Annotated in this window: 46 protein-coding genes (2 of these 46 cut by a window edge); 14 read left to right on the top strand and 32 right to left on the bottom strand. The window is 66.9% G+C overall.

Annotation, left to right across the window (positions count from 1 at the left end; genetic code table 11):
* Both DT069_RS04690 and ettA read left to right on the top strand, forming a co-directional pair.
* Positions 1-1,365, top strand: the 3' portion of a protein-coding gene (locus DT069_RS04690; RefSeq protein ID WP_119459121.1) for a PAS domain-containing protein. Its footprint begins 297 nt before the window's first position; only the last 1,365 of its 1,662 coding nucleotides appear in the window; its start codon lies beyond the left edge, outside the window; its stop codon occupies positions 1,363-1,365.
* A gap of 108 nt (positions 1,366-1,473) precedes the next feature.
* Positions 1,474-3,156 carry an energy-dependent translational throttle protein EttA gene (gene ettA, locus DT069_RS04685; protein WP_119459120.1) on the top strand — a complete coding sequence of 561 codons (1,683 nt, stop codon included), beginning with the start codon at positions 1,474-1,476 and terminating at the stop codon, positions 3,154-3,156.
* A 43-nt stretch (positions 3,157-3,199) separates the two neighbouring features.
* Here ettA and DT069_RS04680 read toward each other — a convergent pair whose 3' ends face one another.
* From DT069_RS04680 to DT069_RS04650, 7 genes are all read right to left on the bottom strand, one after another.
* The gene (locus tag DT069_RS04680; protein ID WP_119459119.1) at positions 3,200-3,796 is read right to left on the bottom strand and encodes an MlaC/ttg2D family ABC transporter substrate-binding protein; all 597 of its coding nucleotides are present in this window, start codon (positions 3,794-3,796) and stop codon (positions 3,200-3,202) included.
* Between the two features lie 3 nt (positions 3,797-3,799).
* On the bottom strand, positions 3,800-4,576 hold the full coding sequence (locus DT069_RS04675; RefSeq protein ID WP_425450002.1) for an MlaA family lipoprotein: 777 nt from the start codon (positions 4,574-4,576) through the stop codon (positions 3,800-3,802).
* Between the two features lie 345 nt (positions 4,577-4,921).
* Positions 4,922-5,923: a peptide ABC transporter ATP-binding protein gene (locus DT069_RS04670; RefSeq protein WP_119459117.1), complete on the bottom strand. Its 1,002-nt coding sequence runs from the start codon at positions 5,921-5,923 to the stop codon at positions 4,922-4,924.
* Positions 5,920-6,951, bottom strand: coding sequence for an ABC transporter ATP-binding protein (locus tag DT069_RS04665; RefSeq protein WP_119459116.1), 1,032 nt, complete (start codon positions 6,949-6,951; stop codon positions 5,920-5,922). Before DT069_RS04665 ends, DT069_RS04670 begins: the two co-directional genes overlap by 4 nt.
* Positions 6,951-7,862 carry an ABC transporter permease subunit gene (locus tag DT069_RS04660; protein WP_119459115.1) on the bottom strand — a complete coding sequence of 304 codons (912 nt, stop codon included), beginning with the start codon at positions 7,860-7,862 and terminating at the stop codon, positions 6,951-6,953. The genes DT069_RS04665 and DT069_RS04660 overlap by 1 nt, the downstream gene beginning before the upstream one ends.
* Positions 7,863-8,026: 164 nt before the next feature.
* Positions 8,027-9,037 carry an ABC transporter permease subunit gene (locus DT069_RS04655; RefSeq protein WP_119459114.1) on the bottom strand — a complete coding sequence of 337 codons (1,011 nt, stop codon included), beginning with the start codon at positions 9,035-9,037 and terminating at the stop codon, positions 8,027-8,029.
* A gap of 77 nt (positions 9,038-9,114) precedes the next feature.
* Entirely contained in the window at positions 9,115-10,713 is a 1,599-nt protein-coding gene (locus DT069_RS04650; RefSeq protein WP_119459113.1) for an ABC transporter substrate-binding protein, read from the bottom strand.
* Between the two features lie 269 nt (positions 10,714-10,982).
* Here DT069_RS04650 and DT069_RS04645 point away from each other — a divergent pair, with 269 nt between their 5' ends.
* The 5 genes from DT069_RS04645 to DT069_RS04625 all read left to right on the top strand — a co-directional run bounded on the left by DT069_RS04645 (position 10,983) and on the right by DT069_RS04625 (position 14,822).
* A complete protein-coding gene (locus DT069_RS04645; RefSeq protein WP_425450001.1) occupies positions 10,983-11,495 on the top strand; it encodes an RNA polymerase sigma factor in 513 nt (170 codons plus the stop codon).
* Positions 11,496-11,505: 10 nt separating this feature from the next.
* Positions 11,506-12,306, top strand: coding sequence for a hypothetical protein (locus DT069_RS04640; RefSeq protein ID WP_119459111.1), 801 nt, complete (start codon positions 11,506-11,508; stop codon positions 12,304-12,306).
* Positions 12,307-12,428: 122 nt separating this feature from the next.
* On the top strand, positions 12,429-13,772 hold the full coding sequence (locus tag DT069_RS04635; protein ID WP_119459110.1) for a sulfite oxidase: 1,344 nt from the start codon (positions 12,429-12,431) through the stop codon (positions 13,770-13,772).
* 80 nt (positions 13,773-13,852) lie between these two features.
* Entirely contained in the window at positions 13,853-14,263 is a 411-nt protein-coding gene (locus DT069_RS04630; RefSeq protein WP_119459109.1) for a cytochrome C-552, read from the top strand.
* Between the two features lie 25 nt (positions 14,264-14,288).
* Entirely contained in the window at positions 14,289-14,822 is a 534-nt protein-coding gene (locus DT069_RS04625) for a thioesterase family protein (protein ID WP_425450000.1), read from the top strand.
* 5 nt (positions 14,823-14,827) lie between these two features.
* On the opposite strand, the gene DT069_RS04620 is transcribed toward DT069_RS04625, so the two are convergent.
* Complete coding sequence (locus DT069_RS04620; protein ID WP_119459108.1) at positions 14,828-15,859, bottom strand: S1C family serine protease; 1,032 nt, start codon at positions 15,857-15,859, stop codon at positions 14,828-14,830.
* Between the two features lie 185 nt (positions 15,860-16,044).
* Between DT069_RS04620 and DT069_RS04615 the strand changes: the two genes are divergently transcribed.
* The 4 genes from DT069_RS04615 to DT069_RS04600 all read left to right on the top strand — a co-directional run bounded on the left by DT069_RS04615 (position 16,045) and on the right by DT069_RS04600 (position 21,412).
* Entirely contained in the window at positions 16,045-16,722 is a 678-nt protein-coding gene (locus tag DT069_RS04615) for a dimethylsulfonioproprionate lyase family protein (RefSeq protein ID WP_119459107.1), read from the top strand.
* Positions 16,723-17,568 carry a beta-keto acid cleavage family enzyme gene (locus DT069_RS04610; protein ID WP_119459106.1) on the top strand — a complete coding sequence of 282 codons (846 nt, stop codon included), beginning with the start codon at positions 16,723-16,725 and terminating at the stop codon, positions 17,566-17,568. It begins immediately after the preceding gene.
* A 169-nt stretch (positions 17,569-17,737) separates the two neighbouring features.
* Entirely contained in the window at positions 17,738-18,718 is a 981-nt protein-coding gene (locus DT069_RS04605) for a TAXI family TRAP transporter solute-binding subunit (protein WP_119459105.1), read from the top strand.
* Between the two features lie 90 nt (positions 18,719-18,808).
* The gene (locus tag DT069_RS04600) at positions 18,809-21,412 is read left to right on the top strand and encodes a TRAP transporter permease (RefSeq protein ID WP_425449999.1); all 2,604 of its coding nucleotides are present in this window, start codon (positions 18,809-18,811) and stop codon (positions 21,410-21,412) included.
* 152 nt (positions 21,413-21,564) lie between these two features.
* On the opposite strand, the gene DT069_RS04595 is transcribed toward DT069_RS04600, so the two are convergent.
* Both DT069_RS04595 and DT069_RS04590 read right to left on the bottom strand, forming a co-directional pair.
* Positions 21,565-24,705 carry an efflux RND transporter permease subunit gene (locus tag DT069_RS04595; RefSeq protein ID WP_119459104.1) on the bottom strand — a complete coding sequence of 1,047 codons (3,141 nt, stop codon included), beginning with the start codon at positions 24,703-24,705 and terminating at the stop codon, positions 21,565-21,567.
* Positions 24,706-24,708: 3 nt separating this feature from the next.
* Positions 24,709-25,902, bottom strand: a complete 1,194-nt coding sequence (locus DT069_RS04590; protein ID WP_119459103.1) for an efflux RND transporter periplasmic adaptor subunit — start codon at positions 25,900-25,902, stop codon at positions 24,709-24,711.
* 189 nt (positions 25,903-26,091) lie between these two features.
* On the opposite strand from DT069_RS04590, the gene DT069_RS04585 reads away from it, so the two are divergent.
* Together DT069_RS04585 and DT069_RS04580 are read left to right on the top strand one after the other, a co-directional pair.
* A complete protein-coding gene (locus DT069_RS04585) occupies positions 26,092-28,383 on the top strand; it encodes an ATP-dependent helicase (protein WP_119459102.1) in 2,292 nt (763 codons plus the stop codon).
* Positions 28,384-28,396: 13 nt separating this feature from the next.
* The gene (locus tag DT069_RS04580; RefSeq protein ID WP_119459101.1) at positions 28,397-29,284 is read left to right on the top strand and encodes a 50S ribosomal protein L11 methyltransferase; all 888 of its coding nucleotides are present in this window, start codon (positions 28,397-28,399) and stop codon (positions 29,282-29,284) included.
* A 19-nt stretch (positions 29,285-29,303) separates the two neighbouring features.
* On the opposite strand, the gene DT069_RS04575 is transcribed toward DT069_RS04580, so the two are convergent.
* Entirely contained in the window at positions 29,304-29,846 is a 543-nt protein-coding gene (locus DT069_RS04575; RefSeq protein WP_119459100.1) for an MOSC domain-containing protein, read from the bottom strand.
* A gap of 105 nt (positions 29,847-29,951) precedes the next feature.
* A complete protein-coding gene (locus tag DT069_RS04570; RefSeq protein WP_119459099.1) occupies positions 29,952-30,608 on the bottom strand; it encodes a YjiS-like domain-containing protein in 657 nt (218 codons plus the stop codon).
* Positions 30,609-30,854: 246 nt separating this feature from the next.
* On the opposite strand from DT069_RS04570, the gene DT069_RS04565 reads away from it, so the two are divergent.
* Positions 30,855-32,957, top strand: coding sequence for an aminopeptidase P family protein (locus tag DT069_RS04565; RefSeq protein WP_119459098.1), 2,103 nt, complete (start codon positions 30,855-30,857; stop codon positions 32,955-32,957).
* A 60-nt stretch (positions 32,958-33,017) separates the two neighbouring features.
* Here DT069_RS04565 and ligA read toward each other — a convergent pair whose 3' ends face one another.
* The 20 genes from ligA to DT069_RS04465 form a co-directional block, all read right to left on the bottom strand.
* Positions 33,018-35,090 (bottom strand): NAD-dependent DNA ligase LigA, encoded by a 2,073-nt coding sequence (gene ligA / locus DT069_RS04560; RefSeq protein WP_162912996.1) that lies wholly within the window; start codon positions 35,088-35,090, stop codon positions 33,018-33,020.
* Positions 35,091-35,104: 14 nt separating this feature from the next.
* The gene (gene recN / locus DT069_RS04555) at positions 35,105-36,811 is read right to left on the bottom strand and encodes a DNA repair protein RecN (RefSeq protein WP_119459291.1); all 1,707 of its coding nucleotides are present in this window, start codon (positions 36,809-36,811) and stop codon (positions 35,105-35,107) included.
* 39 nt (positions 36,812-36,850) lie between these two features.
* Positions 36,851-37,669 (bottom strand): outer membrane protein assembly factor BamD, encoded by an 819-nt coding sequence (locus DT069_RS04550; RefSeq protein ID WP_119459097.1) that lies wholly within the window; start codon positions 37,667-37,669, stop codon positions 36,851-36,853.
* A 208-nt stretch (positions 37,670-37,877) separates the two neighbouring features.
* Complete coding sequence (lpxC, locus tag DT069_RS04545) at positions 37,878-38,825, bottom strand: UDP-3-O-acyl-N-acetylglucosamine deacetylase (RefSeq protein WP_119459096.1); 948 nt, start codon at positions 38,823-38,825, stop codon at positions 37,878-37,880.
* A gap of 199 nt (positions 38,826-39,024) precedes the next feature.
* Positions 39,025-40,803 carry a cell division protein FtsZ gene (gene ftsZ / locus DT069_RS04540; RefSeq protein WP_119459095.1) on the bottom strand — a complete coding sequence of 593 codons (1,779 nt, stop codon included), beginning with the start codon at positions 40,801-40,803 and terminating at the stop codon, positions 39,025-39,027.
* Positions 40,804-40,902: 99 nt separating this feature from the next.
* The gene (ftsA, locus tag DT069_RS04535) at positions 40,903-42,144 is read right to left on the bottom strand and encodes a cell division protein FtsA (protein WP_425449998.1); all 1,242 of its coding nucleotides are present in this window, start codon (positions 42,142-42,144) and stop codon (positions 40,903-40,905) included.
* Between the two features lie 73 nt (positions 42,145-42,217).
* Positions 42,218-43,129, bottom strand: a complete 912-nt coding sequence (locus tag DT069_RS04530; RefSeq protein ID WP_162912980.1) for a cell division protein FtsQ/DivIB — start codon at positions 43,127-43,129, stop codon at positions 42,218-42,220.
* Positions 43,117-44,046, bottom strand: coding sequence for a D-alanine--D-alanine ligase (locus DT069_RS04525; protein ID WP_162912995.1), 930 nt, complete (start codon positions 44,044-44,046; stop codon positions 43,117-43,119). Before DT069_RS04525 ends, DT069_RS04530 begins: the two co-directional genes overlap by 13 nt.
* Positions 44,040-45,005 carry a UDP-N-acetylmuramate dehydrogenase gene (gene murB, locus DT069_RS04520; RefSeq protein ID WP_119459091.1) on the bottom strand — a complete coding sequence of 322 codons (966 nt, stop codon included), beginning with the start codon at positions 45,003-45,005 and terminating at the stop codon, positions 44,040-44,042. Before murB ends, DT069_RS04525 begins: the two co-directional genes overlap by 7 nt.
* On the bottom strand, positions 45,002-46,420 hold the full coding sequence (murC, locus tag DT069_RS04515) for a UDP-N-acetylmuramate--L-alanine ligase (protein WP_119459090.1): 1,419 nt from the start codon (positions 46,418-46,420) through the stop codon (positions 45,002-45,004). The genes murB and murC overlap by 4 nt, the downstream gene beginning before the upstream one ends.
* Positions 46,417-47,592, bottom strand: coding sequence for an undecaprenyldiphospho-muramoylpentapeptide beta-N-acetylglucosaminyltransferase (murG, locus tag DT069_RS04510; RefSeq protein ID WP_119459089.1), 1,176 nt, complete (start codon positions 47,590-47,592; stop codon positions 46,417-46,419). The genes murC and murG overlap by 4 nt, the downstream gene beginning before the upstream one ends.
* Positions 47,589-48,713: an FtsW/RodA/SpoVE family cell cycle protein gene (locus DT069_RS04505; protein ID WP_119459088.1), complete on the bottom strand. Its 1,125-nt coding sequence runs from the start codon at positions 48,711-48,713 to the stop codon at positions 47,589-47,591. Before DT069_RS04505 ends, murG begins: the two co-directional genes overlap by 4 nt.
* Entirely contained in the window at positions 48,710-50,131 is a 1,422-nt protein-coding gene (murD, locus tag DT069_RS04500) for a UDP-N-acetylmuramoyl-L-alanine--D-glutamate ligase (protein WP_119459087.1), read from the bottom strand. Before murD ends, DT069_RS04505 begins: the two co-directional genes overlap by 4 nt.
* Positions 50,132-50,150: 19 nt before the next feature.
* Positions 50,151-51,239, bottom strand: coding sequence for a phospho-N-acetylmuramoyl-pentapeptide-transferase (gene mraY / locus DT069_RS04495; RefSeq protein WP_119459086.1), 1,089 nt, complete (start codon positions 51,237-51,239; stop codon positions 50,151-50,153).
* Positions 51,240-51,257: 18 nt separating this feature from the next.
* Entirely contained in the window at positions 51,258-52,718 is a 1,461-nt protein-coding gene (locus DT069_RS04490) for a UDP-N-acetylmuramoylalanyl-D-glutamyl-2,6-diaminopimelate--D-alanyl-D-alanine ligase (protein ID WP_425449997.1), read from the bottom strand.
* Entirely contained in the window at positions 52,715-54,220 is a 1,506-nt protein-coding gene (locus DT069_RS04485; RefSeq protein WP_119459289.1) for a UDP-N-acetylmuramoyl-L-alanyl-D-glutamate--2,6-diaminopimelate ligase, read from the bottom strand. The genes DT069_RS04490 and DT069_RS04485 overlap by 4 nt, the downstream gene beginning before the upstream one ends.
* Entirely contained in the window at positions 54,207-55,961 is a 1,755-nt protein-coding gene (locus tag DT069_RS04480; protein WP_119459085.1) for a peptidoglycan D,D-transpeptidase FtsI family protein, read from the bottom strand. The genes DT069_RS04485 and DT069_RS04480 overlap by 14 nt, the downstream gene beginning before the upstream one ends.
* Complete coding sequence (gene ftsL / locus DT069_RS04475) at positions 55,958-56,407, bottom strand: cell division protein FtsL (protein ID WP_119459084.1); 450 nt, start codon at positions 56,405-56,407, stop codon at positions 55,958-55,960. The genes DT069_RS04480 and ftsL overlap by 4 nt, the downstream gene beginning before the upstream one ends.
* Positions 56,404-57,396 (bottom strand): 16S rRNA (cytosine(1402)-N(4))-methyltransferase RsmH, encoded by a 993-nt coding sequence (gene rsmH / locus DT069_RS04470; RefSeq protein ID WP_119459083.1) that lies wholly within the window; start codon positions 57,394-57,396, stop codon positions 56,404-56,406. Before rsmH ends, ftsL begins: the two co-directional genes overlap by 4 nt.
* A protein-coding gene (locus DT069_RS04465; protein ID WP_119459082.1) for a division/cell wall cluster transcriptional repressor MraZ crosses the window boundary here: on the bottom strand, positions 57,393-57,671 show its 3' portion. Its footprint extends 183 nt past the window's final position; only the last 279 of its 462 coding nucleotides appear in the window; the start codon falls outside the window, past its right edge — the gene reads right to left on this strand; it ends in the stop codon at positions 57,393-57,395. The genes rsmH and DT069_RS04465 overlap by 4 nt, the downstream gene beginning before the upstream one ends.

The raw sequence follows: 57,671 nt of genomic DNA, 5'->3' as shown, positions 1-57,671 counted from the left end.
CATCCCGATGACCACGACCGCATCCTCGGGCTGCTCACGGACGTCGTCGAGGGGCGGGAGCCGAACTTCGTTGCGGAGTATCGCATACGTACGAAGGCCGGCGCCTGGGTCTGGGTCTCCGCCCGCGGCAAGGTGGTGGCCTGGATTCGTTCGGGGAAGGCGGCACGCGCGGTGGGGACGCTCACCGACATCACCGAGCGCAAGCAGACCGAGCAAGCGCTCCGCGAGCGCGAAGAGCAGCTGCGTCTCGCGCTCCGCAGCGCCGAGGCGGGCGCCTGGGTCCTGGACATCGCCGAGGACCGCCTCGTGTGGTCGGAGGAGATGTACCGGATCTATGGCGTCGATCCGCAGCGGGAGAAGCCATCGAGCGAGATCTGGCTTGCCCGGCTCCACCCCGAGGATCGGCCGCGAGTCGAAGCGGTGTCCGACGAGATTCTCGGTCGCGTCCAACGGGAATACCAGGTGGAGTTCCGGATCGTGCATCCGCAGACCGGGACGCGCTGGATCCTTGCCCGTGGCCAGGTGGAGCATGGCGACGACGGCCAGCCGGTCCGAATATCCGGCATCACTGTCGACAACACCGAGCGCAAGCTGGCGGAGATCGCGCTCGAGGAGGCCAAGCTTCAGGCCGAAACGGCCAATCGGAGCAAGTCCGAGTTTCTCGCCACCATGAGCCATGAGTTGCGGACACCGTTGAATGCAATCATCGGGTTCGCGGAGCTGATCAAGAGCGAGATGTTCGGCCCGGTCGGCGCCGCCTGCTATCGCGCCTATGCGGGCGACATACACACCAGCGGCGAGCATCTTCTGGAACTCATCAATGAGATCCTCGACCTGTCCAAGATCGAGGCGGGCCGCGTCATCCTCTCGCCGGAGCCGGTCGACCTCGGGCGGCTGGGGGAGAGCTGCCTCGCCCTGGTACGGCCTCGGGCCAACGAAGGCCGCTTGAGGCTTGCGGCGGAGATTCCGCACGATGTCCCGGCGGTCTGGGCGGACGAGCTTCGGCTCAAGCAGATTCTCCTCAACCTGCTGTCGAACGCGGTCAAGTTCACGCCGGCGGGGGGGGATGTGCGAATCGGTGCGCGCCGGGTGGGCAATCTTGTTGCGGTCACGGTGATGGACACGGGCATCGGCATGCGCCCGGACGAGATCGCCGTGGCGCTCGAACCGTTCCGGCAACTCGAAAGCGCGCTGTCCCGACGCTATGAGGGAACCGGGCTCGGCCTGCCGCTCGCAAAGCGGCTGACCGAGGTGCTCGGCGGTCAGCTCGCGATCGACAGTGTTGCGGGCGCGGGGACGATAGTGACCGTTACGCTGCCCAGTGCGGTCGGGCCCAATGCGGCCGCTCCGACCCGAATGCCGTAACGGACGGTTCGCAGGTCTTCGTTCTCTTTTCGTTGCGGCGGCGGCGCGCTTTAGGCTACAAGAGCGCGCCCTTTCCCCAGACCGACACCGCAAGCCTCGGAGGAGCCTATGGCCGCCTATCAGTACATCTACGTCATGAAAGGTCTCGGCAAGACCTATCCCGGCGGTCGCAAGGTGCTGGAGGACGTCTGGCTGTCCTTCCTGCCGGGTGCGAAGATCGGCGTCCTCGGCCTGAACGGCTCCGGCAAGTCAACGCTCTTGCGGATCATGGCGGGGATCGAGACGGATTTTTCGGGCGAGGCCTGGTCGGCGGAGGGGGCCTCGGTCGGCTATCTGCCGCAGGAGCCGGTGCTCGATCCCGCGAAGGACGTTCAGGGCAATGTGATGGAAGGTCTGGGCGAGGTGAAGACGCTGGTCGACCGCTTCGAGGCGGTGAGCGCCCGCTTCGCCGAAGACCTCTCGCCGGACGAGATGGATGCGCTGATCGCCGAGCAGGGCGAACTGCAGGAAAAGATCGACGCGGCCGACGCCTGGGACCTGCAGCGCACCGTCGATATCGCGATGGACGCGCTGCGCTGTCCGCCGGGGGACGCCGATGTCACGACCCTGTCGGGCGGCGAGCGCCGTCGCGTCGCGCTCTGCCGCCTGCTGCTGCAGAAGCCCGACCTGCTCCTGCTCGACGAGCCGACGAACCATCTCGACGCCGAGTCGGTCGCCTGGCTCGAGCGGTTCCTCGCCGAATATAAGGGCACCGTCGTTGCGGTTACCCACGACCGTTATTTTCTCGACAATGTGGCCGGCTGGATTCTCGAGCTCGACCGCGGGCGCGGGATTCCGTTCGAAGGCAACTACTCGTCCTGGCTCGAGCAGAAGCAGCAGCGCTTGGCGCAGGAGGCGAGGCAGGAGGCGGCGCGTCAGCGTACGCTCCAGAACGAGCTCGACTGGATCCGCCAGTCGCCGCGCGCCCGCCAGGCGAAGAGCAAGGCCCGCATTTCGGCCTATGAATCGCTGCTGGCGTCGGGCGGCGAGAAGGCGACAGAGGCCGGGCAGATCACTATTCCGCCGGGGCCGCGGCTGGGCGACCTTGTGATCGAGGCGGAACATCTGCGCAAGGGTTTCGGTGACCGCCTGCTGATCGATGATCTGAGCTTCCGTCTGCCGCCGGGCGGGATCGTCGGCGTGATCGGCCCGAACGGTGCCGGCAAGACGACGCTGTTCCGGATCATCACGGGGCAGGAGCAGCCGGACGGCGGCTCCTTCCGCACCGGCGAGACGGTGAAGCTCGGCTATGTCGACCAGTCGCGCGACGCGCTGGCGCCGGACCGGACCGTCTGGGAGGAGATCTCGGACGGGCGCGACGAGATCGAGCTCGGCAAGCGCAAGGTGCAGAGCCGCGCCTATGTGGCGGGGTTCAACTTCAAGGGGTCGGATCAGCAGAAGAAGGTCGGTCAGCTCTCGGGCGGCGAGCGCAACCGCGTTCACCTCGCGAAGATGCTGAAATCAGGGGCGAACCTGCTGCTGCTCGACGAGCCGACCAACGATCTCGACGTCGATACCTTGCGCGCGTTGGAGGAGGCGCTGCTCGAGTTCGCCGGCTGCGCCGTCGTGATCAGCCATGACCGCTGGTTCCTCGACCGTATCGCCACGCACATCCTGGCGTTCGAAGGCGATAGCGAGGCGGTCTGGTTCGAGGGCAATTTCCAGGACTACGAGGCCGACCGGCACCGTCGCCTGGGCGCCGAGGCGGACCAGCCGCACCGGATCAAGTACCGTCCGCTGACGCGGGGGTGATGAACGAGGCCGCGTTGAAAAGAGCGCCCCTATGTGGGCGCCCTTATGACGAGGTCTTCTGCCGCAGCATGTCGAGCAGGCCGGCGACGCCGCCGCGGCTCTGAATGACGGAGGCAAAATCGGCGCGCTGGGTGATCACCATGCTCACCCCTTCGACCATGATGTCGATGATCTTGAGGCCGTCGGCATCGCGCAGGCGCCAGTCGACGCGGACGTCCTCGGCGCCGGGGCGGATCACGAGACTTTGCACGGTGGCATAGTCACCCTCGTTCCGAACCCCAAGGACCCGGAACTGCTCCCCCGAATATTCGGCGAAGCGGGCGGCATAGGACTTCACGATGAAGTCCTCGAACAGCCGGAGGAAATCCTGCCGCTCGGCCTCCGAGGCGCTGCGCCAATACCGGCCGAGGACGAATTTCCCGATCCCCGGCAGGTCGAAATAGCGGTTGAGCATGGCGCTAAAGCGACGCTCGCGTTCATCTTGGGGCAGATCGGGACCGGTCAGCGCCTCGACCGCCTCCGCGCCGAGGTTCTCGATGAAGCTCTTCGCATCCGTCCCGCTTTGCCCAGCGCGGACCGCACCGATTCCGAGCGTGGCAAAGGCGAGCGGAATAACAAGCAGGTCACGGCGCGACAGCATTGCTCAGTTCGCCTCGAAGTCGAAGTCCTCTTCGAAGGTAACCCCTGGAAAGGCGTCGGAGTCCGATTGGCCGTTGCGAATCTCCGCATTGCGCCTTTGGCGATACAAGCTACGCATCGTCGCATAATAGTCGATCGAACTAGCGCGGATCTCGTCGAGCGTTTTCAGGTTCCGTGCGCGCGTGTCTATGCCCTCGGTGGCCCCGCGGCCATAGCTGAAAGCGTCGTCCTGGACCAGATAATCGAGCGGGTCGATGAGGAAATCCACGATGCGGCCGGTCAGATCGCGCGGGTTGGAGGGGCCGAGCAGCGGGATCACCAGATACGGCCCTTCACCCACACTGGCGACGGCGAGGGTCTGGCCGAAATCCTCGTCGTGAAAGGGCATTCCCAGTTCCGCGGCAACATCGAACAGGCCGAGCAGGCCGATCGTGCTGTTGATCGCGAAGCGGCCTATGGTGTCTCCGGCTCGATCCATCTCGCCCTGGAACAGGTCGTTGGCCAGAATCACCGGCGAGCGCAGGTTACGGAGGAAGTTTCGTATGCCGTCCTGAACCGGATTCGGCAGGGCGGTATAGTACCAGCCCGCGGCCGGTTTCAGCAGCAGCTCGTCAAGGGCGTAATTGACCTCGAAGAAATACCGATTCATCGGTTCGAGCGGGTCATTCGCCTCCTCATAGGCTGCCTGCAGCTCCGGATCCACGGGTTTCGTGGCGCAGCCGGCCGCGAGCATGGCGGCCAGACAGACGCAGGCGATGTCAAAGGAACGGCGTAAAGACATGATTGGTCGCATGGCGTGCTGTTCGATCGTCCCAGCCGTGGAGCGTCGATCGTTCGGGTGACTACGGCGTTATCGACGGTCCCCCGATCTTCTTCCACAAACCGACGGACTTCCCCCCTATTGGATGACGACCACACATAAAAAGGCGTGGCACCGATACGTCAAAGCTTCGCTATTGCCGTAAACTTTCGTCAAAAATGCCCTTTTTTCTTTGCATGGTCAGGTAGCACAGGCGCCGGGGAAATACCAGCCGGCTTCGGCGTCGTCGGACTCCGTTCCGCCGGCTTGTTGCCGGAAAGCCGCAATTGGATTCTATCAGGCACTCTAAAGACGAGAACGCCGCCGTCAGCCTGCGATCTCGTCCTCCACGGTTTCAGCCCCCACGGTCTCAGCATAGTGGCAGGCGACTAGGCGGCCATCGACCATGCGGAGTTCCGGCCGCTCGGCTGCGCAATGCGGCGTGGCGAAGGGGCAGCGCTTATGGAAAGGGCAGCCGGGCGGCGGGTTGATGGGGGACGGCAGTTCGCCCTTGACGCTGATGCGTTGCGAACGGGCCGCCGGGTCGACAGCCGGCGTGCTGGCCAGAAGAACGCGTGTGTAGGGGTGGTGCGGCCGGTTGAAGATGACCTCTTTCGGCCCATGCTCGACCGGGCGGCCGAGATACATCACCATCACCTCGTCGGCGATGTGCCGGACGACGCTGAGGTCGTGCGAGATGAAGAGATAGGCGAGATCGAACTCTTCCTGCAGATCCATCAGCAGGTTGAGCACCTGTGCCCGGATCGACACGTCGAGCGCCGAGACCGGCTCGTCCGCGACGACGATACGGGGATGCAGCATCAGCGCCCGGGCGATCGCGATGCGCTGCCGCTGTCCGCCCGAGAACATATGTGGATAGCGGCCGTAGAATTCCGGCCGGAGCCCGACCTTCGCCATCATATCGCGCGCCGCCTCGCGCCGCTCCGCGGCGCTCAGCCGCCTATTGATACGCAGCGGCTCTTCCAGGATCGTGCCGATCTTCTTCCGCGGGTTGAGCGACGCGAATGGATTCTGGAACACCATCTGGACGGTGGGGCGCAGCTGTTTGAGCTCCTTGGCGCCTGCCTCGGTGATCTCCGTGCCGGCGATGTTCAACCGTCCCGATGTCGGTGGCTCGATCATCGTGACCAAGCGTGCGAGCGTCGACTTGCCGCAGCCCGATTCGCCGACCACCGCGAGAGTCCGGCCGGTGGACAGGGTGAAGCTCGCCCCGGCAACGGCGCGGAGCGTGGCCGACGCCCGAAACATGCCGCCGCCGATTCGGTAGTCCCGGGTGAGGTTCTCCGCATTGAGGAGGGGCGCGGTCACGGCGTTGTTTCCCTTTGGGGCTCCCCGCGGATCGACCCGGGCTCCTTGTTGGTCGGCTCGCCGTCGACCAGCGCATAGTGGCAGCGGACGAAACGGCCGCGGGCATCGGGAACCAGCAGCGGCTGCTCGTCGACGCAGCGCTGCTCGGCGAACCGGCAGCGCGGATGGAAGAGGCAGCCTCGCGGCCTGTCCTCGATGCCCGGCACCACACCGGGAATGGTCGCCAGCCGACGGCGGCCGGCACTCCGCTCCGGCAGCGCGTCGAGCAGGGCGGCGGTGTAGGGGTGGGCGGGGTTGGCGAACAGCGCATCGACCGGCTGCTCCTCGACCTGCTGCCCGGCATACATCACGATGACCCGCTCGGCGGTTTCGGCGACCACGCCCATATCGTGGGTGATCAGCGTCAGCGCCATGCCGCGGTCCTGCTGAAGATTGACCAGCAGGTCCAGGATCTGCGCTTGGATCGTCACGTCGAGGGCGGTCGTCGGCTCGTCGGCGATCAGCAGTCGCGGGTTGCAGGCGATCGCCATGGCGATCATGACCCGCTGGTTCATGCCGCCGGACAGCTGGTGGGGAAAGGAGGAGAGCCGGCTCTCCGGCGCTGGGATTCCGACCTGGCCGAGCAGCTCGACTGTGCGGCGCCGGCGGTCGGCGCGGCTGCCGCCTTCATGCACCGCGAGCGTTTCCATGATCTGGAAGCCGACCGTGAAGCAGGGGTTGAGGCTGGTGATCGGCTCCTGGAACACCATGGCGATGTCCTTGCCGATGATGCGCCGCCGTTGCGCTGGCGTCATGGCGAGAAGGTCGTGGCCATCGAACGTCAGCCGGTCGGCCTGAACCTTGCCGGGCCAGACGATCAGGCCCATCAGCGCCAGCATCGAGACGCTCTTGCCCGAGCCCGACTCGCCGACGATGCCCACCACCTCGCCCGCCTCGATGGTCAGATCGATTCCGTCGACCGCGCGGAACGAGCCGCGCGCGGTCTGGAACTCGACGGACAGATTGCGGATTTCGACCAGTGCCGCCATCAGCGTTTCAGCTTCGGATCGAGGGCGTCGCGCAGCCCGTCGCCGGCCAGGTTGAAGGCAAGCACGGTGATCAGGATCGCGAGGCCGGGGAAGGTGACCACCCACCAGGCGCTCTGTATGAACTCGCGCGCCTTGGCCAACATGCTGCCCCATTCCGGCGTCGGTGGCTGGGCGCCGAGACCGAGAAAGCCGAGCGCTGCCGCGTCGAGAATCGCGGTCGAGAATCCGAGCGTGGCCTGGACGATCAGCGGCGCCATGCAGTTCGGCAGGACGGTGGAGAACATCAGCCGCAACAGGCCCGCGCCACTGACACGGGATGCGGTGACATACTCCTTGGTAATCTCGCTGATGACCGCCGCCCGGGTCAGGCGGACATAATGGGGCAGCACAACGATGGCAACGGCCATGATCGCGTTGGTCAGGCTCGGGCCCAGGATCGCGACGATCACGATCGCGAGCAACAGCGCCGGCAACGCCAGCATGATGTCCATCGCCCGCATGATCAGATCTTCCGTGATCCCGCGGAAGAAGCCGGCGACAAGGCCGAGTAGGATGCCGGCGGCAAGCGACAGCGTGACGACGATGCAGCCGATCAGCAGCGAATAGCGGGCGCCGTAGATCAGCCGCGACAGCAGGTCCCGGCCGACATCGTCCGTGCCGAGCAGGAAGCGGGTCGAGCCGCCCTCGGCCCAGAAAGGCGGGACCAGAAAGGAGTCGCGGAACTGCGCGATCGGCGAATAGGGCGCGATCAGGTCGGCGAAGATCGCAACCAGCGCGACGATCACGATGGTGGCGAGCCCGGCGACGGCGCCCTTATTTTCCGCGAAGGACGACCAGAACTCGCGCCAGGGACCGGCAGGGGCCGACGCCGGGACGGCGCGGAATTCGGGGGTGTTGACTTCAGTTGCCATCGCTAGCGCAGCTTTCCGTCCGCTTTAGAGCTTCGCCTTTTGTTGTCATTGCCGGGCTTGACCGGGCAATCCACCAGAAGGCCGCGGTGCTGATTCCTGGCTGCCTGGGTCGAGTCCGGGCATGACAACGATATAGGGACCTCCAATATCATCCGATATTCACCCTAACGCCTGTGCCGGATGCGTGGGTTTATCAGGCCGTAGAGCAGGTCCACGCTCAGATTGACCAGCATCACCACGATTGCCACCAGCAGGATTCCGCCTTGGAGCGCCGGATAGTCGCGCCGGTGGACCGACTCGATCAGCCACTTGCCGATGCCCGGCCATGAGAAGATCGTCTCGGTGAGGATGGCGCCGGCCAGCAGAACGCCAACCTGCAGCCCGATCACCGTCACGACCGGGATCAGCGCATTGCGCAGCGCATGCAGCCCGATCACCCGGACGGGTGGCAGTCCCTTGGCGCGGGCGGTGCGCACATAGTCTTCGTTCAGCACCTCCAGCATCGACGAGCGGGTCATGCGCGCGATCACGGCGAGCGGAATCGTGCCCAGGACGATCGAGGGCAGGATCAGGTGGCTGACGGCCGAGCGGAAGGCACCCTCCTGCCCGGACAGCAGGCTGTCGATCAGCATGAACCCGGTGACGCTGTCGAAGTAGTAGAGCAGCGAGATCCGTCCCGAGACCGGCGTCCAGCCCAGATTGACGGAGAACAGGATGATGAGCAGCAATCCCCACCAGAAGATCGGCATGGAATAGCCGGTCAGAGAAACGCCCATGACCGAATGGTCCCAGATCGTGCCCCGTCTTACTCCGGCGATGATGCCGACCGGCAGCCCCACCAGGACGGCGAAGATCATGGCGCAGAGCGACAGCTCGATCGTGGCGGGAAACAAGGTCAGGAATTCGGTGAGGACCGGTTTTTTAGTGACGATCGACCGGCCGAGATCGCCTTGCAGCACGTCGACGATATAGTTGCCGTACTGGATGAGGAGCGGCTTGTCGAAGCCGTATTGGGTGCGTAGCTCGGCGTAGCGATCCGGATCGATTCCGCGCTCGCCTGCCAGCAGCAGGATCGGGTCGCCGGGAATCAGGCGGATCATCGCGAAGGTCAGCAGCGTGACCCCGACGAAGGTCGGGATCAGCAGCGCGATCTTGGTTACCAGAAAGCGGATCATCGTCGCGGAAGATAGTCGGCGGAGGAAGTCATGTAACCTCCTCCGCCGATCACGGGGCCCGACCTCCGGTCAGACCGCTATTCCTGAAGGTCCACGCCGTAGAAGTCGTGCTTGCCGAAGGGACTCACCTTGTAGCCCGTCACCTCCTTGCGCATCGGCATGAAGACGACGGAATGGGCGACGGTGACCCATGGCGCCTCTTCCTTGAAGATGATCTGCGCCTCCTCATAGAGCTCGGCCCGCTTATCCTGGTCCGAGATCTGCCGTGCCTGCACGATAAGGTCGTCGAAGGGCTCGTGGCACCAGCGGGCGCGGTTGGCCCCGTCCTGGGCGGCATCGCAGCCGAGCAGAACATACAGGAAGTTGTCCGGGTCGCCGTTGTCACCGGTCCAGCCCAGCAGAACGGTCTGATGCTCGCCATTCACCGAGCGCTCCAGATATTCGCCCCATTCGTAGGTGACGATCTCGGCGTTCACGCCGACTTCCCTCCAGTCCGCCTGAACCATCTCGGCCATGCGTTCGGCGTTCGGGTTGTAAGGGCGCTGCACCGGCATCGCCCAGAGATCGGTCTGAAAGCCGTCGGCATAACCGGCCTCGGCCAGCAGTTGCTTGGCCCGTTCCGGATCATAGGGATAGTCCTCGACGTCCTCGTTATAGGACCACATGGTCGGCGGGATCGGGTTCTTTGCCTTCGTGCCGGCGCCCTGATAGACCGCCTCGATGATCGCGTCCCTATTGATCGCCATGTTGAGCGCCTGGCGCACCCGCTTGTCGGTGAACGGCTCCTTCTCGGTATTGAAGGCGAGATAACCGACGTTCAGTCCCTCCTGCTCCATGACCGTGAGGTTTGGATTGTCCTTCATCGCCTCGACGTCGGCCGGGTTCGGATAGGGCATGACGTGGCACTCGCCGGCCCGCAGCTTGGCGTAGCGCACGCTGGCGTCGGGCGTGATGGCGAACACCAGGTCGTCGATCGCGGCCTTGCCCTGCCAGTAGTCGGGGTTGGCCCTATAGCGGATCACCGCGTCCTTCTGATAGGCGACGAGTTGGAAAGGCCCGGTCCCGATCGGCTGCAGATCGACCTGCTCCGGCGTGCCGGCATCCATCATCGCTTCCGCGTACTCGGCCGACATGATCGAGGCGAAGTCCATGGCCATATCGGCGAGGAACGGCGCGTTGGGCGCGTTCAGCATGAAGCGCACCGTGTGGTCATCGACCTTCTCGATCGCCTTGATCAGGTCCGGCATGCCCATCGATGCGAAATACTCATAGCTGCCGCCCGACACGTCATGATACGGGTGGTCCTCCTTCCACTGCCGCTCGAAGCTGAAGATCACGTCGTCGGCGTTGAGCTCGCGGGTCGGCGTGAAGTTCTCGGTGGAATGGAACTTGACCCCGTCGCGCAGATGGAAGGTGTAGGTCAGGCCGTCGTCGGAGATCTCCCACGATTCGGCGAGTCCCGGCTCGATCTCGGTGCCGCCGCGGACGAATTCGACGAGCCGATCGTATACCGGCACCGACGAAGCGTCGAAGGTCGTGCCGGCGGTGAAGAGCTGCGGGTTGAAGCCCTCAGGACTGCCTTCGGAGCAGTAGACCAACGTCTTCGCTTCTGCGGAAAAGGCCATGCCCAGGGCAAGGGTCGAGATGACCGCAGCCCCCAGAAGTCGGCGTTTCATTTTTGTTCTCCCTGAATTATCTCCGGCAGCCGTTAGAACGCCGGAGCGTCGGTGACCGCCTTACCGGCGACGGTAGGCCCGCCGCTCGGACCCTGTCAATGGGGTGCCCCGCACCTTGTCTGCTGACTAAAAGGTGACAGGGTTGAACGCCGTTCGTTGTTGAGACGACCACGCCGCGGTTGCCCTGTCGACGCAAGGCACGAATAATCCGTCTTTCCATCGTTGTGCTGCAGCCCGAGGCTCGCAATTGCCGATGAGGGGCCGGAATCGTGACGGGGCGGGTCGAGCTTGAGTTTCAGAAGTGTATGGCGCGGCTCTATGGCTATGCCCTGAGCCTGACCGGCGATCGCGAGCTCTCGCAGGATCTGCTGCAGGATTGCGCCGTCCGGGTGCTGTCGGCGAAAACGGCGCCGAGCGAAGCGGCGGCGCTCCGGGCCTGGTTCTTTCGGATCCTGCGCAATCTCTGGATCGACGGCTTCCGGCGCAGTCGCCTGGAGCCGGCCCCGGACGAGCCGGCGCCGCCCGCCCAGGAGAATTGGCGCTTCGACGAGCAGATGATCGATGTGATCACCGTCCGCCATGGCATCGGTCGACTGCCGCCGGCCTATCGCGACGTGATCGCCCTTGTCGATTTGGTCGGCTTCCCTTACGCCGAGGTGGCCGACATTCTCGGCGTGCCGATCGGCACGGTGATGAGTCGGCTGAGCCGGGCTCGCCAAGCCTTGCTGACAGTGATCGGCGAAACCAACGTTCACCCCTTGCGGGCCAAGCAGGGCCCCTGACCTACAGAACATGAAGACTCCCGATTGGACAGACCTGAACGCCTATGTTGACGGCGAGTTGAGGCCGGACGCGGCGGCCGAGATTGCGGCCCGCATCGCGGCGGATCCGGCCGTCGCCGCCCAGGTGGCCACGCTGGCCCGGCTGAAGGCGGCGACCGCCGCGGCCCTCAGCCCCGCTTCGGCCGAGGTGCCGGAGATTCGGCTCGGCCGCGGCGTGCGCGGGCCGGGCTGGCGCCGCCATGGCGCGAGAGCGGCCGCCGCGGCGGTGCTGCTGGTTGTCGCGCTCGGGCTTGGACAATGGCTCTGGCCGCGGCCCGATGCCGTCCAGGCCTGGCTTCAGCAGGCGACGGAGCGGCACGCGCAGTGGCTTGCAGCCGAGCGCGACCCGGCACCCATCGCCCCTCCGGCGATCAGGCCTGCCGACGCACCCGATGGCCCTTCCTGGATCCCGGACCTCGCGCTCGCCCGGCTTGCCGTCGCTCACGTGGCGGCCACGAAATCGAACGGCCGGCCAGAGCTCTATGTCGGCTATGTCGGCGTCAATGGCTGCCGGCTCGGTCTGTGGATCGGCCCAGCGCCGGCTCGTCTTGCCGCCTCGCTGGCGGAGCACCGCGACGGCGACGTGACGAGCTTCACCTGGCGGGCCGGCGATATCGGCTATGCGGTGATGGCCCGCGGCATGGACGAGGCCCGGCTGCGGGCGGTTGCCGCCTATCTCGAGACAGCGACCCGGCAAAGCCTGGACGAGAGCGGCGAAACCGAAGTCGCCCGGCGCCCCGCCGCTGCGGCCGACGCTCCGTGCATCGGCTAAACTCAATCTTCGATAGGGCGGAATAAATTCGCTCGCTCGTTCGTCTTCTCTAAAAGGCGTCTTGGGGGATGCCCGTCCACCGCCGTCGCGGTGGTCATCGACCGCTTCTGGGGAGGGAAGACATGTCTCACGATTCCAGCAAAGATAAGACGGCGCTGACGCCGCACGAGATCCGGGCACTCTATCAGGAGCGCACGCCGGAGGAGGCGGACTGGCTGGCCTTCGGCCGGCGCGTCAGTGCCGACCGCCGCGGTTTTCTGAAGAACGCCGGGCTCGCCACCATGGGTGCCATGCTCGGCGCCGCGATTCCGTTCCATCGCAACATGCCTGCGGGGCTGATCCCCGCGGCTTTCGCTCAGGATAGCGGGGCCGATCTGATGCAGGCCAAGGACGGGCTCACCCTCCTCAACGACCGTCCGCTGAACGCCGAAACGCCGGCCCACCTGCTGGACGACGACATCACGCCCTATGCGCGTCACTTCGTGCGGTCGAACGGGCTGATCCCGCAGACCGCGCTGGACCAGAACGCCGAGAACTGGACCCTCACCATCGACGGCGAGGTGGAGAAGCCGCTGAAGCTCACCATCGCCGAGCTGAAGAACGAGTTCGAGACGGTCACACAGCAGATGTGGCTGGAATGCGGCGGAAACGGCCGCGCCTATTTCCAGCCCGGCGCCTCGGGCAACCAATGGTCGGTCGGCGCCATTGCCAATGCCGAGTGGACGGGCGTGCGCCTCAAGGACGTGCTGAACGCCGCCGGGGTCAAGTCGAGCGCGGTCTATACCGGCCACTACGGCAACGACGTTCACCTGTCCGGCGACCCGGAGAAGGTGGTGATCTCGCGCGGGGTTCCGATCGACAAGGCGATGGAGGCGGAGAACCTGATCGCCTGGGCGATGAACGGCGAGCCGGTCCCGGCGCTGCACGGCTTTCCCTTGCGCCTGCTGATCACCGGCTATCCCGGCTCGGCCTCGCAGAAGTTCCTGACTCGCATCTGGGTGCGCGACAAGGTGCATGACGGGTCGAAGATGACCGGCTACTCCTACCGCCTGCCGGCCTATCCGGTCGCGCCGGGCACCGAGGTCCCGGAATCCGACATGGAGATCCTGACCGTCATGCCGGTGAAGTCGCTGATCACCTTCCCCGAGACGGGCGTGAAGGTGCCGGCAGGGCAGCCGGCGGAGGTGCGCGGCCATGCCTGGGCCGGCAATGGCGACGTGAAGGCCATGCATGTGTCGATCGATTTCGGCCAAACCTGGGCCGAGGCGCGCCTCGATCCGCCGCCGAACAAATATGCCTGGCAGCGCTGGCGGGCCGACATCACCCTGCCCGAGGCCGGCTATTACGAGGTCTGGGCACGGGCGACCGACAAGGACGGCAAGATGCAGCCGCCGGTCGTCCCCGGCTGGAACCCGCGCGGCTACGGCAACAATATGTGCCACCGGATCGCGGTCTTCGCCGCCTGACGCCCTTCGGGCGGGCCGTTCGCCTCCCGGCACGGCCCACCCGGCCCCATCTCACCTCCATCTCGAGAAGCATTGCGTCCATGGAGCAGATCAAGGCGATCCTTGCCGCGGTCATCCTCGCGGCTGCGATCGGCGCGGCCCCGCAGGGGAGCATTGCCGCCGACGAAATAGAGCTGGCCGCAAATGACGGCTACGACCCGATGGCCCGGCCGGTCAACCCGTTGTCGCCTGGCGTCCCGTCGGGCGAGCCGGAGGCCGAGCTCAACCCCGAGCTCGGCAACCTGCCGGACACGTCGGGGGCGGAGGAGACGTTCTATCTCTGCTCGGCCTGCCATTCGCTCGCGATTATCAAACAGCAGCGGATCTCCGACGCCCGCTGGGATTATCTGTGGAACTGGATGATCGAGAAGCAGGGCATGCCGGAACAGGACCCGGCGACGAAGGAAAAGATCCTCTCCTATCTCAAGCGCCACTTCTCCTCGGAACGCTGAGTGCCCCCAAGCGGATTGACCGTGGATGGCGGATCGGTATGGTGCCGCCATGGACGACAGCGCTGCGACGGCTATCGAGGCCCCGTTCGTCGCCGACCGCATCGCGGTTCGGCCGGAATGGATCGATTCCAACGGCCATATGAACGTGGCCTACTATGTCCGGGCCTTCGACCTCGCGTTCGACGAGATCTATGAGCGCCTCGGCCTCGGGAGCGAAACCCTGAAGGCAGTCGGCGCTTCCACCTTCGCCGCCGAGATGCATATCACCTATCAGCGCGAGGTGCTCGAAGGTGATCCGCTGCGCATCACGACGCAGCTGCTCGGCTTCGACGCGAAGCGCGCCCATTATATCCAGTGCATGTATCACGCGCGCGAAGGGTATCTCGCGGCGACGAACGAGTGGCTGATCCTCTATATCGACATGACGCGGCGGAGGGTCGGCACAATGCCCGAGGCGCTCCAGCAGCGCATGGCGCGCGTCCTCGAGGCACATGCCGGCCTCCCCTTGCCGCCGGAGGCCGGACGGCGGATCAGCTTGAGCAACCGCCCCGCGCGGTGACGGGGTCAGTAGGTCGGGTCCAGCCGCAGCCAGGCATAGCGGTCGCCCGAAGTGACCGTGATCTCGCTAGTGCCGGAGGCACGGCCGACCAGCAGCGGCACGTCGGTTCCGGCCTCGCCCAGTGCCCAGACCTTGCGATAGAAATCGGCCAGACCGTTCACCGGCGCCCCGGCGACGCCGATGATCAGGTCGCCCGGGGAAATGCCGGCGCCGGCTGCGGGACCGCCCTCGGCGACGGCGGTCACGATCACATGGTCCTTCAGTTCCTCGGCGAAGAGGCCAAGCCAGGGGCGCGATGGCTGCGCGGTACGTCCGGTCTTCAACAACTCCGGCAGGATCGGCTTCAGCAGGTCGATCGGAATGAACATGTTGCCCGGCATCACCGTTCCGTTGCCGATGGTGTCGCCGACCACCAGCGAGCCGATGCCGAGCAGGCGGCCGTCGCGGCCGATCAGCGCGGCGCCGCCGAAGCCCTCATGCGGCGGGCTGGTGAAGATCGCGCCCGGAAGCAGATACTCCCAATAGCCGGCGAACTCCCGCCGGGCCACCACCACGGCCGGTTGGACCGCCCGCATTTCGACATGGCTCGCCACGAGGACCTCGTCGCGTGCGCCGAGCGCGGCGGACTCGCCCAGCGCCATGGGCTTGGCGTCCAGCGGCTGCAACGCGCGCAACAGGCCGAAGCCGGTCTCATGGTCGTAGGCGACGATGTCGGCCGGCACCGGCTCGTCGTCGGCTCCGATGATCTCGGTAATGCCGGCTTCGAGAATCAGGTAGCCGATCGTCAGGACCAGCCCATCCTCGTCGATGACCACGCCCGAGCCTTCGCGCACGACGCCCAGCGATTCCGCCGTGCGGGCGTTCAGCGGGACGTCGGCACGAACGCCGACAACGGCGTTGAGGACCTCGGTCGCCTTTTTCTCGGCTGTTTCGCCATGTCCGGCAAAAAGGGCGGACACCAGCAGCGCAAGCCCCAGAACGGCGGCGCTTGCCGCCCCGTGCCGTGCAACCGGGGCCAATCGAAGCCGGCTGGCCATCGGCGAACCTCCCTCGTGATTCGATTTGACGACCTGTTCACACAATATCCGGAAGACCGGTCCTGTCATCAGAACGCCGGGGTCTCTTCATCGAGATTAGGCGCGCCGCGACAACCGGCAAGTGTTCGCCGACAGGGCACGCTTATGGGCGAGCCGCGGCAAACCATGCTATAGACTGCGGTGCCATGACGGATATCCACGGTGCCGTGCGCCGTTTTTTGCTGTCTCTCGGAGAGGTTTTGACGGCCGGCGCGACGACCCACGCCGATGCCGTGGCGGTCGATGAGTTTGCGCGGCTCGCGAGCGTCCTTCGCACGGGTTCTTCGCAGGCCGAGGCCGCCATGCCAGGGATCTTGCCTGTCTGCCGATTCTGGGACGAGGCGCTCGACCGCGCGGCTGACGGTCCGGCGGTGCTGGCAGGCCATCTCCGCGCGCTTGGGCCGTCGCTGCGCTGGACGCAGAATCCGAACTACCGCCATCGGCCTCCCGATCCGGCCTTCCTGGAGAATTATGGCTATGCCGTGATTGCCGGGCCGGCCGGGGACGATAAGCCCGAAGCCGCCCGCCCGCTGGTGGCCGCCGATGCTTTAGCGGTTGGCGTTCTGCTTCTCGGCCCTGGCACGTACTATCCGGCACATCATCATCCGGCGAGCGAGATCTATTGTATCGTCAGCGGCGATGCCGAATGGCGCCGCGGCGATACGCCCTGGAGACGGCAGCCTCCGGGCGCCGTCGTCCATCACGCGCCGAACCTGTCGCACGCCACGCGCGCCAGGGCCGAACCGCTGCTCGCGGTCTATCTCTGGCGCGGCGATCTCGCGACCTGTGCGACGCTTCTCGAAAAGGACCTGGAGGAGAATTGAATGACGTCCGCTGACCAGCCCGAGGCGGAGGCGCCGCTGATTCTGGCGGTCGCGCCCAACGGTGCCCGCAAGACCAAGGCGGATCATCCCGCTTTGCCGATGACGGCCGACGAGATCGCCGAAACGGCGGTTGCGTGCCAGGCGGCCGGAGCGGCGATGATCCATCTCCACGTCCGTGACCGCGAGGGGCGCCACAGCCTCGATCCCGACATCTACCGGGAGACCATCGACGCGATCCGGCGCCGGCTGGGCGACGGGCTGATCGTTCAAGTCACCACCGAGGCCGTCGGTCGTTATGGGCCGGCGGAGCAGATGGCGGCGGTGCGCGCGATTCGGCCCGAGGCGGTTTCGCTAGCGATCAAGGAGATCATCCCGGATGCGGCCGCCGAGCCGGTCGCCACGGATTTCCTCGCCTGGCTGGCCCGCGAGCGGATCGCGCCGCAATACATCCTCTATTCGGCCGAGGAGTTGCGGCGCTTCGAAGATCTGCGTCGGCGCGGGATCGTGCCCGGCGAACGCCCGTTCGTGCTCTTCGTGCTCGGCCGTTATACGCCGGGGCAGCGGTCGACGCCGGGCGACCTGCTGCCCTTCCTTAACCCCCTGCCAGTTGACATCGTGTGGGCCGTCTGCGCTTTTGGTGCCCGGGAGACGGCCTGCGCGCTGACGGCGGCAGGACTGGGAGGGCATGCACGCGTCGGTTTCGAAAACAATATGAAACTTGCCGACGGCTCAATCGCATCCGATAACGCCGCGCTGGTTGCCCAGCTTGCGGCAGGGACGGCGGTGCTCGGCCGCCCGCTCGCCGATGCCGAGACGGCGCGAGCGATGCTTTCGGATCGAGCATGAGTTGGTCGCACGGTCCTGGGCGATGGTCCGGGGACTTGGTATTTTGCGAATCCAGGCGTGATCAGGTACTTAGTCTCAGGCTCCCGACCCACGCTCCGGCGAAGCCGGTGGCGGGTCGAAGGGGCGGCATGAAGTGTTTGTTGGGTTTGTTCATCCAGGGAGTTGCGTCATGAAGAAACTATTGCTTTGTGGAATTTCGGCCGTTATGGCGGCCGGCGTCGTGATGACGACGGGCGGATCGACCGCCGTCGCGCAACAGCAGTTTGTCACGATCGGCACCGGCGGCATTACCGGCGTCTATTACGCCGTGGGCGGCGCGATCTGCCGTCTGGTTAACGCCAGTCGCCAGGAGCACGGCATCCGCTGCTCGGTCGAGTCCACCGGCGGCTCGGTGTTCAACACCAACACCATCCGTGCCGGCGAGCTCGATCTCGGCATGGCCCAGTCCGACGTGCAGTACAACGCCTTCACGGGCGAGGGCCAGTTCGCCGACGCCGAGCCGTTCGACAATTTGCGCGCCGTCTTCTCCGTGCATCCGGAGCCGTTCACGCTGGTCGCGCGGAAGGAGGTCGGTGCGGAGAGCTTCGACGACCTCAAGGGCAAGCGGGTCAATGTCGGCAATCCCGGATCGGGCACCCGCGCCTCCATGGATATGCTTCTCGCGGCGAAGGGCTGGACCCTCGATGATTTCTCGCTGGCCGCGGAGCTGAAGGCGGACGAGCACGGTCCGGCCCTGTGCGACAACAAGATCGATGCGTTCTTCTATGCCGTCGGCCATCCGTCGGCCAACATCCAGGATCCGACGACGGCCTGCGGCGCGCAGCTCGTGCCGCTGACCGGCCCGGCGGTCGACGAACTCCTGGATGCGCATCCCTATTACGCCGCGGTGACGATTCCCGGCGGCATGTATTCGAACAATCCCGACCCGACCGAGACCTACGGCGTGCTGGCGACCCTTGTCGCCTCGACCGATACCCCGCCGGACGTGGTGTATACGATCGTCAAGGCGGTGTTCGAGAACTTCGACGAGTTCAAGGGCCTGCACCCGGCCTTCACCAATCTCGACCCCAAGGACATGATCGCTAACGGCCTTTCTGCACCACTGCATGAGGGTGCCGAGCGGTACTACCGCGAAAAGGGCTGGATGTAAGGAAAGCGCCGGGCGGCCGATCCGATGATTCGGCCGCCCGTCCGCACCCGGGCATACCGCTGAGTCAACAGCGGAGAGGGGGGAGTTGCCGTGGATAAGACCGGATCGCCTAACGAACTGACGGGACGAACGGCGCACGATATCGCCGCCGAGGTCGATACCGGGGCGCGTCATCCGGTTGGATCCACCGGGCGGGTGCTGATGCTGACGGCGCTGGCTTGGTCTCTGTTCCAGCTCTGGTACGCGTCACCGCTGCCGTTCATGCTGAATTTCTTCATCCTGAACGATACCGAGGCGCGCTCGATCCATCTCGCCTTCGCGGTCTTTCTCGCCTTTACGGCCTATCCGGCGTTCAAGCGGTCGCCGCGCGGCCATGTGCCGCTGCAGGACTGGGCGATGGCCCTGATCGGCGCCTTCTGCGCCGGCTATCTCTTTCTGTTCTATCGCGATCTGGCGCAGCGGCCGGGGCTGCCCACAGACCTGGACCTTGTCGTCGCCGTGGTCGGGCTCGTGCTGCTGCTCGAAGCGGCACGCCGGACATTGGGGCCGGCGCTGAGCATCGTCGCGCTCGTCTTCATCACCTATACCTTCGCCGGTCCCTATCTGCCCGCCATGATGTCGCATGGCGGCGCGTCGATCAGCCGGGCGATGTCGCAATACTGGCTCACCACCGAGGGCGTCTTCGGCGTGGCGCTGGGCGTTTCCTCCAGCTTCGTCTTCCTGTTCGTCTTGTTCGGGGCGCTGCTCGAGGTTGCGGGGGCCGGCAACTATTTCATCAAGCTGTCCTTCGCGCTGCTCGGCCATCTGCGCGGCGGTCCGGCCAAGGCCGCCGTGGTCTCGTCGGGCGCCACGGGCCTGATCTCAGGCTCGTCGATCGCCAATGTGGTGACCACCGGTACCTTTACCATTCCGCTGATGAAGCGCGTCGGCTATTCGCCGGAGAAGGCAGGCGCGGTCGAGGTTGCGGCGTCGGTGAACGGACAGATCATGCCACCGGTGATGGGCGCCGCGGCGTTCCTGATCGCCGAATATGTCGGCATCTCCTACCTCGAGGTCGTGAAGCACGCTTTCCTGCCGGCGATCATCACTTACCTCGCGCTGTTCTATATCGTTCATATCGAGGCGCTGAAGGCCAATCTGCAGGGGCTGCCGCGGCCGCACGAGCGAACCCGTATCCAGGGCCTGGTGTCCTTCGGCATGACGCTCTCGGGCATCATCATTCTCGCCGGCATGGTCTATTACGGAATCGGCTGGACGAAGCAAGTTTTCGGCGATGCCGCGACCTGGGCGATCGCCATTGTCGGGGCCGCCGTTTATATCGCCTTGATGGCCTATCGGGCGCGCTTCCCGGATCTCGAATTGGATGATCCGGATGCGGAGGTGGTGAGCTTGCCGGAGGCAGGACCGACGGCCAAGACCGGCCTGCATTTCCTGCTGCCCGTCGTGGTGCTGGTCTGGTGCCTGATGGTGGAGCGATTCTCGCCCGGACTCTCCGCCTTCTACGGCACAGTGGTGATGATCCTCATCCTGGTGACGCAGCGGCCGCTCACCCAATTCTTCCGCGGCGAGCGGCGGTTGGCCGCGCCTTTCCTGCACGGCTGCCGCGAGTTGCTGGAGGGGCTGGTCACCGGCGCCCGCAACATGATCGGCATCGGCATCGCCACCGCCGCCGCCGGCATCGTGGTCGGCACGGTATCGCTGACCGGCGTCGGTTTGGTGATGACCGAGTTGGTCAATTTTCTCTCCGGCGGCTACCTGATGGTGATGCTGCTGCTCACAGCCTTCATCTGCCTGATCCTCGGCATGGGCCTGCCGACTACGGCGAACTATATCGTCGTCGCCACACTGATGGCGCCGGTGGTCGTCGAGCTGGCGGCGCAGAACGGCCTCGCTGTGCCGCTCGTCGCCGTGCATCTGTTCGTGTTCTATTTCGGCTTGATGGCCGACGTGACGCCGCCGGTGGGGCTGGCCTCCTTCGCCGCCTCGGCGGTTTCCGGTGCCGATCCGATCCGCACCGGTGTGCAGGCCTTCCGCTATGAGGTCCGGACGGCGCTGCTGCCGTTCATCTTCATCTTCAACACTCAGCTCTTGCTGATCGGGATCGACAATTCCGCCCATCTCGTGCTGACCGTGGTAAGCGCGCTAGCCGCGATGCTGCTGTTCGTCGCCGCGACCCAGAACTATTTCCTGGTGCGGAGCCGCTGGTATGAGACGGTCGCGCTGTTCCTGATCTGTTTCACCCTGTTCCGGCCGGGCTTCTGGATGGACATGCTCTATCCGCCCTTCGAAGTGGTGCCGCCCTCCCGCCTCGAGCAGGTCGTCGAAGCGACGCCGCCGGGCGACTTCCTGCGGCTCCGGGCGACCGGGCAGGACTTCTTTACTGGCCGCGACGTGAACAAGACGGTGCAGCTTCAACTGAGGGGCGGCGATACGCCGGCCGAACGGCTGCGCTCGACCGGGCTCACGACCATGGTCCAGGGCGACGAGGTCGCGATCATGAGCGTCGATTTCGGCAGCGAAGCGGCGGCGGTCGGTCTCGACTTCGGCTGGACGATCCAAGGCATCGAAGTGCCGACGGACCGGCCGGCCAAGGAGTGGCTCTTCCTGCCCGCGTTGGCGCTGCTGGGATTGGTCGTCGCCTTGCAATGGCGCCGGCGCGAGTCGGCCGTGCGGCGAGAAGCGAGCGCAGTCTAGTGTGATGGTTCCGAAGTTCGGCACATTGCTTGTGCCGAACTTCGGAAGCTGAATCACACGAGGTTCAATAAGTTAGTGTGCCGATCACATCGAAATTTTGTGACCGGCGAATCGGTTTCTGATTATCTGAATGAGAGGACGACCGCCGGGTGCTATTGACCGGCCTCCTGGCCGGTCGCGGCGGGTTCGGCGCGCCGCTTGACCCTTTCGCGCATGCGCTGGATCGTCACATAGAGCATCGGAATCAGGAACAGCCCGATCGTCGAGGCCGCGATCATGCCGCCGAAGACCGAAGTCGATACGGCGCGCCGGCTCGCCGCCGCCGCCCCCACGGCGGTCACCAGGGGAATCAGGCCGGAGAGGAAGGCCAAGCTGGTCATGACGACGGCGCGGAACCGCAGTCGGGCGCCCTCGCGGGCCGCATCGGTGATGGCGATACCCTCCTCGCGCCGCTCCTTGGCGAACTCCACGATCAGGATCGCGTTCTTGCTCGCGAGCGCAATCAGCACGATGATTCCGATTTGGGCGTAGACGTCGTTGGCGAGACCGGTCAGCAGCAGTGCGGCCATTGCGCCCAACAGGCCCACGGAGACGGACAGCAGCACCGCTACGGGAATCGTCCAGCTTTCATAGAGAGCGACAAGGAAGAGATAGGCGAACAGCACGGCCAGCCCGAGGATGATGGGCGTCTGGCCCGCTGACTCGATCTCCTGAAGCGAGAGGCTCGACCACTCATAGCTATATGCGGCCGGGAGAACCTCGGATGCCACCGCCGCCATCGCCTCGATCGCCTCCCCGGAACTGTAGCCCGGCGCCGGCGAGCCGTTCACGGTGACGCTGCGGAGATTGTTGTAGCGGGTGATCGCCTGCGGCCCCAGGTCGAGGCGCAGCGTCGCGACGCTGCGCAGGGGGACCATTTCCCCGGAGGCGTTGCGGACATGGATGCGCCACAGGTCCTCCACGGCGTTGCGGTCGGACGCCTCCGCCTGGACGTTCACTTGCCAGGTTCGCCCGAAAAGGTTGAAGTCGTTGACATAGAGGCCGCCAAGCGTGGTCTGCAGCGCCTGGTAGATGTCAGCGATCGCGACGCCGAGGGTCTGAGCCTTGTCGCGGTCGATCTCGAGAAACAGCCGAGGCGTATTGACGGCGAAGGTGGTGAAGACCTGCGCGAGCACCGGATGCTGGTTCGCGGCGACGACAAGGCCGCCGGCGGCCGAGGCGAGCTCTGCAAGGCTCCCGCCCTCCAGATCCTGCAAACGAAGATCGAAGCCGCTGACATTGCCGATGCCGGCGATCGGGGGAACGTTGAAGGCGAGTACCTGCGCCTCCGCCACCGTCGCGAGCCGGCGCTGTGCCTCGGCCAGCACATCGAAGGCCGTGATGCCCTGTTCCACCCGCTCTTCGAACGGCTCGAGCAGCAGAACCATGAACGCGCTATTGCCGACTTGGAGGCTTTGCAGCAGGCTGAAACCCGCCACCGCGGTGACGCTGCGAACGCCGGGAATATCGCGGACAAGCGCTTCGACGTCCTGCACGACGCGCTCCGTGCGATTGAGCGCGGCGCTCTGCGGCAGCGTGACCTCCATGAAGAGCGCGCCCTGATCCTCGTCGGGCAGGAAGCCCGAGGGCACGACGCGGGACAGGCCGTAATAGCCAGCGAAGGCCGCGGCCACCGCGACGAGCGAGAGCGCCGAGACGCGCAGCAGCCGCGCGACGACGGCCGCATATCCGTTGCGGACATTATCGATGCGCTGCTGAATCCAGCTCATGATGCGCCCGTGGCGCTCGCCCGGCCGCATCAGCAGCGCGCAGAGCGCCGGGCTCAGCGTCAGCGCGTTGACCGCCGACAGCAGCATGGCGACCGACACGGTCATTGCGAACTGGGCATAGAGCGCGCCGGTGATGCCCGGGATGAAACCGACCGGCACGAAGACCGAGAGCAGCACCAGCGTGATCGCGATGATCGCCGGCGTGATCTGCGTCATGGCCTTGCGCGTCGCCTCGCGCGGCGGAAGCTGCTCTTCCCGCATCACGCGCTCGACGTTCTCGACGACGACGATCGCGTCGTCGACCACGATACCGATCGACAGCACCATGGCGAACAGCGAGATGGTGTTGGCCGACTGGCCGAACAGCAGAAGGAACGCGAAGGTGCCGATCAGCGACACCGGGACGGCGACCATCGGTATGATCGTCGCGCGCCAACTCCCCAGGAACAGGAAGACGACCGCGAGCACGAGCAGAAACGCCTCGACCAGCGTCTTCACCACCTCCTCGATCGAGGCGGTGACGAATACGGTCGTGTCATAGGTGGTCTCATAGCGCACGCCCTCGGGAAAGCGTTCCGACAGGCGATCGAGCGTGCCGAGGACGCTTTCGGCGGTGGTCACCGCGTTGGCTTCCGGCGACTGGTAGACGCCGATGACCGCGGCGGGCCGGCCGTTGGACGTGCCGACGGAGCTGTAGGACTGCGCCGCGAGCTCGACCCGCGCAACGTCGCTCAGCCTGAGGACGGAGCCATCCGGGTTGGCACGCAGGATGATGTTCTCGAACTCGCTCACATCGGACAGGCGGCCCTGCGCCTGCAGCGGGATCTCTATCTGCTGGTAATCGGGCATCGGCGGGGCGCCGATGATGCCGACTGCCGCCTGGAGGTTCTGCATCTCGATTGCGGCGACCACGTCGTTCGGCGACAGGTCGAGGCTCGTCAGGCGATCGGTGTCCAGCCAGACGCGCATGCTGTAGTCATATTCGCTGAACAGCCGCGCATCGCCGACGCCCGGCACCCGCGACAGCGCATCGAGCAGGTTGATGCGCGCATAGTTGTTGAGAAAGAGCTGATCGTAGCGCTCCTCGTCCGAGACGAGGCTGATCAGCTGCAGGAAGGATGTGGACTGCTTGCGCACGACGAGGCCGAGCTGACGGACCTCTTCGGGAAGCTGGGCCTCGGCCAGGGCGACCCGGTTCTGCACGTTGACGGTGTTGATGTCGGGATCGGTGCCGACCTCGAAGGTCACATTTAGCGTGTAGCTGCCGTCATTGCCGCTGGTAGAGCTCATATAGAGCATGCCGTCGGCACCGTTCACCTGCGCTTCGATCAGCTGGGCCACCGTCGCCTCGACGGTTTCGGCATCGGCGCCGGGATATTGTGCGCTGACGGAAACCTGCGGCGGCACGATGTCCGGGAACTGCGCCACCGGGAGGCGGCTGAGGGCGAGCAGCCCGGCCAGCGTGATCACGATCGAGATGACGAAGGCGAGGCGGGGCCGGTCGATGAAGATCCCGGACAGCATGGATCACAAGCCGGTCGTCTGGCCGGCCGTCGGCTCATCCGCCGCGCGGGGCGCGACCGGCGCGCCCGGCTGCACCCGCTGGATGCCCTGAACGATCACGCGGTCACCGTCCTCGAGCCCCGACTGGACGACGACCCGGCCTCGATCCAGCGTCTCCCCAAGCTCGACCCGGCGGATCTCGACGCGGTCCTCCGGCGTGACCGCCATGACGAAATTGCCCTGCTGGTCGGCCAGAACGGCGCTTTGCCGCAGCGCGATCGCAAGCTCCGGTTCGGCCTCCTCGACGACGACCTGGACGAATTGGCCATCGCGCAGGATGTGCTTGGGATTCGGCACCACCGCGCGCACCTGCACCGTATCCGTGCCGCGATCGACGCTGGTGGCGACGAAGTCGATCCGTCCCGGATGCGGATAGAGCGTGCCATCGACCAGGTGCAGGCGGACGACGAAGTCACTGGGTTCGGGGCCGGTGGGACCGGCGTTTTGCCGAACCTCCGCCAGAACGCGCTGGCTGACCGAGAACAGCGCGTAGATCGGATCCTGGTTGACGATCTCGGTCAGCGCCGAGGATTCAGGACCGACGAGGTCGCCGACATCGAAGTTCGCGCGCCCGATCCGACCGGCAACGGGCGCGTTGATATTGGTGTAGCCGAGATCGATCTCGGCCTGCCGGAGCGCTGCCTGCGCCTGCAGTACCGCGGCCTCGGCGCTGCGTGCCGCCGCTTGACGCTCGTCCACGGTGGCTTCGGGAATGTTGCCGCGTCCCACCAGCTCCTGCGCACGGCGGAGCTGCGCGTTCGCGTTCTCCTGTTCGGCCTGCGCGGCGGCGAGGTCGGCGCGCCGCTGTTCGACCACGGCCTCATAGACTTGGCGTTCGATCCGGAAGAGAGATTGCCCCTGACGCACCGTTTCGCCGGCATCGAACAAGCGCTCTTCGATGACTCCGGAGATGCGGGCGCGGATCTCCACGTTCTGGATCGCCTCGAGGCGGCCGACGAAGGTTTCCGCGACCGCCACCGGTTCCGGCTGCACTTCGATGATGCCGACCGGCACCGGCTGTGACTGCGTCTGCGAAGGTTCTCCCCCTGAGTCGCCCCCGTCACAGGCTGCGAGAAGGAACGCGGCAAACGGCGCGATGATCGCCGCGCCCCGGCTCCGGGTCCGCCACCGGGCGCTTTGGAACCAACGCCTTGTCATCTGTGGACGACCCTGCCTCAACGAGGATTGTGCGACGAGATGCGGAGAAAACCTCTTCAGAAACGTTATGACCGGCCATGAAGTTCATTTCACCACGCGGATTCTACGGGTGCGATGCGCCACGGACAGGTGATGTCAGGCGCTCTTAGGGGTGGGATGATGCCGGCGGGGTGCTATATAACCGGGGCCATGACCTATCCTTCTTCTTCGGAACCGCAGAGCGGTCGACCGGTTGCCGCGTCGGCGCCCTATTACCTTGCCAGCCTGAACGAGGCGCAGCGCGCCGCCGTCGAGGCGGCCGACGGGCCGGTCCTGGTTCTTGCCGGCGCCGGCACCGGCAAGACGCGCGTGCTGACGACGCGGCTCGGCCATATCCTGATGACCGGGCGCGCGATGCCGGGACAGATCCTCGCCGTCACCTTCACCAACAAGGCGGCGCGCGAGATGAAGGACCGCATCGCCGCGCTCATCGGCCGCCCGGTCGAGGGCTGGTGGCTCGGTACCTTCCATGCGCTGGCGGCGCGCCTGCTGCGCAGTCATGCCGAGCTCGTCGGGCTGAAGCCGAATTTCACCATCCTCGATACCGACGACCAGATCCGGCTGGTGAAGCAGTTGTTGCAGGCTGCCGGCGTCGACGACAAGAAGTGGCCGGCGCGGGCGATCCTCGGCGTGATCGAACGCTGGAAGGACCGCGGCCTGACGCCCGATAAGGTCGGAGTAGGGGATCAGGGCGATCTCGCCGGCGGCCGGATGCTCGAGCTCTACCGCGCCTATCAGGAGCGGCTGCGCACGCTGAATGCCTGCGATTTCGGCGACCTGCTGCTGCACAACCTGACGCTGTTCACCACCCAGCCGGAGCTGCTGCAGGACTATCAGCGACGGTTCAAATACATCCTGGTGGACGAGTATCAGGACACCAACGTGGCGCAATATCTATGGTTGCGCCTGCTCGCGCAGGGCCACAAGAACATCTGCTGCGTCGGCGACGACGATCAGTCGATTTACGGCTGGCGCGGCGCCGAGGTCGGCAACATCCTGCGGTTCGAAACCGACTTCCCCGGCGCCCGCATCGTCCGGCTCGAGCGCAATTACCGCTCGACCCATCACATCCTGGGCGCGGCCTCCGGTCTGATCGCGAAGAACCAGGGACGACTCGGCAAGACGCTGTGGACCGACGACGCGGAGGGCGAGAAGGTCCGGGTGCGCGGCATCTGGGACGGCGAGGAGGAGGCCCGCTTCGTCGGCGACGAGATCGAGGCGTTGCAGCGCCAGGGCGCCTCCGCCGGCGATATGGCGGTGCTGGTGCGCGCCGGCTTCCAGACCCGCGAGTTCGAGGAGCGTTTCATCACGCTCGGCATTCCCTATCGGGTGATCGGCGGGCCGCGCTTCTATGAGCGGCTAGAGATCCGCGACGCGCTCGCCTATCTGCGCGTCCTGCATCAGCCCGACGACGATCTGGCCTTCGAGCGGATCGTCAACACGCCGCGGCGCGGCCTCGGCGATGCCACCATCCGCACGCTGCATGCTGTCGCCCGCGCCGGAGGCGTGGCCATGACTACGGCGGCGCTGCAACTCGTCGAGACGGACGAGCTGAAGCCGGCCGCCCGGCGCGCGCTTGCCGGCCTGCTCGGCGACTTCGAGCGCTGGCGTGGGCTCGCCGCCGACATGCCGCATACCGAACTGGCGCAGGTGATCCTTGACGAGTCCGGCTATACCGCGATGTGGCAGGCCGACAAATCGCCGGAGGCACCGGGCCGGCTGGAGAACCTGAAGGAGCTGATCTCCGCGATGGAGGAGTTCGAGAACCTCGCCGGTTTCCTCGAGCATATCAGTCTGGTGATGGAGAACACCGGCGGCGATTCCGCCGACATGGTCAGTGTGATGACCCTGCATGGCGCCAAGGGGCTGGAGTTCGACGTCGTGTTCCTGCCGGGCTGGGAGGAGGGGCTGTTTCCGCATCAGCGTGCCCTTGACGAGTCGGGGACGGCCGGGCTGGAGGAGGAGCGGCGGCTCGCCTATGTCGGCCTCACCCGCGCCCGGCAACGCGCCTATGTCTCCTTCGCCGCCAACCGCCGTATCCACAATCAGTGGCAGAGCGCGATCCCGTCGCGCTTCGTCGACGAGCTGCCGCGCGAGCATGTCGAGCAGATGGCGGAGGCCGGTCTCTATGGTGGCCCTGGTGCCCGCTGGGGGACGAATATCCCGCAATGGCAGGGTGGCCTGCAGAGTCCGGCAGCGCGGCGGTTCATGCAGAGCCGGAGCGAGGGGGCGCTGATCGAGGGCGAGGCGCGCCGGGTGGCGAGCCCGAGCGGAAGTGCGGGGCAGGGTGCCTATCGGGCCGGTGCCCGCGTTTTTCACCAGAAGTTCGGCTATGGCAGCGTCGCCCTCGCCGAGGGCGACAAGCTGGAGATCGAGTTCGACAAGGCCGGCCCGAAGAAGGTGATGGCGAGCTTCGTCGTTCCGGCCGATCAGGCCGGCTGAGCGGCGGCCCGCGATGACGTCGTCCGGCGGCTTGTGGTCGATCCGCGTTTCGGTCCCGTTGGGCGAGGCCGAACAGATAAGCGCCATAGAGGCGGCGCTGGAACCCTTCGCGGTCGCGCTGTCGAGCTTCGAAGTCGAGGGCGGGCTGGCCTGGGCCGTCGAGGCGCTGAGCGACGGCGAGCCCGATCGTCACGCGATCCGCGGCGCGCTGGCGGGAACCGGCATCGGCGACGCGGCGGTTGCCATGGCGGTCTTGCCCGAGCGGGACTGGGTGGTGGAGAGCCAAAGCCGGCTGCCGCCGTTACAGGCGGGCCGGTTCTTCGTTCATGGGTCGCATTTCTCCGGCGCCGCGCCGCACGGCAGTTCCGTGCTGCAGATCGATGCCGGGCTGGCCTTCGGCACCGGCCGCCACGAAACCACCAGCGGCTGCCTGCTGGTGCTCGACGATCTCGCCCGTCGGCGCCGATTCTCCCGGCCGCTCGATATGGGATGCGGCAGCGGAATTCTGGCGCTGGCGATGGCGCAGCTCTGGAACGTCCCGGTGCTGGCCTGCGACAACGACCGCCAAGCGGTCGCGGTGGCCCGCGAGAATGCGGCGCTCAACGGTCTGGATCGGCTGGTCCGCGTCGTGAAGAGCCAGGGCTATGCGGCATCGGCTATCCGCCGCGGCGGCCCCTTCGACCTGATTGTCGCGAATATCCTGGCACGGCCGCTCTGCCGGCTGGCGCGCGGGCTCGCGCGGCATCTGGCCGATGACGGCGTGGCGATCCTGTCGGGGTTGCTGGTGGGCCAGGAGGAGGAGATTCTCACCGCGCATCGCCGCCATGGCTTGGTGCTTGTCGACCGTAAACGGCTCGGCGACTGGTCGGTACTGGTGTTGGCGCCTGATTCCGGTGCTTGACCCTGGCGCCCGGATCGCCTCAGACCCGCTCGAGTGAGCGGTGCGGCTCCGGCGGCAGTTCGACGCGGATCGGGTCGCCGGGCCGGATCTCACCGCCGGCCAGGACGATGCCCATGACGCCGGCCTTGCGGACGAGCCTGCCCTGCTCGTCGCGGCCCAGCGTCGCCGCCATCAGCCCTGGTTGGATCTGATTGAGCTGGGCGCAGGGGTTGCGCAGGCCGGTCACCTCGACCACCGCCATGGCGCCCAGATGCAGCCGCGTGCCGTTCGGCAGCCCGAGTAGGTCGACGCCGCGGGTCGTGACGTTCTCGCCCATCTGCCCGGGCGACAGCGCGAAGCCGGCGGCCCGCAGTTCGTCATGCAGTTCGGCATGGATCAGATGTACCTGGCGCAGGTTGGGCTGGTTCGGGTCGCGCGCCACCCGCGAGCGATGCTTTACCGTCTTGCCCAGATGCGCATCGCCTTCGACGCCCAGACCGGCGAGGAGCCGGATATAGTCTTGGTTCGGCTTGGTCAAGCTGTGTGTTGCGCTGCGGCTCACCGCCGTCACGAACCCGGCCATCGCCTTGCATGTCCCCCTCTGATCGGTGCTGCCCGTCCCTTCAGGACGCAAAACGGCGGCTCCGCATCGGAAGCCGCCGTTATTACGGGCGCCAAGCCATTGCGCTTACGCGGCTTGCCGCGTCCCATTCCGGTTCGCCGGTTTGCGCAAAGATTGCTGCGCCAGCTCCTCGGCGACCTGATTGACGTCGCCGCGCACGAGGCCGATGTCGCTCAGCGTGCGATCGTCCAGCGCATTCAGGTCCTTCGCGGCGAACCGGCTGCGGTTCCACAGGCGCAGCGAGCGAACCAGATCGTGACCGTTCTGCGCGTCCTGGATCCGGTCGTCGCGGCCGGCCTCGATCATCGACAGGGCGTGAACCACGGCCGGGATCTCTCCCCGGGTGATCCCGATGTCCTTCAGCAGCCGGTCGTCGAGCGCCGAGAGCTCGCGGAAGGCGGCATGCCGCTGATAGGCCCGGACGATCGGCTGAACCACGCTCGTCTTGAAGAACGCGCCGATTGTTGCCGACGGCGATGATACCGGTGCGTGCGCCTCGGCGACGACGCGGTCCGCGACCTCGTTGATCTGCCAGCGCTCCAGCCCGATATCGGACAGCATCCGGTCGTCCAGCGCCATCAGTTGGCGGGCGACCGCGGCCCGGCGCACACGCTGCCGCATCAGAGCGGCAAAGTTCCTGCCCAGGGCGGCTAAGCCGCGCCGGCCGTCGGTCCGGGCGATCGCATCTCGCATCACCTTCTCATTTTCCATTGTCGCGTACATGTTTCACATCCATTGCGAAATGCCGGCGGCGGCATTGCCGACGGCGATGACGTAACCCAATATATGAGGTCCCAGGCCCGTCAGGCAGAGGGGATGCTGCATCGCAGCAATGCGAGGAATGCATGGATGCTTGTAACGATTAGTTCAGGAATACATCGGCCACCCCTCCTGCCAAATGGAAGGGAAGTTCGCAAAAGGCGGTTTATTTCGATAAAATAGCAGCGCATTGAAAGATTCGAGACATTTATGACAAAGAAAGACGCGCTCGTGCGACCGAAAATTTCCAAAGCCGATGAAACCTATTGCGGTGACGATGCGCTGGCTCGATTGCTGACCGATGCCGGTTCAGCCATGACAGTGGCGGAATTGCGGCAATTTTTAGCCGGCGTCGATGCGGCACCCCCGGCCGAGGATCCGGAAGCCTGGGTGCGGCTGGTCGTCGAGGCGCCAAGCGACGCCTTGCGAGCGCAACTTCGCGCATTCCGAAGACTTCTGGAAGCAGAACGGGACGGAGCGGAGAAAACTAGTGGGGCGGGGGAACGCATGGCTGCGCGTCTTGCTGCACTGCGGCAAGAGCTCGATCGGCGTGGCCTCGGCGGCTTCGTCGTGCCTCGCGCCGACGAGCACCAGGGCGAGTATGTGCCGCCGCGGGCCGAGCGGCTTGCTTGGCTGACCGGCTTCACCGGGTCCGCCGGCGTCGCGGTCGTCCTGCAGGGTCGGGCGGCGATCTTCGTCGATGGGCGCTATACCCTGCAGGTGGTCGATCAAGTGGATGTCGGGCTGTTCGAGCCGCGCCACCTGATCGAGCAGCCGGCGGAGACTTGGATCGCCGAGAACCTGCCGGCCGGTGGCAAGCTCGGCTACGATCCGTGGCTGCATACGGTCGATGGCACGGCCCGCCTGCGCCGGGCTGTGGAGCGGGCGGGGGGCGAACTCGTCGCCTGTGCCGAGAATCCGCTGGACGCCGTCTGGCCGGATCAGCCGCCGCCGCCGGTCGCGCCCGTGGTCCCGCACGAGATGCGGTTCGCCGGGCAAACCTCGGCCGAGAAGCGCGCGACCCTTGGCCAGAAGCTCAAGGCGGACGGGTTCGCGGCGGCCGTCCTCACCGCGCCCGATTCGATCGCTTGGCTTCTCAATATACGCGGCGGTGACGTGCCGCATACGCCCTTGCCGCTATCCTTTGCGATTCTCCATGCCGACGGCGCGGTCGAACTGTTCATCGACCGGCGCAAGCTGGTGCCGGGCCTCGATGCCCATCTCGGCAACGGCGTTGCCGTCAGCCCGCCGGACGGCTTCGCGCCGGCGCTGGATCGTCTGGGGCAGGCGCGCAGGCGCGTTGTGATCGACGGGGCGAGCGCTGCCGTCTGGATCTTTGACCGACTGTCGGCGGCGGGTGCACAGCCGATCTCCGGAGAAGACCCCTGCGCCCTGCCGAAGGCCTGCAAGAACGAGACGGAGATCGCGGGCGCGCGGGCCGCGCATCGACGCGACGGCGCGGCGGTGACCCGCTTCCTTGCCTGGCTCGCCCGGGAAGGACCGGCCGGAAAACTGACTGAGATCGCCGCGGCCGAACGCCTCGCCGCCTTCCGCCGCGAGAACGAGCTGTTCCGGGATTTCAGCTTCGATACCATTTCCGGCGCCGGTCCCAACGGCGCCATCGTTCATTATCGGGTGACCGAGCGGACCGACCGACGGCTCGAGCCGGGGCAGATCTATCTCGTCGATTCCGGCGCGCAATATCTCGACGGCACCACCGACATCACCCGCACCGTCGCCGTGGGCACCCTGCCGTCCGGCGCGGCGGGGGCGGAGATGCGCGACCGTTTCACTCGGGTGCTGAAGGGGCATATCGCGCTCGCCACCGCCCGCTTTCCGCGCGGCACCACCGGGAGCCAGCTCGACACCCCGGCGCGGCTCGCGCTCTGGCAGGCGGGGCTCGATTACGACCACGGCACCGGCCACGGCGTTGGCAGCTATCTCGGCGTCCATGAGGGGCCGCAGCGCATCTCAAAGGTGCCGAACCGGGTGCCGCTCGAGGTCGGGATGATCGTCTCGAACGAGCCGGGCTACTACAAGACCGGCGCCTACGGCATCCGCATCGAGAACCTGGTGACGGTGGTTCCGGCCGAGGGGGCGGAGGTTGACGCTGGCGAACGCCCGACGCTGGGCTTCGAGACCCTGACCTTGGCGCCGATCGACCGGACCCTGATAGAGCCGGCGCTGCTCTCGCCGGCCGAGGTCGCCTGGCTCGACGCTTACCACCGACGGGTGCGCGAGACACTGACGCCGCTGGTCGACGAGGCGACCGCGGCGTGGCTCGTGGAGGTGACGCGGCCGTTGGAGATGTAGGGGCGGGTTTCAAACCCGCCCCCCGACGGGCGGTTGCGGCAGGACCGATGCGCGGGAGCTTTACGCCTCGCCGATCATCTCCAGCCAGTCCGTCTCGCTGAGCACCGTGACGCCGAGCTCCGCCGCCTTCTTCGCCTTCGAGCCGGCATCGGCGCCGACGACGACATAGTCGGTGTTCTTCGAGACCGAGGCCGCGACCTTCGCCCCCAGCGCCTCGGCACGAGCCTTCGCCTCGCTCCGGGTCATCGTCTCCAGCGTGCCGGTGAAGACGAGTGTCTTGCCGCCAAGCGTCTCGCTGGCGCCGTCCGATCCGGCGAAATCCTCGATCGTCAGCTCCCGCCGAAGATCCTCGAGGACCTCGAGATTGTGCTGCTCGGCGAAGAAGGCAACGATATCGGTCGCCACGGAGGGGCCAATGCCCTCGATGTTGTCGAGATCGGCATAGGCCGCGCCGGTGGGATCTTCCGCCGCGATCATGGCGTCCCGCCAAGCGTCGAAGGAGCCGTAGCATTTCGCCAAGAGGCGCGCCGTGACTTGGCCAACCTGGCGGATGCCGAGCGCGTAGATGAACCGGTCGAGCGGTATCTCGCGGCGCCGCTCGATGGCGGCGAGCAGGTTGGCGACGGACTGCTTGCCCCAGCCCTCGCGCTCCTCGATCTCCGTCGTCTTGTCCTTGAGGCGGAAGACGTCGGCCGGCGTCTCGATCAGCTTGTCCCGAAGAAAGGCCGCGATATGCTTGCCCCCGAGCCCCTCGATGTCGAAGGCGTCGCGGCTGACGAAATGGCGCAGGCGCTCGAGTCGCTGCGCCGGGCAGATCAGCCCGCCGGTGCAGCGGCGCACGGCCTCGCCGGGCTCGCGGATGGCGAGGCTGCCGCAGGCGGGGCAGTGGTCGGGAAATTCATAGGGGCGGCTATCCGGCGGTCGCTTGTCCGGCACGATGTTGACGACCTGCGGGATCACGTCGCCGGCCCGCTGGATCACCACCCAATCGCCGATGCGGATATCTTTGCGGGCGATCTCGTCTTCGTTGTGCAGGGTCGCCCGCGATACGACGACGCCGCCGACGGTGATCGGCTCCAGCTCCGCCACCGGAGTCATCGCGCCGGTGCGTCCGACCTGGATCGTGATGTCGTTCAGCCGGGTCTCGGCCTGCTCGGCCGGGAACTTGTGAGCGAGCGCCCAGCGCGGCGCCCGGCCGACGAAACCGAGTCGCCGCTGCCAGTCCACCCGGTTCACCTTGTAGACGACGCCGTCGATATCATAGGGCAGGGTGGCGCGCTCGGCGGCCACGCGGTGATAGAGCGCCAAGGCGTCGTCGATCGTCGGGCAGAGTTGCGCCATCGGATTAACCGGAAAGCCCCAGCCCTTGAGCCGTTCGAGGAACTGCCAGTGGGTGTCCCACCCGTCGCCCTCGACCTCGCCCCAGGAGTAGGCGAAGAACCGCAGGGGGCGCGAGGCGGTGATCGCCGGATCGAGCTGGCGGGTGGAGCCGGCGGCGGCGTTGCGCGGGTTGGCGAAGAGCGGCTTACCCTCCGCCGCGCGCGCCGCGTTCATCTCCGCGAACTCGTCGCGTCGCATATAAACCTCGCCGCGCACCTCCAGCACCGCCGGCGGCGGTCCGTCCACGAGGCTCTGCGGAATGTCGGCCAAGGTCCGAAGGTTGGCGGTGATATCCTCGCCGGTGGTGCCGTCGCCGCGCGTCGCGCCGCGGACGAACCGGCCCTTCTCATAACGCAAGGAGGCGGACAGGCCGTCGATCTTCGGCTCGGCGACCACCTCGATCGGTGCGTCGGCCGGCAGGCCGAGAAACCGCCGGACGCGGGCGCAGAACTCGTGCACGCCGGCTTCGTCGAAGGCGTTGTCGAGGGACAGCATCGGCCGCGCATGCGTGACTTTCGTGAAGCCCGCGGCGACCGGGGCGCCGACGCGGAGGCTCGGGCTGTCCGGGCGTTGCAATCCGGGGAAGCGCATCTCGATCGCCGCATTGCGCCGCACCAGCGCATCGTAGTCGGCGTCGGAGACCTCGGGCGCATCGAGCTGATGATAAAGCTGGTCATGCCGGGCGATCTCGGCGGCCAGGCGCGCCAATTCCTCGGCCGCCTGCTCAGGCGTCAGCTCCTCGGGCGGAACGATCTTCGGCATCGTCGTCACGAGACGGCCTCCCGGCCGGCCATCAGGCGATCGGCGGCGGCGCGCGCCTCGTCCGTGATCGTCGCGCCGGACAGCATCCGGGCGATCTCCTCGCGGCGGTCGGCAGCCTCCAGCGCCTCGACTTGGGTCAGCACCGGCTGCCGGTCGGCCTTGTCCTTTTTTGGTGCCGTCTTGCCCGCGGTCTTCTGAACCCGCCAGTGGTGGGCGCCCAAGGCGGCCACCTGCGGCGAATGGGTGATGACCAGGACCTGCTGTTCGTCGGCGAGGCGGGCAAGCCGTTCGCCCACCGCCGCCGCGGTGGCACCGCCGACGCCGCTGTCGACCTCGTCGAAGACCAGCGTCGGCACCGGGTCGGCGGTGGCGAGGACGACCTTCAGCGCCAGCATGAAGCGCGCCAGCTCGCCGCCGGAGGCGATGCGGCCGAGCGGGCCCGGCGGCGTTCCGGGATTGGTCGACACCTCGAAGGCGACGCGGTCGAGCCCGGCCTCGCTCCATTGGCTCTCCTCGAGCCGTTCGACGGCGGTGCGGAAGGTCGCCTTCTCGAGCTTCAAGGGCGGCAGCTCGGTATTGATGGCGGCGTCCAGCCGGCGCGCCGCCTCGACCCGCCGCTTGTTCAGGGCGGTCGCCGCCTTGACATAGGCTTGGCGCGCCACCGTCTCCTCCTTCGCCAGGCGTTCGAGCAGGCCTCCCTGATCCTCAACCGATGCCAGGCGCGCGCTGAAGTCTTCGCGCAGCCGTATCAGGTCGTCGACAGGGGTGTCGTGCTTGCGCGACAGGTCGCGCAGCGCGAAGAGGCGATCCTCGACCTGCTCAAGCCGGCGCGGGTCGAGGTCCGGATCGGCGCTCAGCCGCTGCAACTCGGCCGTGGCATCGGCGATTTCCGCGGCCGCGCGGTCGAGCGCCGCGAGGATCGGCTCGATCTGGCTGCCTGCCTTGGCCGCGATGCGGTCCAGACGGCGCTGGGCGGAGGCGAGCGCCGCATCGGCGCCGCGATCCCCGGACAGCTCGGCCAGCGCCGCCTGCATCGCCTCGATGACCTGGCCGCGATGCATCAGCAGGCTGCGCGTCTCGCTCAAGGCCGCCTCTTCGTTCGGCTTCGGGTCAAGGGCATCCAGCTCGCCGAGGGCATGGCGCAGGAACGCCTCGTCGCGTTGCGCGCGCTGAAGATCGGCCTCCGCCTCGGCCCGCGCGTCTTGAAGCCGTCGCCAGGCGCGCCAGGCCTCGGCCGTCTCGCCCGCCGCGGCGCGCAGGCCGCCATAGGCATCGAGCAGGCCACGGTGTGTCGCCGCGTCCATCAGGCCGTGCTGCTCGAACTGCCCCTCGATCTCGACCAAGCCGTCGCCGACCTGTTTCAGAAGACCGACGCTGACCGGATGATCGTTGATGAAGGCGCGGCTGCGGCCGTCGCTCCCGACCTGCCGGCGAAGCAGGAGATTGCCCTCGACGTCCAGCGCCTGCTCCGCCAGGAGCGCCCGGACCGGATGCGCTTCAGGAACCGCGAACTCGGCGCTGACCGTGGCCTGATCGGTGCCGTGCCGGACGAGTGTGCTGTCGGACCTGGCGCCAAGCGCCAGCCCGAGGGCATCCAACAGGATGGATTTGCCGGCGCCTGTTTCGCCGGTGAGAACGGACAGGCCGCGCTGAAAGGTGAGGTCGAGGCGGTCGATGAGGACGACGTTCCGGATCGAAAGACCGAGCAGCATGGCCAAGGAATCAACCTGCGGGGGGATCAACCTGCGGGCTCAGAAAGCGCTGCTGATCCAGGATTCTTCCTTCTCCTCGGGGCGCAGGTCCGCGTCGGTCAGCAGGGCATAGCTGTCCTGGTACCACTCGCTGCCCGGGAAGTTGTAGCCGAGCACCGCGGCCGCCGCCTGCGCCTCGTCCGGTACGCCGAGCGCGAGATAGCACTCGGTCAGGCGGTGCAGCGCCTCGGGGACGTGGGTGGTGGTCTGGTACAGCTCGAGAACCCGACGATACCGGTTGATCGCCGCCAGATGATAGCCGCGGTTCTGATAATAGCGGCCGATCTCCATCTCCTTCCCGGCCAGATGGTCCCGGGCAAGGTCGATCTTCAGGGTGGCATCGCGGGCATAATCGGTGTTGGGGAATCGGCGGATGACCTCGCCGAACGCATCGAACGCCAACTTCGTCGTCCGCTGATCGCGTTCGACATCGGTGATCTGCTCGTAATAGGAGAGGGCCTTCAGATAATAGGCGTAGGCGACGTCCTCGTGACCGGGGTGCAGCTCGATGAACCGGTCGAGCGCGATTATCGCGTCGTCATACTTGTTTCTCTGGTAGTAGGAATAGGCGGCCATCAGCTGCGCCTGGGTCGCCCAGCTCGAATAGGGATGCTGGCGCTCGACCTCGTCGAACAGCTGCGCCGCGCGATCATAGTTCTCATCCAGCATCGCGTCGTAGGCGTCGTTATAGAGCGCCTCCGGCGGCCGCTCGACATATTCATCCTCGTCGGTGCTGCCGCAGGCCGTGAGCAGCAGCGCCGACAGGAAGGCGACGGCCAGACGAAGGGACGAAGCTCGGGTTCGGGGCGAATGGATCATCGGTTGACAGCCTTCACCTGCGGGCATCCGGTACGCCGGGAGGAAAGCCGATCTCGGCCCGGGTCCGGCCCCCGGTCCGGCCATTGTCTAACGCCTCTGTCGAGGTGAGACAATAGCCCGTGGGAGCCGATTGGGTCGATGGAGAAGCTTGCGGCGGCTTGGCGCAGGAGATAACCGGCCTCCGCGCTACATCATGAAGGTGTCGGTGCTAGCCTGCCGCGGCAATGCGCTCCGCCGGCGCCTGGGCCGATTCCTGACCTGGCGTGGAGAAGCACCACGCGCTGGAATCGGCGAAGAGCGCCCACAGGAGTTGGTGATTGAGTTTGTGACCGGAGCATCGGCCATGGAAATGCCCGATCAGCGGCGCGCCGGCGAGATACAGGTCGCCGACCGAATCCAGAACCTTATGGCGGACGAACTCGTCGCGATAGCGCAGGCCACCTTCGTTCAGGACGCTGTCTCCGTCGATCACCACAGCGTTGTCCAGTGAAGCCCCCTGCGCCAAGCCTGCGGCGCGCAACGATTCAACCTCGACCAGGAAGCCGTATGTGCGGGCCCGGCTGATCTCCGACTTGAAGGTGCCGTTCGCCAGTTGGACGACGCATTCCTGATGGGCGATCGCGGGGTTGTCGTATTCGATCTCGAAGCGAACCGAAAAGTCGGGGCCCGGAACAAGGGCAGCCGACCGGCTCCGATCACCGACCCTGACGGGCTTCAGCACCCGGATCGCGGCGCGCGGGGCATCCTGTTCGACGATGCCGGCGCATTCCGCCAGAAAGACGAAGGGTGACGCGCTTCCATCCATGATCGGAAGCTCGGCGCCGTCGATCTCGACCAGCAGGTTGTCGATGCCGCATCCGGCGAGGGCCGCCATGAGATGCTCGACGGTCGCAATCGTGACGCCGTCGGCATTGCCCAGCGCCGTGCACATCGTGCTCTCGACGATATTCCGCCAGGAGGCCTCGATCGTCGCACTGCCGCCAGCGACATCGGTACGGCGGAAGACGATTCCGGTATTCACCGCCGCCGGCCGCATGGTCATCGAGACTCTGTTGCCCGAATGCAGGCTTACCCCCGAGCACTGGATGGCGTTTTTCAACGTCCTCTGGCGCGGGCCGCTTGACTCGTAATCGCTTGATTCCACGTGACTCGCCATACCTTCAAATCACCGCAACGCCTTAGATCACGCGCTTAACGACGGGCCGGAAGGCGCAAGCCGTTGAAAACGTGTTGGAGCGGATTTCGTTCCAAAGGACGAAAAATGCTCCAGAAGTAGTTAATAAACTACCTCTGGAGCATTCAATTCACGCTTTGTAACAGTTTATTTCAGCCGGCGTAAACCCCGGCTGCGCTTATTAATTGGCTTGACGCCGGAGAAAGGCCGGAATGTCCAGCAGGTCTTCGTCGGCCTGTCCAGAGGACAGCCTTTCCTTCGGATCGAGCCCGGCCAACCGCGGCTGAGCCGCCGACTGCGGAGCGGTCGCGCCGGACGAGGCGGAGCCGCTTCCCGCGGATCCGGATCGGGGCGATGGCTCCTGCCCGGCAACGCGATTGATCATCGCCGCGGGAGACGCCTCGCGCAGGTCCGAACCGGCCTGCCGGGCCCAAGCGGCGGCGCTGCCGGTCACGCGGGCGAAGAGGTTCGGCATGCGCCGGCGCTCGCCCCCCGCGCCTTGATTGGCTTGGCCCTGGTTGGCTTGGCCCTGATTGGCCTGCGTTCCGGCGTCTGCCGCGTACCCACCCTGCGAGCGGCCGGCGGGCGCCTGAGCGATCCGGGCCGGCGCCTCGACCGGGGGGGGTGCGATGAAGGGCTGATCGCCGTTCGGCTGCGCCGCGGCGACGGGCTTTCCGTCGGTCCGTGCAATGACGGACTCCGCCGCGTAGGTCGAGCGCTCCGAGCGGAGCTGCGAGGTTGCCGTCGCCGAATTGACACCCGCGCCCGAGGCCGGCTCGACATGGCCCATCGGCATGCCGTTGACAGCCATCGGCTGCTGCTCCTCATAGAGCATCTCCTGCGTTTCGGCCGCCGACGCCTGCGCCACCCCCGACTGCTCGGCGGCGCGCGTGGCCTCGGCACCGCGGAGTGCCGCCGAGTCCTGGGCGCCCACGACCCGGCCGCCATTCGCGACGAGGCTCAGCGAAACCGGCCGCGGCATGGCGTTCGCCTCGGCGTCGATGCCGGTCGCGACCACAGAGATGCGGATCTTGCCCTCGAGGCTCTGGTCGAAGGTCGAGCCGAAGATGATGTTGGCCTCCGGATCGACCTCGTCGCGGATGCGGTTCGCGGCCTCGTCGACCTCGAACAGCGTCATGTCGAGGCCGCCGGTGATGTTGATCAGAACGCCGCGGGCGCCCTTCATCGACACGTCGTCGAGGAGCGGATTGGAGATCGCCGCCTCGGCCGCAGCGACCGCGCGGTTCTCGCCCTCCGCCTCGCCGGTGCCCATCATCGCCTTGCCCATCTCGGTCATCACCGCGCGGATGTCGGCGAAGTCGAGGTTGATCAGGCCCGGCATGACCATCAGGTCGGTGACGCCGCGAACGCCGGAATGCAGCACTTCGTCGGCCATGTTGAAGGCGGCCGCGAAGGTCGTCTTCTCGTTCGCGATCCGGAACAGGTTCTGGTTCGGGATGATGATCAGCGTATCGACGAACTGCTGCAGCTCGTTGATGCCGCCATCGGCCAAGCGCATGCGGTGCAGGCCCTCGAAGTGGAACGGCTTGGTGACGACGCCGACGGTGAGGATCCCGTGCTCGCGGGCGGCGCGGGCGATCACCGGAGCGGCCCCGGTGCCGGTACCGCCGCCCATTCCGGCGGTGATGAACACCATGTTGCTGCCCTGCACCTGCTCGATGATCTCATCGAGGGCCTCCTCGGCGGCGCCCCGGCCGATATCGGGACGGGAGCCGGCGCCCAACCCTTGCGTGATGTTCACGCCAAGCTGGATCCGGCGCTCGCAGATCGATTGGGCCAGCGCCTGGGAGTCGGTGTTGCAGACGACGAATTCGACCCCTTCTAGGTTGGATCGGATCATGTTGTTGACGGCGTTGCCGCCGGCGCCGCCGACGCCGACCACCGTGATCCGCGGCTTGATTTCCAAAGGGGTGACGGGCATGGACAGATTCAAAGTCATGGCAGCCTCCGTTCCTCGCAAAGCAGATTTGGTTCACCGGCCTTCGCCGGCACGATGGGATCCCCGGCCCGCGTGGCCGCCGGGGTGGGGGAGTAGGGCTCAGAAATATTCACGGAACCAATGACCGATCCGGCCGATCAGGCCGTTCGATCCCTCTTCAAGGGGGCGGGTGGGTCGCGGCGCGTCGACCTCCGTCTCCAGCGCGTAAGTGAGCAGGCCGGCGCAGGTCGCGAAGGCCGGGCCTCCGGTCGCCTCCGCCAGGCCGCCGATGCGGATCGGTCGGCCCATGCGCACCTGTTTGTCGAGCACCAGGGCCGCCAGCTCGCGCACCCCGGCCAACTGACTGGCGCCGCCGGTCAGGACGACGCGGCGGCCGGCAATCCTCTCGAAACCGCCCGCCTCGAGCCGCGATCGGACTAGCTCGAAGGTCTCCTCTAGCCGTGGCTGGATGATGCCGACCAGGATCGATTTCGGGATGGCGTTGGCCTGGCCGACATCGTCCTCGCCGACCTGGGGCACGTTGATCACGTCCCGCTCGTCCGCCGGCGAGGGAATGCAGTTGCCGTAAAGGGTCTTCATCCGCTCGGCGTGGCTGAGCGGCGTCGACAGGCCGCGCGCGATGTCGTTCGTGACATGGCCACCGCCAATCGGCACGCTGTCGGTATAGACCACGTTGCCGTCGAAGAAGACCGCAAGATTCGTGGTGCCGCCGCCCATGTCGATGACGGTCACGCCGAGGTCCATCTCGTCTTCGACCAGCGAGGCGAGCCCGGCGGCATAGGGAGAGATGACGAGGGCGCGAATGTCGAGATGGCACCGGGCGACGCAGGTGGTGATGTTCCGCACCGCGCCGGCCGCCGCGGTGATCACGTGCATGTCGACGCCGAGGCGCTCGCCATACATTCCGCGCGGGTCACGGATCCCGCGGCTGCCGTCGATGATATAGCCGACCGGGATCGAGTGGATCAGCCGGCGATCGACCGATCCTTCATATAGCTTGCCTTGATCGAGCACCCGCCGCAGGTCGCCGTCATTGACTTCGTGCCCAGCGATCGTGACCTCGACGCCGATGGTCTGCGAAGCCGGATAGCCGCCGGAGATGTTGACGATCACCTCATGGATGGTCTCGCCCGACATCTGCTCGGCCGCATGGACGGCCGTGAGAATGGCCGTCTCCGCCGCCTCCATGTCGATGATCGAGCCGTTGCGTACGCCGCGCGACAGCTGATGGCCGATGCCGGTGACGTGCGGCCGCCCTTCCTCGTCGGCGCGCGCGATGAAGCAGCACACCTTGCTCGTGCCGATGTCGAGGCCGGCCACCAGTCCGTTGCGCGGTGCCATTCTTGCCTTCTTCATCGCCAACAGGCCGATCCTCTGCGCCGTTCGATCATCTTCATTGTTGCGACTTGCGGCATTACGTGTTGTTGGCGGGCGCGCGATAACGCGCCGCCGTCTCCGGTGAGAGGCGAACCACCAGCCGGTCGGGAAGCCGGAGGTCGACCGTCATGACATCGCGGGCCAGCACCCCATGCTCGCGGTCGAGGCGCGCCAGCCTCTGCCAAGCGGCGGCGGCGCCGGTTTCCGGCAGCTCTATGTCGGTTCCGCTGTCGAGGCGCAGATTCCAGCGGCGCCCGGAAACCCGGACGGCCGCCACGACGCGCCGGCCGAGATCGGGTTCCAGCGCCAGCATCTCGAACAGGCCCGGTGCGTGCGCCGGAGCGCCGTCGCCGACGATGACCGGCAGGTTTCCGAACGCCGCGATCTTCGGTACCGGGATGACCTCGCCGCTGTGGCTGACCAGAACTAGCTCTTGCGACCGCTGCCACAGCGCCATCGGCTCGAACTCCTCGAGCTTCAGATACAGGATGTCCGGCAGACGCCGCTCGACGGTGGCGGATCGGATCCAGGGCAGGGCCTCGAGCCGCGCCTTGATCTCAGCCGGCGCCAAGGCCAGGATCGGTTCTCCCCGGCTGACCTGAAGCGCGGCCATGAGATCCTCCGAAGCGGTCTCCTCGCGCCCTTCGACCAGTACTTGGCGAACGGCGAGCCCGGCATCGGCCGAGGCCGCCACGACGCCCGCGACGGCGGTCGCCGAGGTCTGTGCGATCCAGCCGCTCTGCCAGGCCCAGCCAATGCCGCCGCAGACGAGACCGACTGCAGCCAAGCCGGCGCAGTAGCGCGTCAGAGCCATGCGCCACCACGGCGTCGGCCGGCGCCGGATCGTCGTCCGGGACTGCGCGCGCCGGGGCGAGGCGGCAGCCCGCCTCTTGCCGGGCTGCGTCGGGTGCGATGCAGCCTTCGCGGGTTGTTGCTTCAATCGTCGCATCGGGCGTTCTCCACCATCCATGCGACAAGGTCCGTGAAGGAGATGCCGAGATGGGCGGCTTGCTCCGGCACCAGAGAGAGCGGGGTCATCCCGGGCTGAGTGTTCACCTCGAGCAGATAGAGGCGGCCGGTCCCGCCGCCGCCCTCGGCCGTGTCGTCATAGCGGAAGTCGGCGCGGCTTACGCCGCGGCAGCCGAGCGTCCGGTGCGCCAGCAAGGCCAGGCGCAGCGACTCCTGATAGACGTCGTCCGGGATCGGCGCCGGGATCACGTGGGTCGTCTTGCCGGCCGTGTATTTCGCTTCGTAATCGTAGAAGCCGGCCTGCGGCTGCAGCTCCGTTACCGCCAACGCGCGGTCGCCCATGACCCCGACAGTGAGCTCCCGGCCGGGAACGTAGGGCTCGATCAGGACCTGCTCACCATAGGGCCAGGTGGCCTCGTCGAAGGGTTTCGCATTGTCGCCCGCGCGGACGATGCGGACGCCGACGCTCGACCCCTCATTGTTCGGCTTGATGACATAGGGGCGGGCGACGACATCGCCGGCGAGCGCCGTGGCGCGATCCACCACCACACCCTCGGGGCAGCGGATTCCGGCGTCCGCGAACAGCCGCTTGGCCATCGTCTTGTCCATCGCCACGGCAGACGCGAGGAGCCCGGAATGAGTATAAGGAACGCCCATCAGATCGAGCACGCCCTGAACGCAGCCATCCTCGCCATAGCGACCGTGCAGCGCGTTGAACACGACATCGGGGCGCGGTTCGAGCGCAGCCATTAGGGCCGCCATATCGTTACGGAAATCGAGGGTGGCGGTGTCATAGCCGCGGGCCCGCAAGCCCTTCGCGACCTCTGCGCCGCTGACGAGCGACACCTCGCGCTCCGCCGATCGCCCGCCCATCAGGACCAGAACCCGCTTCATGATGGCATCCCCCCCGGTACTCCCCCGGGCATCCCTCGAAGGTCGGACGGCTCGCCGATGCGGCGAATCTCCCAGTTCAGCATCACGCCGCTCGTCTCATGCACGCGCCGCCGGACCTCTTCGCCCAGCGCCTCGATCTCGGCAGCCGTCGCCGTGCCGGTGTTGATCAGGAAGTTGCAGTGCTTCTCCGACACCATCGCGCCGCCGCGCCGCAGGCCGCGGCAGCCGGCACGGTCGATCAGCTCCCAGGCCTTGAACCCGGTCGGGTTAGCGAAGGTGCTGCCGCCGGTCCGCGTTCGGATCGGCTGGGTGTCCGCGCGCGCCGCCTGAATCTCTTGAATCCGCTGGCCGATATCGGCGGGTGCCGACGCTACTCCCCGCATTTCCGCGCCGAGGAAGATCCAATCCTCCGGCACGCCCGACCGACGATAGCCAAGGCCGAGCTCGGACGGCTCCAGCCGGTGGACATGCCCGGTCGAATCGACGACCTCCGCCGCCACGAGCACATCCGCGATCTCGCGGCCATAGGCGCCGGCATTCATGCGCAGGGCGCCGCCGACCGTGCCCGGAATGCCAGACAGGAACTCGATGCCGCCCAGCCCCGCATCGCGCGCGGCCAAGGCGACGTTCAGGTCGAGGGCGCCGGCGCCGGCGGTGAGCCTGTCATCCGCCGCCGTGATACCAGCAAAGCCGCGCCCAAGTCGGAGCACCACGCCGGGGATGCCACCGTCGCGCACCAGGAGGTTGGAGCCGACACCGATGACGGTGACCGGAACATCGCTCGGCTTCTCCGCCAGGAAACCCAGAAGGTCTTCGCGGTCGGCCGGCCGAAACATCATCTCGGCCGGACCGCCGACCCGGAACCAGGTGATGCCGGCGAGCGGCGCGTTCTCGGTCAGCCGTCCGCGCACCGGCGGCAGCCGCTCGATCAGCCGTTTTGTCTTGCTGGCGGCCACCGTCATCCCCCGGCTCCGTGATATCGAGCGAGTTCGTCCGGCAGCGCATGCGCCCAGTTGGTGATGCTGCCCGCACCGAGGCAGACCACCATGTCCCCCGCGGTGGCCAGCTCGTCCACCAGCCCGGCGAGCGCGGCGGCGTCCGGCAGCGGCTCGGCGTGGCGATGGCCATGCGTCCGCAGACCGTCCACCAGAGCGTCGCGATCGATGCCTTCGATGGGGCTCTCGCCCGCCGCATAGACATCGGCCACCAGCACATGGTCCGCGTCGTTGAAGCAGGTGCAGAACTCCTCGAACAGATTGGCCAGCCGCGAATAGCGGTGCGGCTGCACCACGGCGATGACCTTTCCCGCGGCCGCGGCCCGGGCGGCGCGCAGGACGGCCGCGATCTCGACCGGGTGGTGGCCGTAATCGTCGATCACGGTGATGCCGCGGGTCTCGCCGGTCTTGGTGAAGCGGCGTTTGACGCCGCCGAACCCGCCGAATCCGCGACGCAGCACCTCGTCGGTGATGCCGATCTCGTTGGCGACAGCGATGGCCGCGAGCGAGTTCTGCACATTGTGGGCGCCGAACATCGGCAGCCGCAGGCGCGAGATGGTGCGCGTCGTTTCCTGGATGCGGTCGGTCAGGATCACGTCGTAGACGGCGCCGTCGGGGCCGATCTCGATATCGACCGCGCGGATGTCGGCCTGCGGACTCAAGCCGTAGGTGACGACGCGGCGATCGGACACCCGCGGGATCATCGACTGCACGACGGGGTGGTCGATGCACAGCGCGGCGAAGCCGTAGAACGGGACGTTCTTGATGAAATCCTCATAGGCCTGATTCATCGTCTCGACCGTGCCGTAGAAGTCGAGATGCTCCGGGTCCATGTTCGTGACGATGGCAACCGTCGCCGGAAGCTTGACGAACGTGCCGTCCGACTCGTCGGCTTCGACGACCATCCAGTCGCCGGCGCCGAGGCGGGCATTGGTGCCGTAATTGTTGATGATGCCGCCATTGATGACCGTCGGGTCGAATCCAGCGGCGTCGAGCAGGGCGGAAACCAGCGAAGTCGTCGTCGTCTTGCCGTGCGTGCCGCCGACGGCGATCGCCCATTTCAGGCGCATCAGCTCGCCGAGCATCTCCGCCCGGCGCACCACGGGAAGCAGCCGCGCCCGCGCGGCGGTGACCTCCGGGTTGTCGGACTTGACCGCCGAGGAGACGACAACGACCTCGGCATTGGCCACGTTCTCGGCCCGATGGCCGATCTCGACCGAAATGCCGAGCGTCCGTAACCGCTTCACGTTCGCGTTGTCGGCCTGATCGCTGCCCTGCACGCGATAGCCGAGATTGTTGAGGATTTCGGCGATGCCGCTCATGCCGATGCCGCCGATGCCGACGAAGTGGATGAGGCCGATATTCAGCGGAAGTGATCTCATGCGGCGACCTCCTCATTGTCCGCATCGCTTCGACGGGCCCTGCGATCGGCCCCGTTTTCGGGCATCAACGCGACCACTAGGTCGGCCAGCCGGATCGCGGCGTCGCAATGCGCGGCCTTGCGCGCAGCGTCAGCGGTTTGCGTTAGGGTTTCGGGCCGGCTGAGGACCGCCTGCAGCCGTTCGGCCAGAGTTTCGGGCGTCAGGGCGCGCTCGGGCATCAGCCAGGCGCCGCCGACATCGCTGATCGCCTTCGCGTTGGCCGTCTGATGATCGTCCGTCGCGAAGGGATAGGGGACGAGGATGGCCGGCCGGCCGGCGGCCGTGACCTCGGCCACGGTAGAGGCGCCCGAACGGGCGACGACCAGATGCGCCGCGGCGAGCCGTGCCGGGATGTCGTCGAAGAAGGTGGCGAGCTCGGCCTTGAGGCCGAGATGCGCATAGGCGGCCCGCGCCGCCTCCAGATCCTCGACGCGGCACTGCTGAGTGATCCGCAACCGCGTCCGCAGGTCCCGCGGCAGCCGCGCGATGGCGGACGGCATCACCCGACCGAAGATTCGTGCGCCCTGGCTTCCGCCCAGGATCAGAAGCATGATCGGGCTACCGGGCTGGAGCGTGGGGTAGGGCTGGTCGGCCAAGGCGGCGATGCCCGGCCGGACCGGGTTGCCGGTCAGTGCGAGCTTGCCGGGATCGAGCGGAATCGCCGCCTCGATCGCCGGGAACGAGGTGGCGATCCGCGTTGCGCGCCGGGCGAGCAGGCGGTTGGCACGGCCAAGCACGGCGTTCTGCTCGTGCAGGATGGTCGGCAGCCCGGCCCGGCCCGCGGCCAGCATCGTCGGTACCGACGGATAACCGCCGAAGCCGACGGCAACATCCGGTGCGAGCTGCGTAACCATCCGGCGCGCTTGGAGCAAGCCGACGGCAAGCTTGAAGGCGCCCTTGGCGCGCCGAATGACGGTCCCGCCGCTTAAGCCCCCGGCGCTGATATGATGGGTTTCGACCGCGGGCAGGCGGTCGCCGAAGCCGCGGCCGCGGCGATCGGTGATCAGCGCCACGCGGAAGCCCCGGGCGAGCAGCTCGCCAGCCAGCGCTTCGGCCGGGAACATATGGCCGCCGGTCCCGCCGGCCGCGAGCAGGACCTTGCCGAGGGCCTGATCGGTGCGTGCAGCCGTCATCGCAGGTCTCCCGTGCCGACGCGGCGCCGGGTGAGCGCCAGCGCCATCCCCATGCCGAGCGACAGCGCCAGAAGCGACGAGCCGCCATAGCTGATGAAGGGCAGCGTCATTCCCTTGGTCGGCAGCAGATGAAGCGTTGACCCCATATTGATCAACGCCTGCAGCCCGAAGGTCACGAACAGGCCGGTCGCCGCGAGAAGGACGAACAGGTTGGTCTCCTGCATCAGGCGGGCGAGGCCGCGCAGGACGATGAAGGCGAACAGGCCGACGATGAGCAGGCACACGAGCAGGCCGAACTCCTCTCCCGCGACGGCGAAGATGAAGTCGGAATGGGCATCGGGCAGCACTTCCTTGACGGTGCCCTCGCCCGGGCCGCGCCCGTACAGGCCCCCGTTCATGAAGGCTTCGAGCGAGCGGTTCACCTGATAGAGATCGCCGGATGCCGGATCGAGAAACTGGTCGATCCGGTCGGTGACGTGCGGAAAGGTGAGGTAGGCGGTGATCAGCCCGAGGATGCTCAGCAGGGCGAGTGCGACGACCCAGAACATCGGCAGGCCGGCAAGGAAGAACTGTCCGAACCAGGTTGCCGCCACGACGACCGTCATGCCCAGGTCGGGCTGCAGCATCAGCAGCGTGACCACTAGGGCGAACAGCGCGATGGAAATGGCGTTGCCGGGAATTCGCTCCTTGCCGTGCTGGGCGGCGAACATCCAGGCCGCGACGACGGCGAAGGTCGGCTTGAGGAACTCGGAAGGCTGCAGCGAGAATCCGAAGATCGAGACCCAGCGCGTCGCGCCCTTGATCTCGCTCCCGGAGATCAGCGTCATCGCCGTCAGTATCAGCGCGCCCAGGAAGCAGATGGCGGCCAACCGCCGCACATTGCGCGGGCTGAGCAGCGAGGTGCAGATCACCAGGGCGACGGCCACCGGCAGCATCGCGAAGTGCTGCCGGGCCAGATAGAAGCTGTCGAGGCCGATGCGCACTGCGACCGCCGGGCTGGCCGCGAGGACCAGGAGCACGCCGAAGAACATCAGCAGGCCGACCGCTGCCAGGGCCCAGCGGTCGATAGTCCACCACCACCGCCCGAGAATGCTCGTATCCGCCCGTGAGAAGGTCGTCATTGCGCCCTCCGCAGCAGGTCGGAGTCCGGCGCGCCGCCTCGATTGTTCTGCAGTGCCGTGATCAGACGCCGGAATGCCAAGCCACGCTCTTCGAAATTGGCGAACTGGTCGAAGGACGCGCAGGCCGGCGACAGCAGCACGACGGCGCCGGGCCGCCCTTGCGCCTGCGCGAGCGCATGCGCGGCCGAGACGGCGTTGTCGAGCGTTCCCGACTGGGTGACAGCGACCTTGCCGGCGAGCTGCTCGGCAAAAACGGCGGCGGCTTCGCCGATCAGGAAGGCATGGGCGATGCGCGGGTAGTACCGGTCGAGGCCGGCCAGACCGCCTTCTTTCGGCTTGCCACCGACGATCCAGTAGATCGGATCGTAGCAGGCCAGCGCTCTAGCGGTGGCGTCGGCGTTCGTCGCCTTGCTGTCATTGACGTAACGGACGCCGTCGAGCAGCGCGATCAGCTCCTGCCGATGCGCGAGGCCGGGGAAGCTTTGCAGGCCGTCGGCGATCTCGGCCACCTCGAGCCCGGCCGCCCGGCAGGCCGCGCAGGCGGCGGCGGCGTTCTGCCAGTTATGCCCGCCGGGCAGGGTCGGGGCCAGCCGCATGTCGAGGACCGACTGCGCGCGCCCGTGGCTGTCGTCGATCAGCAGGCCCTTCTCGACATAGACCCCGCCGGGCACTGGTCCCCGTGCGGAGACGGGAATCACGATCTGCTCGCCCTTGGCCGCGAGGCCGGCGTGGATTTCCTGGCAGTGGATGTCGTCGACGCCGATCACCGCCGTTTGTGGCGCGACCTGCTTCGCGAAGATGCGCTTCTTCGCGGCGATGTAGCCGGCCATGCCGCCGTGGCGGTCGAGATGATCCGGGCTGATGTTCAGGAGAGCGGCGACGTCGAACCGGGCCGACCGCATCAACTCGAGCTGATAGGACGAGCATTCCAGCACATAGCTGCCGCCGGCCTCGAGCGGTTCGAGCGCCAGGGCAGGGGTGCCGAGATTGCCGCCGACCTCCACCCGCCGGCCCGCACTCTGCATCAGATGGCCAATCAGCGCCGTGGTGGTGGATTTTCCGTTGGTTCCGGTGATGCCGAGATAGGTCGCCTTCGGCTGCGCGCGGGCCAGCAGCTCGATGTCGCCGATGATCGGGCAATCGGCGTTGCGGGCAAGCTGCGCCACCGGATGCGGCGCCGGATGGGTATGCGGAATGCCGGGGCTGAGCACGAGGCTCGACGGCCTGGTCCAGTCGCAGCGGGAGAGGTCGGTCAGCGACATGCCCGCCATCTCCGCGGCCGCACGGCGCTCGGCGCTGTCGTCCCACGCCCAGATCTCGGCGCCGCTCGCCGCCAGCGCGCGACCGGTCGCAAGGCCGGAGCCGCCGAGGCCGAGGACGGCGACGGGGCGATCGGGCGGGAATGGGGGGCGGATCACGACTGCGACTCCATGGCCGTCACCGGAGCTTCAAGGTCGAGAGCCCCGCAATGGCGAGGATCGACGCGATGATCCAGAACCGGATCACGATGGTGGGCTCCGCCCAGCCCTTCTTCTCGAAATGGTGATGCAGCGGCGCCATGCGGAAGACGCGCCGGCCGGTGAGCTTGAAAGACGCCACCTGGACGATCACCGAAACCGTCTCCAGGACGAACAGCCCGCCGATGATCGCTAGAACGATCTCGTGCTTGACGATGACGCTGATACCGCCAAGCGCTCCGCCGACGGACAGCGAGCCGGTGTCGCCCATGAAGACCATGGCCGGCGGCGCGTTGAACCACAGGAAGCCGATGCTGGCCCCGACCAGGGCGGCGCAGAAGACCGCCAGCTCGCCCGCGCCGGGAACGTAATGAATCTGCAGGTAATCGGCGAACACGGCATTGCCGACCAGATAGCTGATCAGCGCGAAGCAGCCGCCGGCCATCATCACCGGAACGATGGCGAGGCCGTCGAGCCCATCGGTCAGGTTGACGGCGTTGGATGCGCCGACCATTACGAACACCGCAACCGCCAGGAACAGCCAGCCGAGGTTGATCAGCAGGTCCTTGAGGAAGGGGACGGCGAGCGTGGAGTTCAACGGCTCCGGCGTGATCCACATGATGGCGAAGGCGGCGACCAGACCGACCAGGATCTGGGCCAGCAGCTTGAAGCGGCCCGGCAATCCCTTGCTGTTGCGCCGGGTCAGCTTCAGATAGTCGTCGCCGAAACCGACGAGGCCGAAGCCGATCGTGACCCAAAGGATGATCCAGACATAGGCATTGCTGAGATCCGCCCACAGCAGAGTGCTGAGAGCCAGTGCCAGAAGGATCAGGACGCCGCCCATCGTCGGCGTACCCTTCTTCATCAGCAGATGGGACTCCGGTCCGTCGAGGCGGATCGGCTGGCCTTCGCGCTGCTTCTGCTTGAGCCATCGGATCACCGACGGCCCCAATACGAAGCTGATCAGGAGCGCGGTCATCACCGCGCCGCCGCTTCGGAAGGTGAGGTAGCGGAACAGGTTGAAGATCGGCACCTGGTCCGCCAACGGGACGAGCAGATTAAAGAGCATGTGGCCGGCGCTCCCCGCTCAATTCCCGTTCGCCGCGCGCGGCGATGCCGCGTCGGGCGGTGACTGGTCGAGGGCGCGCAGGGCTTCGACGAGCGGCCCCATCCGGCTGCCGAGCGAGCCCTTGACCAGAACGACGTCGCCCGGCCGCACCGTCGCTGCCACCTGGGCGATGAGATCGGCAGCCGTGGCGGCATGGCCGCCCCGCTGCGACGCCGGCAGCGCCCGGTCGAGCGCCGCCATCAGCGGTCCGGCGGTGAAGACCAGATCCACCTGCGCGGCGCGCAACTCCGGCGCCAGATCGGCATGGAGCCGTTCCTCCTGGGCGCCAAGCTCAAGCATGTCACCCAGCACCGCAATGCGCCGTCCGCCGGCGCCGGGTTTCGCCTGCGCGAGCACCTGGAACGCCGCCCGGACTGCGGCCGGGCTCGCATTGTAGCTTTCATCGATCAGCTCGAACGGGCCGCCCGGCAGCGCGATATGCTCGCGCCTGCCGCGGCCCTTCAGCGGTACGAGCTTCGACATCGCCGCCGCCGCGGCGCCGAGGTCGCCGCCGGACGCGACGATGGCCGCCAGGACGCCGAGGCTGTTCAGCACCCAATGCAGGCCGGACACGGTCAGGCGATAGTCGATGCGCTCACCCAGAATGCTGGCCGAGACCGTGCTGCCGGTCGCGTTCAACGCATAATCGACGAGCCGGGCGTCGGCCTCCTCGTGGCGACCGAAGCCGATGATGCGCGCGAGCCCCTGGGCCCGGGCGTGCGCGGCCAGCCGATTGAACTGCGGGTTGTCGCGGTTCAAAACAGCGGTGGCGCAGGAGGTCATTCCCTCGAAGATCTCGGCCTTGGCATCGGCGATCTCTTCCACGGACGAGAAGAACTCCATATGCACGGCCTCGATCGTGGTGATGATCGCGACGTCCGGCCGGACCTGACGCGACAGCGGGCCGATCTCGCCGGCGTGGTTCATGCCGAGCTCGAACACGCCATAGGCGACGTCGCGCGGCAGCCGCGCGAGGCTGAGCGGCACGCCCCAGTGATTGTTCAGATTGCCGCTGCTGGCGAAGGTCGGCGCCGTCGTTTCGAGCGCCAGCTTCAGCGCCTCCTTGGTGCCGGTCTTGCCGACGCTGCCGGTGACCGCGACGAACCGCGCCGCTGACCGGTCGCGCGCCGCCCCGCCCAGCGCCTCCAGCCCGGCCAGCGTGTCGTCGACCAGCAGCAGCGGCGCGCCGCTCGGCAGGCCGTCCGGCACCCGGCTGGCCAAGGCGGCGACCGCACCTTTCTCTAGCGCCGCGCCAATGAAGGCGTGTCCGTCGAAGTTCGGCCCCTGCAAGGCGACGAAAAGGTCGCCGGTCTCCAGGCTACGGCTGTCGATCGACACGCCGGAGGCGGTCCAATCGCCTGTCCCGCGTCCGCCCGTCGCGGCGATCGCCTCGGTCGCGGTCCAGAGCGGTGTTTGCGTTTCCATGGCCGCCGGTGTCATGCGCCGCCTCCGGACTTTCCGTCCGCGTCCATGGCCGACGCGACGGAACGCGCGACATCGCTATCGTCGAAAGGATGCGTCACGCCCGCGACCGTCTGGCCGGACTCATGGCCCTTGCCCGCGATAACCAGAAGGTCGTCCGGTGCCAGGCGGGTGATCGCCGCGCGGATCGCCTCGGCGCGGTCGCCGATCTCCGTCGCCTGTGGGCAGGCGGCGAGGATCTCTGCACGGATTGCCGTCGGGTCCTCGCTGCGCGGATTGTCGTCGGTTACGATCACGCGGTCGGCATGTGCCGCCGCGATCGCCCCCATCAGCGGGCGCTTGCCGCGATCGCGATCGCCGCCGCAGCCGAAGACGACCACGAGCCGGCCCTTCGCATGCGGGCGCAGAGTTTTCAGCACGGTTTCCAGCGCGTCCGGCTTATGCGCGTAGTCGACATAAACGGGAGCGCCGTTCGGGTGGCGCGCGACAAGCTCGATGCGGCCATGCACGCCGGTCAGCCGCTCCAACGCGGCGACGGCCGAGGCGGCATCCTCGCCGCCGGCAATGACCAGCCCGAGGGCGCAGAGCGCGTTATGGGCCTGAAAAGCCCCGGTCAGCGGAAGCAGAATGCGATGCCGCCGGCCGAACAGCCCGATCGTCAATTGCTGGCCTTCGGCGACCGGGACGCGATCCTCGAGCCGGATGTCGACCGCGCCGCAGCCATAGCTCAGGATGCGAAGCCCGCGAGCGTGGCAGGTCGCCGACAGCTGCTCATATTCCGGCATGTCGGCGTTTAGAACGGCGCCGGCGTCGGGCGGCAGAAGCGCGTCGAACAGGCGCAGCTTCGCCGCAAGATAGGCATCCATCGATTGGTGGTAATCGAGGTGGTCCCGCGACAGGTTGGTGAAGGCCGCGGCGGTGATCCGCACGCCGTCGAGCCGGTACTGCTCGAGGCCGTGGCTCGACGCTTCGAGCGCGAGATGATCGATGCCGCCGCCGGCTAGCGCATCGAGACAGCGATGGAGGGCGACGGGATCGGGCGTCGTCAGCGAACCGGCGGCGTCGAAGCCGGGCGCCACGACGCCCAGCGTCCCGAGGCTGCCGGCCCGGTGGCCGAGCAGGGTCCAGAGCTGGCGGGCGAAAGAAGCGACGGAGGTCTTTCCGCTCGTCCCGGTGACCGCCGCGACAACCCGCGGCTGGGAAGGATGAAATCTTGCCGCCAGGAGCGCGAGGCGCCGGCGTGGGTTGTCGTCGGTCACCAGGGCGACCGGCCGGTCGTAGGGCTTCAGATGCGTGCCGCTGGCGGCAAGCACCGCAACCGCGCCGCGTCCGACCGCATCATCGATGAAGCCGCGCCCGTCCGCCCGGCTGCCGGGCAGGGCGGCGAACAGCCAGCCGGGCTGGACCTGCCGGGAATCGGCGGTCAGCCCTTGCACATCGATCTGTTCCGCTGGGGTCGCGATCTGCACTGCGGGTCTTTCTCCTTCGACCAGGTCGCTTACCAAGTCATTCAGCAGCATGCGTCTGGTCCGTCGCGTTCACCGCGATCAGCAGGTCGCCCTGTGGGTCCGCCTCCTGCTTCTCGTCGACCGGCGGCATGCCGACCAGCGTCGCCATGCGCTGAACCAGCCGCCCAACCGCCGGCGCCGCCACCCAGCCGCCGGTCGCATAACCATAGGAGGTCGCGTTCGGCTTCGGCTCGTCGATCATAGCCAGGACGACATAGCGCGGATCGTTCATCGGAAAGGCGCCGACGAAGGATGCGACGCGCGCATTTTTGTTGTAGTTGCCGCCGCTCAGTTTCTCGGCTGTTCCGGTCTTGCCGCCGACGAGATAGCCGGGGGCCTTGGCGAAGCTGCCGGTTCCTTCCTCGACCACGAGTCGAAGCAGCCGCCGCATTATTGCCGAGGTGTCGGCCGAGATCACGCGATCGCCGACCGAAACTTCGTGCGGGGCCCGTTCGATCAGGGTCGCCGGCCGCATGACTCCGCCATTGACCATCGCGGACACGGCCGAGACCACGTGCAGCGGGCTGACCGCGATGCCATGGCCGTACGAGATCGTCATCATATTGATCGGCCGCCAAGGCGCCGGATACATCGGCTCGCCCACTTCGGGCAACTCGATGCCGGCCGCACGAAGCATGCCGAGTCGCTTCATGAATGCCTTCTGGGCCTGCGGTCCGACCTCCTCGGCCATTTTGGCCGAGCCGATGTTGGAGGAGTAGATGAAAACCTCCGGCACCGTCAGCCGCCGATCTTCCCCGTGGAAATCGTGGATCGTGAAGCCGCCGATGCGGATCGGCTTACTCGCGTCGTAGGTGCTGTCCAATCGCGCGGTGCCGCTCTCGAGCGCCATGGCCGTGTTAAAGATCTTGAAGGTCGAGCCCATCTCGTAAAGGCCGAGCGTGGCGCGGTTGAAGCGCGCATCGGCGGTGGCCGATCCCGGCGCGTTCGGATCGAAGTCCGGCAGCGAGACCATGGCCAGGACCTCACCGGTGCGGGTGTCGAGGACGATGCCGGCGCCGCCGATCCCGTCGAAGTCGGTGATCGCCTGCGATAGCTCCTCATGCAGGATATGCTGGATGCGAAGGTCGAGCGACAGCTGGAGCGGCTCTTGGCCGCCGCGTAGTACGTCGTTGAAGGACAGTTCGATTCCGGCGAGGCCGCGATTGTCGATGTCGGAGAAGCCAACGACATGGGCGGTGAGTGCACCTTGCGGATAGACCCGACGCTCCTCCTTCTGAAAATGAAGTCCAGGAATGCCGAGCCGGTTGACTTCATATTGTTGCCGCGGCGTCAGGTTCCGCTTGATCCAAATGAAGCTGCGGTCGCTCGAAAGCCTGGCGACGAGATCGGCATGATCGACCTCCGGCAGGACTTCGACGATCCGCCGCGCCGCTTCTTCAGCGTCGAGCACCTGACGCGGATTGGCGTACAGGGAGGCCGTCTCCAGGTTTGTCGCCAGCAGCACCCCGTTGCGGTCGATAATGTCCGCGCGCTCGGTCCGCATCGTCTGCTGCGGCACGTCGGCCAGGCTCGGCTCGCCCCCTTCCTGCAGCAACGTCACGCCGATAAGCCGCATTCCGACGACGGAGAAGGCAACGGCGAAGAGCGCGGCAGCGAGCAGGAGTCGGGTCCGGCCGATCTCCAGCGCCCGCTTCGTGTCGCCGTCCAGATGGACGACGTCGTTCCGTCGCGGCGGCCGCGGATCGGCGTGACGGGGATTGCATGGCGTTGATCTGGCGACGAGGGACGTCATTGTGCGATCCTGAGTCCGGTCTTGGGGGCGATCCTGGTGCTGGCAAGAATGGCGGCCGAAGCCGCCGGGGTCTCATCGGGACGCCGCGCGTCGCCCGGTGTGCTTCCGGGTGCATTTCCGGGAGCGTCGCTGGTCCGCGGCACGAAATCGGGCGCCAGCGGCGGAATCGGCAATGGCTCCGGGAGATCTTCGAAGCGGGCCAGATGCGCCGCCGTGACGGGGGCCATGTCGAGATGGCGGCGGGACAGCTCGGTCAACCGGGCCGGCTCGTTGAGATAGCTCCATTCGGCGCGCAGTACATGGATCGCCTTCTGGTCGCTCAGGATCTGCCGGTGCAGGCTGGTCAATTTTTCTTCGAGCGCCTGAACCTCGTATTTGACCTGGAAAAGGCCGACGCCCGCGATCACGGCGAAGCTCAGCCAAAGGATCGCGCCGAGACGAATCATGCGGCATCCCCCCAAGCTTGCGCGGCAGTGCGCTCGGCGGCGCGCAGCCGGGCCGAGCGTGCCCTCGGGTTCCGTTCGATCTCGACCGCCGTCGGCGTCACCGCGCCGCTCGAAAGCAGCCGGAAGGACGGCGCCCGCGCGGCTTCTCCGGTGTCGACTGGCAGATGCCGGGATTGCCGCGGAGCCCGGTCGCTGCGCTGCCGCAGGAAGGTCTTCACCCGCCGGTCCTCGAGCGAATGGAACGAGACGACCACAAGACGTCCGCCCGCGCGCAGCAGCGTTTCGGCGGCCACGAGGCCGCGCTCGATCTGTCCCAACTCGTCATTCACATGGATCCGAAGCGCCTGGAAGGTGCGCGTCGCCGGGTCGATCATGTCCGGTCGCCCCTTCGCGCCCGCCCGCACGGTTCGGCGGACGATCTCGGCAAGCTGCGAGGTCCGGGTGATCGGCGCTTCGGCACGCGCCGCGACGATCGCCCGGGCGATCGCCCGGGCCTTGCGCTCCTCGCCCAGGTGGAAGATCACGTCGGCCAACTCGCGCTCGTCCATCCGGTTCACGACGTCGGCGGCGCTTTCGCCGGCGCGCTCCATCCGCATGTCGAGCGGGCCGTCGGCGCGGAACGAGAAGCCGCGCTCCGCCTCGTCGAGCTGCATCGAGGAGACGCCGAGATCGAGAGCGATGCCGTCGGCCTCGGCGACACCGCGCGATTGCAGCAGCTCGACCATGTCCGCGAACCGGCCCTGGACGAGATGCAGGCGCCCCGGAAAGCGGCGGGCGAGTTCAGCGGCGCCGGTGATCGCCTCGGGATCGCGATCGATGCCCCAGACGGTGCAGTCCGCGGCCTCGAGCAGCGCGCGCGCATAGCCGCCGGCACCGAAGGTCCCGTCGACATAGACGCCGCCGTCGCGCAGCGCGAGCGCCTCCGTCACCTCCTGCAGCAGAACCGGCTGATGCCGGGCGCCGCGCTCGATCTCATCCGGCCCGCTCATGCCTGCTCACTCGGCCGAACACGCAGGGTGCGGCCCTTCTCCAAGGCCCGGCGGCGCGCCTCGGCCTTGTACTCTTCAAGGGTGGCCGGCTGCCAGATCTCGAAGCTCGGCCCCCGGCCGACGAACGCGGCCTCGTCGGTGATGCCAGCATGCTCCGCGAGCGAGGCGGGCAGGACGATACGGCCTTCGCCGTCGAAGGACAGCTGCTTGGCATCAGCGAACAGGGTGGCCGTCAGATCGTCATGCTCGTCGGAGAACAGGTCGACTTGGTTCAC

The organism is Virgifigura deserti (assembly GCA_003576685.1).
In the GTDB taxonomy this organism is placed as follows: domain Bacteria; phylum Pseudomonadota; class Alphaproteobacteria; order Dongiales; family Dongiaceae; genus Virgifigura; species Virgifigura deserti.
This window is presented reverse-complemented; position numbering and strand designations above follow the sequence as displayed.

What these genes read in the sequence shown, in the direction of transcription:
- DT069_RS04630 (WP_119459109.1), top strand. Translation starts at nt 13,853, where the DNA reads ATGGAGCAGATCAAGGCGATCCTTGCCGCGGTCATCCTCGCGGCTGCG.
- DT069_RS04655 (WP_119459114.1), bottom strand. Translation starts at nt 9,037, where the DNA reads ATGATCCGCTTTCTGGTAACCAAGATCGCGCTGCTGATCCCGACCTTC.
- ettA (WP_119459120.1), top strand. Translation starts at nt 1,474, where the DNA reads ATGGCCGCCTATCAGTACATCTACGTCATGAAAGGTCTCGGCAAGACC.
- DT069_RS04590 (WP_119459103.1), bottom strand. Translation starts at nt 25,902, where the DNA reads ATGACAAGGCGTTGGTTCCAAAGCGCCCGGTGGCGGACCCGGAGCCGG.
- murC (WP_119459090.1), bottom strand. Translation starts at nt 46,420, where the DNA reads ATGAGATCACTTCCGCTGAATATCGGCCTCATCCACTTCGTCGGCATC.
- DT069_RS04585 (WP_119459102.1), top strand. Translation starts at nt 26,092, where the DNA reads ATGACCTATCCTTCTTCTTCGGAACCGCAGAGCGGTCGACCGGTTGCC.
- DT069_RS04680 (WP_119459119.1), bottom strand. Translation starts at nt 3,796, where the DNA reads ATGCTGTCGCGCCGTGACCTGCTTGTTATTCCGCTCGCCTTTGCCACG.
- DT069_RS04615 (WP_119459107.1), top strand. Translation starts at nt 16,045, where the DNA reads ATGACGGATATCCACGGTGCCGTGCGCCGTTTTTTGCTGTCTCTCGGA.
- DT069_RS04485 (WP_119459289.1), bottom strand. Translation starts at nt 54,220, where the DNA reads ATGCTGCTGAATGACTTGGTAAGCGACCTGGTCGAAGGAGAAAGACCC.
- ftsL (WP_119459084.1), bottom strand. Translation starts at nt 56,407, where the DNA reads ATGATTCGTCTCGGCGCGATCCTTTGGCTGAGCTTCGCCGTGATCGCG.
- lpxC (WP_119459096.1), bottom strand. Translation starts at nt 38,825, where the DNA reads ATGGCGAGTCACGTGGAATCAAGCGATTACGAGTCAAGCGGCCCGCGC.
- DT069_RS04675 (WP_425450002.1), bottom strand. Translation starts at nt 4,576, where the DNA reads ATGTCTTTACGCCGTTCCTTTGACATCGCCTGCGTCTGTCTGGCCGCC.
- DT069_RS04660 (WP_119459115.1), bottom strand. Translation starts at nt 7,862, where the DNA reads ATGGCAACTGAAGTCAACACCCCCGAATTCCGCGCCGTCCCGGCGTCG.
- DT069_RS04650 (WP_119459113.1), bottom strand. Translation starts at nt 10,713, where the DNA reads ATGAAACGCCGACTTCTGGGGGCTGCGGTCATCTCGACCCTTGCCCTG.
- DT069_RS04550 (WP_119459097.1), bottom strand. Translation starts at nt 37,669, where the DNA reads ATGATCCATTCGCCCCGAACCCGAGCTTCGTCCCTTCGTCTGGCCGTC.
- DT069_RS04530 (WP_162912980.1), bottom strand. Translation starts at nt 43,129, where the DNA reads ATGCGACGATTGAAGCAACAACCCGCGAAGGCTGCATCGCACCCGACG.
- DT069_RS04565 (WP_119459098.1), top strand. Translation starts at nt 30,855, where the DNA reads ATGACAAAGAAAGACGCGCTCGTGCGACCGAAAATTTCCAAAGCCGAT.
- DT069_RS04610 (WP_119459106.1), top strand. Translation starts at nt 16,723, where the DNA reads ATGACGTCCGCTGACCAGCCCGAGGCGGAGGCGCCGCTGATTCTGGCG.
- murB (WP_119459091.1), bottom strand. Translation starts at nt 45,005, where the DNA reads ATGACGGTGGCCGCCAGCAAGACAAAACGGCTGATCGAGCGGCTGCCG.
- rsmH (WP_119459083.1), bottom strand. Translation starts at nt 57,396, where the DNA reads ATGAGCGGGCCGGATGAGATCGAGCGCGGCGCCCGGCATCAGCCGGTT.
- DT069_RS04635 (WP_119459110.1), top strand. Translation starts at nt 12,429, where the DNA reads ATGTCTCACGATTCCAGCAAAGATAAGACGGCGCTGACGCCGCACGAG.
- recN (WP_119459291.1), bottom strand. Translation starts at nt 36,811, where the DNA reads ATGCTGCTCGGTCTTTCGATCCGGAACGTCGTCCTCATCGACCGCCTC.
- murG (WP_119459089.1), bottom strand. Translation starts at nt 47,592, where the DNA reads ATGACGGCTGCACGCACCGATCAGGCCCTCGGCAAGGTCCTGCTCGCG.
- DT069_RS04575 (WP_119459100.1), bottom strand. Translation starts at nt 29,846, where the DNA reads ATGGCCGGGTTCGTGACGGCGGTGAGCCGCAGCGCAACACACAGCTTG.
- DT069_RS04580 (WP_119459101.1), top strand. Translation starts at nt 28,397, where the DNA reads ATGACGTCGTCCGGCGGCTTGTGGTCGATCCGCGTTTCGGTCCCGTTG.
- mraY (WP_119459086.1), bottom strand. Translation starts at nt 51,239, where the DNA reads ATGCTCTTTAATCTGCTCGTCCCGTTGGCGGACCAGGTGCCGATCTTC.
- DT069_RS04625 (WP_425450000.1), top strand. Translation starts at nt 14,289, where the DNA reads ATGGCGGATCGGTATGGTGCCGCCATGGACGACAGCGCTGCGACGGCT.
- ftsZ (WP_119459095.1), bottom strand. Translation starts at nt 40,803, where the DNA reads ATGACTTTGAATCTGTCCATGCCCGTCACCCCTTTGGAAATCAAGCCG.
- DT069_RS04595 (WP_119459104.1), bottom strand. Translation starts at nt 24,705, where the DNA reads ATGCTGTCCGGGATCTTCATCGACCGGCCCCGCCTCGCCTTCGTCATC.
- ftsA (WP_425449998.1), bottom strand. Translation starts at nt 42,144, where the DNA reads ATGGCACCGCGCAACGGACTGGTGGCCGGCCTCGACATCGGCACGAGC.
- DT069_RS04505 (WP_119459088.1), bottom strand. Translation starts at nt 48,713, where the DNA reads ATGACGACCTTCTCACGGGCGGATACGAGCATTCTCGGGCGGTGGTGG.
- DT069_RS04490 (WP_425449997.1), bottom strand. Translation starts at nt 52,718, where the DNA reads ATGACACCGGCGGCCATGGAAACGCAAACACCGCTCTGGACCGCGACC.
- DT069_RS04605 (WP_119459105.1), top strand. Translation starts at nt 17,738, where the DNA reads ATGAAGAAACTATTGCTTTGTGGAATTTCGGCCGTTATGGCGGCCGGC.
- DT069_RS04640 (WP_119459111.1), top strand. Translation starts at nt 11,506, where the DNA reads ATGAAGACTCCCGATTGGACAGACCTGAACGCCTATGTTGACGGCGAG.
- DT069_RS04480 (WP_119459085.1), bottom strand. Translation starts at nt 55,961, where the DNA reads ATGACGTCCCTCGTCGCCAGATCAACGCCATGCAATCCCCGTCACGCC.
- DT069_RS04665 (WP_119459116.1), bottom strand. Translation starts at nt 6,951, where the DNA reads ATGGCGGCACTGGTCGAAATCCGCAATCTGTCCGTCGAGTTCCAGACC.
- DT069_RS04570 (WP_119459099.1), bottom strand. Translation starts at nt 30,608, where the DNA reads ATGTACGCGACAATGGAAAATGAGAAGGTGATGCGAGATGCGATCGCC.
- DT069_RS04620 (WP_119459108.1), bottom strand. Translation starts at nt 15,859, where the DNA reads ATGGCCAGCCGGCTTCGATTGGCCCCGGTTGCACGGCACGGGGCGGCA.